This window comes from Methylosinus sporium (assembly GCF_003113265.1).
Classification (GTDB): domain Bacteria; phylum Pseudomonadota; class Alphaproteobacteria; order Rhizobiales; family Beijerinckiaceae; genus Methylosinus; species Methylosinus sporium.
Map to the genome: position 1 here is coordinate 1 of NZ_PUIV01000029.1, position 46499 is coordinate 46499.

Here is a 46499-nt window from a genome sequence, read left to right on the forward strand (position 1 = left end):
GGGCGGGGCCGCGGGATGGGACGGCGCCCTGGCGGCAGAGGGCGCGGATGGCGAAACAGAGGGCCGCTGCGCGGCGGATGGCGCGACCGCTGGCGCGGGAGGGCGCTCTGCGGAAGGACGCGGCGTCGGGACGACGGCCGGCATGGGCGCCGCATGAGGCGGCGGAGCTCGCCGGATCGGCGCGGCCTGCTGCGGCGCATGGATGATCGCCGGCGCGCGCGGCTCTTGTGGGGGCGCCGCCCGCATTTGCGGATGCGCCATCGGCGGGACGCCGGCTCCCGGATAGGGGGCGGGCTGCGGCGCCGGGCGCGGTTCGGGCGGCGGCGTGGCGGGAGAATGCTGGATCGGCGCGGGATGGAACGGCGCCGCCGGCGGAGCCGTGGGGGCAGGCCGGGCTGCCGGCGGCCGAGGCGGCTGCTGCGGCGAGCGCTTCTCGTGAGCAGGATCGAAGCCTTGCGGCGCGGCCTGCGCGAGCACGAGGCCTTGCGCCGCCGCGGCCGGCGCGACGCCGGCCTGCGGGCCGAGCGCCAATGATGGCGTCATCAGCCCCGCGAGCAGCAAATTTTTTCGTTTCGACATTCGGTTCTCCAAGATTCGCCATTCTCCACGATTTGCCGTGCGCCACGATCGTCGTTCTCGACGAGTCGGGCGTCCGTCGTCGCAATCCCCGCGCTATGGTTGTGGCGCGGGCGCAGGGCGAAATTTTTTCTTTTTTGTGGCTGCGGCGAAGCGCGGGGCGGAAAGCTCAGATCGCCTCGCGCGCATCGTCCGATGGGCGGCGTGCGTCTTCGATCGCCTGGAGGATCGCCGCCGACAGTGCGTCGAATTCGACGGGCTTGGTCAGCAGGAAATCGACTCCGGCCCCGCGCGCGGCGCGCTCGTCCTCCTCGAGCGCGCTGGCGGTGAGCGCGACGATCGGGCGTCGCCGCGCGCCCATGCGCGCCTCCTCCGCCCGAATCAGGCGCGTCGCCTCGAGGCCGTCGAGCTCGGGCATGAACACATCCATCAAAATGACGTCGAAAGGCCGGATGCGTCCGCCGATCGCCGATCGCGCCAGCTCGACGGCGCGGGCGCCGTCTTCCGCGCGCGTGACCAGCGCGCCGAGCTTCTCGAGATGGCGGCAGACGATCAGCGCATTGACGTCATTGTCCTCGGCGACGAGCACCCGGCGTCCCGAGAGCGTCGGCGCCGGCGCGACGAAATCCGCGTCGTTGCGGGTCGGCGGCGGCGCTGTGGACAGGCGCTCGACGAGCGAGGCCGCGCGCACCGGCTTCACCAGCCATCCGTCGAAATGGCGCAGCGCCGCCTCGCCGAAGGCGCGCCGCTCCATGGGCGAGAACATCAGGAAGACGCGGCCGGCGCCGGCGCGTCGCGCCTCGTCGGCGAGACGTTCGGTCGCCGCCTCGCCGAAGGCGCAATCGACGACGACCGTGTCGAAGCGGCCATCCGGCTCCTCGCCGAGGCGGCGCGCGGCTCGCGTCTCGTCGTCCGCGATCTCGGCCTGCGCGCCGGCGCCGCGCAACATCTCGGCCATGAAGGGCCCTTCGAAAATCGTCGGCGAGACGATCAATGCGCGCGCTCCGGCGAGCGGCCGCTTGCGCTCGCGCGCGCGGTCGTCGAAGAGCGCGTGCGGGCCGCGCGGCAAAGTGAAGGCGAAGACGGCGCCGCGGCCCGAACTCTCTTCTATCTCCAGTCGGCCGCCCATCAGCGCGGCGAGATGGCGCGAAATGGCGAGGCCGAGGCCGGTGCCGCCGTGCCGGCGCGTCGAGGAGCCGTCGCCCTGCTCGAACTCCTCGAAAATAATGTCGCGCGCCGCCGGCGCGACCCCGGGGCCGGTGTCGGCGACGCGAAACACGAGCGCGCCCTCGGCGTCGCGCTCGACACGCAGGCCGACGCCGCCGCTCGCGGTGAAATTGACGGCGTTGCCGGCGAGATTGACCAGCACCTGGCGCACGCGCGCGGCGTCGCCGGCGACCGTCTCCGGCGCGTCCGGCGCGATATAGCTCGCGATTTCGAGATGCTTGGCCTGGGCGCGCGGCGCCAGCAGCTCGACGACGCCCTCGACCAGCGGCGCGAGCGCGAAAGGCTCGACCTCGAGCTCGATCTTGCCGGCCTCGATCTTGGAGAAGTCGAGAATGTCGTCGATGAGCTGAGCGAGCGAGCGTCCGGAGGCGGCGATCGCCTCCACATAGCTCGCCTGCTCAGCGTCGAGCCGCGTCGCCGCCAGCAATTGCGCGAGGCCGAGCACGCCATTGAGCGGCGTGCGGATTTCATGGCTCACCGTGGCGAGGAAGCGCGATTTGGCCTGGCTCGCGGCTTCGGCGCGGTCGCGCGCGGCGGCGGCGGCGCGCAGCTCCCAGATTTCGTCGCGCAATCCCTCGAGCTCGGTCTCCACCGCTCGGCGCCGGCGCGTTCGGCGCGCGCGAGAGAGCCACAGCCAGCCGGCCGCGGCGAACGCCGCGAGAGAAGCGAGCGCGATGAGAACGCAAGAGGGAACAGCAGGCATTCGGGTGGTCCAGAACCTTTTCGATCGACCTCGTTGTTTCACGACAATCGAGAGAAAGTATGAATTGGCGGGGGAAGCGCGAGCCGAACCTCGGCGCTTCGCTAATGAAGGCTTGCGCAGGCTCTCGAAAAAGCCGGACTTTTTCCGGCTCAGGCGGCGGCCCGTGCGCGGGCGGAGCCGCCGCGATAGGCGAGCGCTTCGGCGAGATGGCGGCGCGTCACGGCCTCGGAGCCGTCGAGATCGGCGATGGTGCGGGCGAGCTTCAGCGCGCGATGAAAGCCGCGCGCCGAGAGCGCCAGACGTTCGGCCGCATCGCGGATCAGCGCCGTCCCAGAGGCGTCGAGCGCCGCGATTTTCTCGATCGCGCTCGCCGGAGCGCTGGCGTTGGTGGCGTCGCCCGGAAGGCCGAGCTTCTCGTAACGTCGTCGCTGGCGGTCGCGCGCGGCGGCGACGCGGGCCGCGACTTCGGCCGAGCCCTCGGCCGGAGGCGGCAGCACGAGATCGGCCGCCGAGACGGCCGGAACCTCGATCCGAAGATCGAAACGGTCGATCAGCGGGCCCGAGAGCCGCGCCTGATATTGCGCGACGCAGCGCTCATTGGGCTGGCGGCGGCAGGCGAAGCCGGGGTCGAGCGCATGGCCGCAGCGGCACGGATTCATCGCCGCGACGAGTTGGAAACGGGCCGGATAGACGGCGCGGTGATTGGCCCGCGAGACGAGGATTTCGCCGGTCTCCAGCGGCTGCCGCAGGCTGTCGAGCGCCTGCGCCTGAAACTCCGGCAATTCGTCGAGGAACAGAACGCCATTATGGGCGAGCGATATCTCGCCCGGCCGCGCATGGGAGCCGCCGCCGGCGAGCGCCGCCATGGAGGCCGAATGATGCGGCGCGCGAAACGGCCGCCGATCGGTCAGCTCGCCGCCGGCGATCTCGCCGGCGACGGAATGGATCATCGAGACTTCCAGCAGCTCCCGCGGCGACAGCGGCGGCAATATGGACGGAAGCCGCGCCGCCAGCATGGATTTGCCGGCGCCGGGCGGGCCGTTCATCAGCAGATTGTGGCCGCCGGCCGCCGCGATTTCCAGCGCCCGCTTGGCGCTCTCCTGGCCCTTGATGTCGGCGAAGTCCGGCAGGCCCGCCGCAATGGCGCGCACCGCCGGCGCGGGCCGGGAGAGAACCTGCGTTCCTTTCAGATGATTGACGAGCTGGATCAGCGACCGCGGCGCGATCACCTCCATTTCGCTGGACGCCCAGGCGGCCTCCGGCCCGCATTGGCGCGGGCAGATGAGCCCTTGGCCGCGCATATTGGCGGCGACCGCGGCGGGCAGAACGCCGGCGACCGGCGCGATGGCGCCGTCGAGTCCCAATTCCCCGAGCACGGTGAATCCGTCCAGCGCGTCCGATGGAATGGCGCCGATCGCCGCCATCACGCCGAGCGCGATCGGCAGATCGTAATGGCTGCCTTCCTTGGGCATGTCCGCCGGTGCGAGATTGACGGTGATGCGCTTGGCCGGCAGCGCGAGGCCGGAGGCGACGAGCGCCGCCCGCACCCGCTCCCGCGATTCGGCGACGGCCTTGTCGGCGAGGCCGACGAGCGTGAACACCACATTGCCGCTGGCGATCTGCACTTGAACGTCGACCGGCTTGGCTTCGATCCCTTCGAAGGCGACCGTCGAGACCCTGACCACCATGGCGACAGCTCCGAACCCGTTTTCCAATCGCTCAGACGCAAGCCGCGCCATAGTAGATGCGCCGCGCCGCCTCGGCAAGAACAATATGAGAACAAAATTTTGCCGCGCTTCGGCAACGGCCCGCTAACCGGCGAGAGCTAGTCTCGCCGGCCGGACGAGCAGGATGGGTTTTTTGAGGATTTGAGAAACGACGCCATCGTGCGGCCGCGCTCGCGTGACCTAAAGAGCGCGAATTTCCCTGAACGCGGGTAGGCGAAATGGCTCGGAAAAAACGAAAGACGTCGGTCTTTGGCGTTGCGGCTGTCGTGGCCTGCGCCTCGGTTTTGGGCTTCGCGCCGGGCTTCGGCGCGGCGAGCGCGCGAGCGGCCGAATGCGGGCGCAATGGCGAGGGGTTCGAGGCCTGGCTCGGCGGTTTCGAGCGAGAGGCCGCGGCGGCGGGAATTTCAAAGCCGACGATCGATGCGGCGCTCGGCGACGTCTTCTATGATCGCTCGGTGATCTCGCACGACCGCGGGCAGAAGGTGTTTCGCCAGACTTTTGAGCAATTTTCGGCGCGCATGGCCAATTCGTTTCGCGTCCGCAAGGGGCGCTCGCTGCTGCAGAAACATGCGGCGCTGTTCAAGCGCATCGAGCAGAAATATGGCGTGCCGGGGCCGGTTCTCGTCGCCATATGGGGGCTGGAGACGGATTTCGGCGCTTATCTCGGCGATTTCGCGACGATTCGGGCGCTGGCGACGCTCGCCTATGATTGCCGGCGTTCGGAAAAATTCCGCGGCGAATTGCTCGACGCTCTGCGCATCGTCCAGCGCGGCGATCTCGATCCCGCGCAAATGCGCGGCGCCTGGGCCGGCGAAATCGGCCAGACGCAGTTCATGCCCTCGTCCTATTTGAAATTCGCCGTCGATTTCGACGGCGACGGCAAGCGCGATCTCGTTCACAACACGGCGGATGTGCTCGCCTCCACCGCCAATTTCCTGCAGGGCTCCGGCTGGAAGCCGGGCGCCGGCTGGAACGAGGGCGAGCCCAATTTCCCCGCGCTGCTCGAATGGAACAAGGCGAAGGTCTATTCCAAGACCATCGCGCTGCTCGCCGAGAAGATCGGAGGCGCCGGCGACTGAGCGGCCTTCGCCGCTCGGCGGATTATTCCGCCGGCTCGGCGTCCGCCGTCTTCAGCGGATGTATCGGCCGATGCCGCAGATAGACGAAGAACATGGCGACGACGCCTATGCCCATCAGCAGATAGAGGGGGAGCGTGCGCATGAAGCTCATTCCCACAGAGAAGGGAAAGCGCGACACCCATCGCTCGCCATGCTCGCCGGTCACGGTGACGATGCCGACGAAATAGCCCGCGTCGGGAAAATAGTGCTCGAAATTGATCGTGCCGGTCGGATAGAGGCGCGGACCGCGATAGGCGACAGTGACCGCTTCGATATCGGCATTCTCCTTCTCCTCGCCGCCGACGTCTTTGACGATTCGGATCTCCACCGCCATGTCGCGCAGCTCGTCCTGCTCGGCGTCGAGCGCGATGATGGTGTGGCCGGTCGCCGGAATATCCTCGCAGAACTCGTTTTTCGAGGCGTCGGGAAGATAGCCGGTGAAATTCATGATGTCGGGGCCGACGAACAGGCGGCATCGCCCTTCGGCGGAGCCGAGCCGGCCATGCGCCGAGGCGGGCGAAGCCGCGGCGAGCAGCGTCAGCAGCAGGACGACGAGAGCGGGCGGAGAGAAACGAGTCGCAGAGCGCAGAAACCCATCGATCGACCGCCAGAACGGGGCAAGACCGCTGTCGGGCATGATGATTCCCCCATGGAGCATTTTGTGCGCGCCTCGTTTCCCCGGACAGGCTCGCTTCGACGACGAAACGAGAGCCGGATCGCGAGACCCGGTCGCTCGCCGCCCGCGACAATGCGGCATGTTAGCGCATTCTCCGGGAGCGGCAAGAGCGCGAGCGGGCGGCGCGAGCGGCGAGTGGAGCGATCTGCGCTCTTCCCATCGCCCGCGATAGTTTTCGAACGCGGCGGGCGATCAATACTGCATGTTTTTCTTGAAGCTTGTTGGACGAGGCGCGGACTTCGCCGGATTTGCCGCGCGGACTCTTGTTTTTCCTCCGCTCGCACGCCATATTCGGCGGCGAGGACCGCGCCGATTGGCCGGATCGACTGGCCGCGCGGCCTTTTACGAGAGGATGCTATGTCCAATTTCGACCGCAACACGAGCTTCGGCTATCGGGGCGGCGTCTCCCGAGCCGGCACGGCCGAGATCGACCAGGGCCTGCGCGCCTATATGCTCGGCGTCTACAATTACATGGTCCTGGGTCTCGGCGTCACCGGCCTGGTGGCGCTCGGCACGCATATGCTCGCCGTCGCCAAGGAAGGCGGCCGGCAGATCGCGCTCACCCCCTTCGGCCAGATGCTCTACACGAGCCCGCTGAAATGGGCGGTGATGCTCGCGCCTTTGGCGTTCGTGTTCTTTCTCGGCTTTCGCGCCGACCGCGTCTCCGCTGCGACGGCTCGCAACCTGTTCCTCGCCTTCTCGGCGGTGATGGGCCTGTCGATGTCGTCGATCATGATCGTGTTCACCGGCGCGTCGATCGCCAAGGTGTTCTTCATCACTGCCGCGGCCTTCGGCGGTCTCAGCCTTTATGGCTACACCACGAAGCGCGATCTCTCGGCCTTCGGCTCCTTCCTGGTGATGGGCCTGATCGGCTTGGTGCTCGCGAGCCTCGTCAATCTGTTCTTCCAGAGCAGCGTGATGCAGTTCGCTCTGTCGATCCTGTCGGTGCTCATCTTCGCGGGCCTCACCGCCTGGGACACGCAGTCGATCAAAGACGGCTATTATCAGAGCGCCGGCTATGGTCACGAGGTGGTGGCGAAGCAGAGCATCTTCGGCGCGCTGTCGCTCTATCTCGACTTCATCAACATGTTCCAGTCGCTGCTCTACCTCTTCGGCGAGCGCAACGACTGATCGTGCGATGCGCGAGCGACAGAGAACGAGAAGGCCCCGCTCCGGCGGGGCCTTTTTTGCTTCGGCGAAAGTTCAATCGCGCACCAATTCGAGCTTTTTCTGCAGCACGGCGACGACGCGCGCGAGATCGTGGCCACGGCGCATCACCAGCCCGCCGGCGGCGACGACGCAGAAGGCGCCCTGGCGGCGGGCGAGTTCGGGGTTTTTCTCGATGCGGTAGAGCGGCGCCTCGCTGGCGCGGCGAAAGATCGAGAACACGGCCTTGCCGGGAGAAAAGTCGATCGCATAATCGCGCCATTCGCCGGCGGCGACCTTGGCGCCGTAGAGATCGAGCAAGAGCCGCAATTCGCGCCGGTCGAAGGACACGAGCGGAGCGCTTTTCTCGGGCGCGGCTTTCGGGCGATCCTTGTCGTTGGTCCCGCGGCCTGCCACGACGGCGAGCAGGCCGCGCCGCCTGCTGGGTTCGGTCGTCTCCGTCTCGCTCATGCCGCTGTCCCCATTTCTCGCGCATGATCGCGCGGCAAATGCGGGAGGGCAAGACAAAGATGACAATCCGGCGACGATCGGTCCTGCGCGCAAAAGACGAGATTTCACATTTTCGCCAATATCGAGCCCCTTGTCCGCCAAAGGAGGCGACCAATATCTAGCCTATTGCCTCGACAGGCTCGAGAAGTGGTTTTTCCGGATTTCGTCAGCCCCCCAGCCCCCCGGAAGGGCGCTTTTCGAGCAGCGTGAGTTCGTGGCGATGGACGGGCCGGCCGAGCACGCTCGGGCGGCCCGTCTTGTTTTGCGCGCGCGCCTTTCGTTCTCGCGCGCCGCTCATCGCGGCGAGCGATCTTGCAACTTCGCCGACGATCCCCGATATCAGCCGCGCGCTCCGCTCGAGGCGGCTCGGGCAGGGGCATTGCCGATCAATGACGATCTCTATATCCCGGCCAGCGCCCGCGCGCCGTCGGCCATGCTTCCATTTTGCGGGAAGCGGCGCGGGGCGAGGCCGACAGACAAGCGGAGACGACGCCCGTGAACGATCACGCCGAAACACATACGATCGACGCAGCCGAGCGCAGCGATTACGGCTTCCAGGCCGATGTCGCGCGGCTCCTGGAGCTGATGACTCATTCGGTCTATTCGGAGCGCGACATTTTCCTGCGCGAGCTCGTGTCCAATGCGGCGGATGCGATCGAGAAGCTGCGCTTCGAATCGGTGGCGAACGAAGCGCTGGCGGCGCAGGCCGGCGCGCCGCTCGTCACCATTGCGCTCGACAAGGAGGCCCGCACGCTGAGCGTCGCCGATAATGGCGTCGGCATGTCGCGCGAGGACCTCGTCGCCGCGCTCGGCACCATAGCGAGTTCCGGCACGCGCGCCTTTCTCGATGAGCTCGCGGCCAAGGGCGGCGATGAGCAGGGCGGCGAGAAGGGCGGAACTCTGATCGGACGTTTCGGCATCGGCTTTTATTCCGCCTTCATGGTCGCAGATCGCATCGAAGTGGCGACCCGCCGCGCCGGCTCTGCGGACGCATTTCTCTGGACGTCGGAAGGCAAGGGCTCGTTTCAGATCGCGCCGCTCGCCGTGGCGGACGCGCCCGCGGTCGGCACGAAGGTGACGCTGCATCTCAATGCGGAATCCGAGGAGTTCCTCGAGCCTTATCGCATCGAGCAGATCTTGCGCGAGCATTCGGGCGCAATAGCGATACCGATCGACCTCGTCGAGGAGAAGGGCAAGGAGCCGCGCCGCCTCACCGACGGCTCGGCGCTGTGGACGCGGCCGAAATCGGAGATCAGCGAACAAGACTATAAGGATTTCTATCAGCAGATTTCCGGCCAGTTCGATGAGCCGGCGCTCACCATTCATTGGCGCGCCGAGGGGCGCACCGAGTATACGGTGCTCGCCTTCGCGCCCGGCTCGCGGCCCTATGATCTCTTCGATCCGCAGCGCAAGAGCCGCTCCAAGCTCTATGTGCGCCGCGTGCTGATCTCGCGCGAGGCCGATCTTCTGCCGCCATGGCTGCGCTTCATGCGCATCGTCGTCGACAGCGCCGATCTGCCGCTCAACGTCTCGCGCGAGATGGTGCAGAACAATCCGATCATCGGCGCCATCCGCAAGGCGATCGGCACGCGCGTGCTCAAGGAGCTTTCCGATCTCGCCGCCAATGATTCGGAGAAGTTCGCCGCCCTGTGGAAGAATTTCGGAGCCGTCATCAAGGAGGGCCTGCACGAGGATCCCGTGCGCCGCGACGAGATTTTCGCCATTGCGCGATTTTCGACGGCGCAGCATCCGGACGGCGGGCGTAGCCTGACGGACTATGTCGAAAATCTGCGGCCCAATCAGACCGCGATCTATTACATCGCCGGCGACGACAAGAAGCGGCTCGCCGCCAGCCCGCAGCTAGAGGGCTATCGCGCCAAGGGCATAGACGTGCTGCTGCTCGACGATCCGGTCGATTCCTTCTGGGTGACGAGCGCCGTCGGCTATGACGGCAAGCCGTTCAAATCGGTGACGCAGGGCGCAGCCGACATCGACGCCGTGCCGACGCCGGAAGGCGCCGCCGACACGCCGCCGGCGGAAGCGAGCGCGGAGGTCGCGCTGCTCACTGCAATGTTGAAGGAGACGCTCGGCGGAGAGGTCGAGGATGTGCGCGTCTCGACGCGTCTTCGCGAGAGCCCCGCCTGTCTCATCGCCGCCGATCACGGCTTCGATCTCCAGCTCGCGCGCATGTTGCAGGAGAGCGGCAATAAGGGCGTCTTCGGCAAGCCCGTGCTGGAGATCAATCCGCGTCACGAGGCGGTGCTGGCGCTCGCGCAAAAGGCCAAGGCCGATCGCGCCGGCGCGGAAGACGGCTTCTGGCTGCTGTTCGACACCGCCCGCATCGCCGATGGCGAGGCGCCGCTCGATGCGGCTGCTTTCGCCAAGCGTGTCGCCGCTCTGCTCGCCAAAGCGTGACGCAGATCGCGGCTCTCGCGCTCGAGGACGCGACGCGCGCCGCGGCGCTCGACGCGGTCGCGGCCTTGCTCGCGCGCTGCGGCGTCGAGGATGCGCGCCGCGACGCGCGCGCGCTTTTGCTCGCCGCCGGCGGCTTCACCGCGGCGGAGCTGCTGCTCGATCCTGCGGCGAAGCTCGGCGCGGCGGCCTGCGCGCGGCTGCGCGATTATGCGCTGCGCCGCGCGGCGCGCGAGCCGGTGTCGCGCATTCTCGGCGCGCGCGGCTTCTGGACGCAGGATCTCCTCGTCGCGCCGCGCGTGCTCGATCCGCGCCCCGATACGGAAACGCTGATCGAGCTTTCGCTCGAGCTCATGGGAGAGCGGCGGCGCGAGCCTTTGCGCATTCTCGATCTCGGCGTCGGGTCGGGCGCCATTCTCTGCGCTCTGCTCGCCGAGCTCCCCGATGCGCGCGGGATCGGCGTCGATCTTTCCGCCGCTGCCTGCGCCGCCGCCGCGGTCAATCTGTCGCGCTGCGGCTTCGCGCGGCGCGCTTCGATTCTGCGCGGACGTTGGGCGGATGCGCTCGCGGCGCGTTTCGATCTCATCGTCTCCAATCCGCCCTATATCGCCAGCGGCGAACTGGACGGGCTCGAGCCGGAGGTGCGTCTTCACGATCCGCGCCTCGCGCTCGACGGCGGCGCGGATGGATTGAACTGCTATCGCGAGATCGCCGAGCAATTGCCGCGTCTGCTCGCGCCATCGGGCGCCGCTGTGCTCGAGGCGGGCGACGGCCAGGCGCGTAGCCTCGTCGCGCTCTTGGCCGAGAAAGGCCTCGCTCCGGCCGGAATTCGCAAGGACGCCGGCGGACGCGAGCGCGCCGTCGCCGCGCGGCGCCGAGACTGACGCGCGCTCTGGTCGTGACATATTGGCTACACCTCCTATTTATATGAGCGACGTAACAACCGCGCCCTTGGCGAGCCTGCCCGGGTAGACTATAGTCGCCTGCGAAAACACGCTGATCGTCGTGAGCGACGCCGAGCGCGGATGTAGGGGGATACGGCCGGTCCCCGAATTTTTGCCGATGGCGCGCATCCCGCGCCGCATGGGCCGGCGTCCGGCGCCGCCGTTCGAACCCGAAAAGACGTTGCATGGTCGGGCTCGTCCCGCAAGATGCGAGCAATCGACGGGTGAGCGTGAGCGGCAGTTTCGGCCACAGGTCTCGGTTCGACCGACGGCGATTCGTTCGGCTATGGTTCGGCCGACGATGATGGCGTGAGGCGAAGCGCAGGCAGCGCTCGCGTCGAGTCGACGACTTCGAGCCTGTCTTGCTACGGGCCGAGACGAGCAGCCGAGCGCGCTCTCGTTCGGCGAAGCTTTCGAGCGTTGGCGGCGCTCGAGCGAAATTATGAATTCGGCGCGGTTCGTCCATAGGACGCGGCGCCGTGCGTACGATCCATGCCGGGATCGTGCAAGCGACAGAACGGACAAACGCCGCTCGAAACCGAGCGGATCGGCTCCGTTGGATCGGGCTTTGCGACGATGGCCGCGCCCGGCTTCCGCCTCTGACGCAGTTTCGAGCGTTTGTCTCTTTCGGCGCGTTCGGCCGAAGCACGACACGCCGAGCCGGCAAAGCGTAAGACCTTCTCTGGGGATATTCGATGAGACCAGGACAGAATAAACGCATCCGCGGCCGCAATGGCGGCCGAAAAGGACCCAATCCCCTCACACGCTCCTACGAATCGAACGGTCCCGACGTAAAGATTCGCGGCACCGCTCAGCATGTCGCCGAAAAATATCTTCAGCTCGCCCGAGACGCGCAATCTTCCGGCGACACGATCATGGCCGAGAGCCTGCTTCAGCACGCCGAGCACTATTTCCGTCTGATCGCGGCCGCTCAGGCCGCGCAGCAGCAGGCGCAGGGCGGCTATGGCGGTCGTCCTTATGAGGCCGCCGATTCCGATGTCGACGATGATGACGATTTCAGCGGCGTCTCGGACCGTTTCGCTCCGCTCTCCGAGCGCCTGCCGCAGACAGCCGGCTATCAGCCGCCGCAGCAGCAGCCCTATGCGGCCGCGCCCTATGCGCAGCCGACGCCGCAGCCGCAATTCGCGCCGCAGCCGCAGCCGCAGCCTTTCGAGGAACGCCCGATCGGCGATCGTCCGGTCAATGAGCAGCCGCGCTATGAGCGTCAGCCGCGTCAGGATCGTGGCGGGATGGATCGCGGGGATCGTGGGGGCTTCCGCGATCGCCGCGAGCGCGACCGCAATGTCGGCGAGCAGAACGCCGAGAGCGGCGGCGAGCGGCCGCATCGGCAGAATTTCGATCGCAATCGCGAGCGTCGCTTCCCGCCGCGCGCGCAACCGGCCGCGCAGGACGAGGCGCCGGCCGCGGCGCTGCCGTCCTTCATCACCGCCGCGCCGATTCGCACGGCCGGCGCTGATGAGAGCGAGGCCTTCGCGCGCACCGAGCGCGCTGCGGTCCGCGAGCATGAAGAAGCCGCCGCGGGCTTTCATCTGAACCAGCGCCGTCGCCGTCGCACGCGTCCGCCGGGCGATGAGGCCAATGGCGATGTCGCTTCCGGCGACGAGCAGCCGCGCACGGGCGAGCTGCCGCTCGCCGATTGATCGAAACGTTGCGGCGCGCCCGTCAGAGCGCCGCGCGTCTTTGCCCGCGCAGCGCCCGCTGGGCGAGAATCTTGTCGATCCGGCGGCCGTCCTTGTCGAGAACTTCGAAGCGCCATCCATGCGCGTCGAAGCTCTCGCCGATCTCCGGCAGATGGCCGGCGTGCGCCAGAACGAAGCCGGCGGCCGTCTGATAGCTCCGGTCCTCGGACGCGGGCATTGCGAGCAGCTCCAGCATTTCGTCGGCGGGCATAGCGCCGGAAATGAGCCATGAGCCGTCGTCGCGCTGCACGGCATGAGGTTCGGGCGGGCCTTCCGCCGTCCCGAATCCGCCGGCTATCGCCTCGAGAATGTCGGCGTCGGTCACGATCCCCTGGAAGTGGCCATATTCGTCGAAGACCAGCGCGACATGGACGGAGGCGCGCTTGATCATCTCGACCACGTCCAGCGCATCGGCGGAGGCCGGGACGATCGGCGCCTGGCGCACGAATTCGCTCGGCTGCGGGCTCTCGCCGCGCAGATATGAGTCGAGCAGGTCCTTCGCCTGCAGCACGCCGAGCATGTTCTCGGTCTTGCCGCGATAGGCGGGCAGCCGCGAATGGACGCTGGCGATGATCGCCGCACGGATCGTCTCCGGCGAATTGTCGAGATCGATCATGTCGACCTCGCCGCGCGGCGTCATCACGCCGCGAACCGGCCGATCGCCGAGACGCATGACGCCGGCGATCATCGCGCGCTCGCCCGGCTCCAGAACGCCGGCCGTCTCGGCCTCGGCCACGAGCGCTCTGATCTCCTCGTCCGAAACCAGATGCGCGCCGGCCGCGCCATGGCCGAGCGCGCGCAGAAGCGCGCGTCCGGAGAGGTCGAGAAGGAAGACGAGCGGCGCGGCGATCCGAGCCAGCACGCTCATGACCGGAGCGACGGCGGCGGCGATCCGTTCTGGATCGCGCAGGGCGATCTGCTTGGGCACGAGCTCCCCGACGATCAGCGACACATAGGTGATCGCCGCGACGACGACACCGACGCCGAGCGTCTCCGACAGAGCGGGCGACAGGCCTCGAGACGCGATCCATTCGGAGAGCCGCGCGCCGAGAGTCGCGCCGGAGAAGGCGCCGGACAGCACGCCGATCAGCGTGATGCCGATTTGAACGGCGGAGAGAAATTTTCCAGGATCGGAAGCGAGGACAAGGGCGGCGCGCGCGCCGGGAACCCCGCGCTCCGCCGAGGCTCTGAGGCGCGCAGGGCGCGCCGATACGACGGCGAGCTCCGCCATCGCGAGCGCGCCATTGACCATGGTCAAGGCGATGACGACGGCAATTTCCAAGTAAGGCATAAATGCGAGCATAGCCGCGCCGTCGCCGTCCCGCGAGTCCCCCTTTCGGGTCGGCAACGATCGCGTGAGCGCAAAAACGCCGCTTCGCCCTCGCTGTTCGAGCGGGAATCCTCGCGCTCCAGTCGTCGCACCCTCTTTTCGAGCGCGAGGGTCTTTCCCATATCGGCCGTGAAGGTCGCCGCAAGGGGCCGTTTTCACGCCATATAGGGACGAGGCGCGCCGCTTTGCGTGGCGTCTCGAGACCGGAGGGTTTCCATGAATTTCGACAAATACACGACGCGCGCGCAGGGCTTCGTGCAGGCCGCGCTGTCGCTCGCCACGCGTGAGGGCAATCCGCAGCTCACGCCCGAGCATGTTTTGAAAGTGCTGCTCGACGATGAGCAGGGCCTGTCCGCCGGACTCATCGATCGCGCCGGCGGCCGCTCGCGAGAGGCGCTCGCCAAGACGGAAGCCGCGCTCGCCAAGCTGCCGAAAGTCTCCGGCGGCGGCGCCGGACAGCCCTCGCTCAATCAGGCCACCGCGCGGCTCTTCGACAATGCCGAGAAGCTCGCGCAAAAGGCCAGCGATTCCTACGTCACCGTCGAGCGATTGCTGCTCGCCATCGCCCTCGAGAAGGGAACCGACGCGGCGCGCATTTTGAGCGAGGCGGGCGTCACGCCGCAGACGCTCAACTCCGCCATAGAGGATTTGCGCAAGGGCCGCACCGCCGATTCCTCCTCGGCCGAGAGCGCCTATGATTCGCTGAAGAAATATGCGCGCGATCTCACCGAGGCCGCGCGGGAAGGCAAGCTCGACCCCGTCATTGGCCGCGACGAGGAAATTCGCCGCACCATTCAGGTGTTGTCGCGCCGCACCAAGAATAATCCCGTGCTGATCGGCGAACCCGGCGTCGGCAAGACGGCGATCATCGAGGGCCTGGCGCTGCGCATCGTCAATGGCGACGTGCCGGAGTCGCTCGTCGACAAGAAGCTGCTCGCGCTCGACATGGGCTCGCTGATCGCCGGCGCGAAATATCGCGGCGAGTTCGAGGAGCGGTTGAAAGCCGTGCTGAACGAGATCACCGCCGCCCAGGGCGGGATCATATTGTTCATCGACGAGATGCATACGCTGGTCGGCGCCGGCAAGGCGGATGGCGCGATGGACGCCTCCAATCTGCTGAAGCCCGCATTGGCGCGCGGCGAATTGCATTGCGTCGGCGCGACCACGCTCGACGAATATCGCAAGCATGTGGAGAAGGACGCGGCGCTGGCGCGGCGCTTCCAGCCGGTGTTCGTGGACGAGCCGACGGTGGAGGACACCATCTCCATTCTGCGCGGGCTGAAAGAAAAATACGAGATGCACCATGGCGTGCGCGTCACCGACGCCGCGATCGTGGCGGCGGCGACGCTCTCCAATCGTTACATCTCGGACCGTTTTCTGCCTGACAAGGCGATCGATCTCGTCGATGAGGCGGGCTCGCGGCTGCGCATGCAGATCGACTCCAAGCCCGAGGAATTGGACGAGCTCGATCGGCGCATCATTCAGCTGCGCATAGAGCAGGAGGCGCTGCGCAAGGAGACCGATCCGGCCTCGAAAGATCGTCTCGCCAAATTGGAGACCGAGCTCGCCGAGCTGACCGAGAAATCATCGGCGCTCACTCAGCGCTGGAAGTCCGAGAAGGACAAGCTCGGCGTCGCCCAGAAATTGAAAGAGCAGCTCGAGAACGCCCGCAACGAGCTGGCGCAGGCGCAGCGCCGCGGCGAGTTTCAGCGCGCCGGCGAACTCGCCTATGGTCTGATCCCCGATCTCGAGCGCAAGCTCGCGGCGAGCGAGAAGGAAGGCGCGCAGAAAATGCTCGAGGAGGAGGTCACGCCCGAGCATGTGGCGCAGGTCGTCTCGCGCTGGACCGGCATTCCCGTCGATAAGATGCTCGAAGGCGAGCGCGAGAAGCTGCTTCATATGGAAGACGAGCTGGCGCGCCGCGTCGTCGGGCAAAAGGAGGCGGTCGCCGCCGTCTCCACGGCGGTGCGCCGCGCCCGCGCCGGTCTGCAGGACCCCAATCGCCCGATCGGCTCCTTCATCTTCCTGGGGCCGACCGGCGTCGGCAAGACGGAGTTGACCAAGGCGCTCGCCAATTTCCTCTTCGACGACGAGACCGCTTTGGTGCGGCTCGACATGTCGGAATATATGGAGAAGCACTCGGTCGCGCGTCTGATCGGCGCGCCTCCCGGCTATGTCGGCTATGAGGAGGGCGGCGCGCTCACCGAGGCCGTGCGGCGCCGGCCCTATCAGGTCGTGCTGTTCGACGAGATCGAGAAGGCGCATCCCGATGTGTTCAATGTCCTCTTGCAGGTGCTCGACGATGGTCGCCTGACCGACGGCCAGGGCCGCACGGTGGATTTCAAGAACACGCTCATCATCATGACGTCCAATCTCGGCTCCGAATTCCTGGTGATGCAGCAGGAGGGCGAGGATTCCTCCGCCGTGCACGACGAGGTGATGCAGGTGGTGCGGTCGCACTTCAGGCCGGAGTTCCTGAACCGAGTCGACGAGATCATCCTGTTCCACCGCCTGCGGCGCGAGGATATGGGCGCGATCGTCGATATTCAGATCCTGCGGCTGCAAAAGCTGCTGGACGATCGCAAGATCACGCTGAAGCTCGACGAGAAGGCGCGCGCTCTGCTCGCCGCCAAGGGCTACGACCCCGCCTATGGCGCGCGGCCGCTGAAGCGCGTGATCCAGAAAGAGCTGCAGGACCCGCTCGCCGAGGCGCTGCTCGGCGGCGACATAGTGGACGGCTCGACGGTGTGGGTCTCCACCGACAGTCAAGGGCTGACGCTGGACGGGCGGCCGATCGGACGGCGGAGCTTCGGGGCTGAAAAGGCGGCGTGAGCAATGAGATGAGATGGGGGCGCCGAGCGCGCCCTCATCCGACCTCGCCATTAGCCCGGCGCTTGCGACGGGCGTCCTCTCGGACGCCCTATGGCGAGGCCACCTTCTCCCACGAGTGGGAGAAGGAAAGGATGCGGCTTCATTTTTCCGCGAGAGTTTCCAGAGCGGAGCCGGTCATGCGGCAGATTTTCCATTCATGCATGAGCTTTGCGCCCTGCGCCTCATAGAAGGCGATGGAGGGCGCGTTCCAATCCAGCACTGACCATTCGAAACGGCCGAGTCCCTCGGCGACGCAACGGCGCGCGAGATGGGCCAGCAGCGCCTTGCCTATGCCGGCGCCGCGAAATTGCGGGCGCACGAAAATATCCTCGAGCCAGATTCCGTGCCGGCCACGAAAGGAGGAAAACGTATAGAACCACAGCGCGAATCCCGCCGGCGCGCCGTCCCATTCCGCGATGTCGGAGAAGACGCGCGGATTGTCCCCGAACAGCGCTTCGGCGAGCATTTCCTCCGACGCTTCGACCTCATGCGAGAGCTTCTCATAATCCGCGAGCTCGCGCACGAAAGCGACGACCAGCGCGCTATCCGCGCGCGCGGCGGGGCGGATGCGGATCACGCCTCCTCGTCCTCAGTGGTCTCGTCCTCGATGATCTTGTCCTCGACGATCAACGCCGCGCGAACGAGCCCGCGCACGGAATTGCCGAAATAGAACTCCGCATCGCCGGCAAAATCCTCGAGCCGCAGCACGGCCTCGCGCGCCTGGCCGCTGGCGAGAAGATGCGCGCGCAACGTCCCCGGCAACAGCCCGCTGGCGAGCGGCGGCGTCAGCAGCACGCCATCGCGTGCGAGAAAGACATTGGTGCGCGCGCCCTCGCAGACTTCGTCGCGCTCATTGCGAAACAGCACTTCGTCGGCGCGGCAGCGCATCGCCGCTTCGGCCAGCTCGCGCTCATAGAGCTCGCGCCGAGTCGTCTTGTGACGCAGCATCGGATCATCGGATTCGAATCGCGCCTCGGCGATGGCGACGCGCCAGATCGTGTCCGGCTCGATCGCGTCGATCGGCAGGGAGCTCGCTTCGTATCGCCCGTCGCGGCCGAGCGCATAGCGCACGCGCAGACGGTCATCGAGCGGATCGGCGACCTCCTCGTTCAGCGCCGCGAGAAAGGCCTCGTCGCTATGGAGAAAGCCGAGCGCGCGCGCCGAGGCGGAAAGCCGCGCGACATGCTCGCCCAGATAGAGAAAACCGCCGTCCTGCGTCCACAGCAGCGTTTCGATCAGGCCGAAGTCTTCGCTCCGGTCAGGAATTTCGCCTTGATCAGACATTCCTCATATTCCTCGCGCGCCCGCGAATCGGCGACGACCGCAGAGCCGACGTTGCAGACGAGCTCCCCATCGGGGAAAAGTGTGAGCGTGCGGATCGCCACATTGAAACGGATCGCCCCATCGGGCGCGATGAGGCCGAGCGAGCCGCAATAGACGCCGCGGGGCGCGCATTCGAGATCGCGAATGATTTCCATTGCGCGGATTTTCGGGGCGCCGGTCACGGAGCCGCAGGGAAAGAGCCCGGCAAAGAGATCGGCGAGCGTCACGCCGTCGCGCAGCTTCGCCTCTATGCCCGAGGTCATCTGATGCAGCGTCGGATAGGTCTCGACGGTGAAGAGATCGGTCACGCGCACCGAGCCGACCTCCGAGAGGCGCGAGAGATCATTGCGCAGAAGATCGACGATCATCAGATTTTCGGCGCGCGATTTCTCGTCCTGCGTCAGCAGCGCGGCGCGCGCCATATCCTCGGTCGGAAGAAAGCCGCGCCGTGCGGTTCCCTTCATCGGCCGGGCGCGGATCACGCCTTCGCAGGCGTCGAAAAAAACCTCCGGCGAGAGCGAGACGATTTTCTCCTCGCCGAGCGCGACCACGCCGCCATAGGCGACCGGCTGGCGCTTGCGCAGCGCGCGATAGAGCGCCGTCGCCTCGCCCTCGTAGCGGCCATGCATGGGGAAGGTCAGATTGATCTGATAGACGTCGCCCGCATAGATGAACTCGCGGCAGGCGTCGAAGCGCTCGGTATATTCGGCGAGGCTCCAGGCCGGGGTCAGCGCGATCTCGACCGGCGCGGTCTCGGTCGCCAGCGAGGCGGCGTTGCGCCACTCATATTGGCGCGGGGCGCGAAAGGCGCCGAAGAGCAGCAGCGGCGTGCGCGCCTGTGGCACGGGGCCGCCCGCGAATTTGGCCTCCAGCGCATAGCCCAGCTCATAGCCGGCGTAGCCCGCGAGAAAGAGCCCGCGCCGCGTCGCCGCCTCCATGCGCGCGAAAGCCTGCGGGACCTCCGCCGCCGTATCGGCGCGGATGATCTTCTCCGGCTCGTCGAAGAGCAGGGCGGCGCCGTTTCGTCCGTCCTCGAAGACGACGAATGGGCCATCGGGCGCCTTATTGGGGTCAAAAGGCTCGCGCCCGCGAAGCTCGGCGATATGGAACATGAGGGACGCGGCGCTCCGGTTCGGAAAGCGCATCTTATATCAGCCGGGCCTGCGGATGAAGCCGCGAGTTGGAGCTTCATGGCGAAGCGCCCGAGCCTCTCGACGGCGCGATTTTGTCGAGCAGGCGGATCAACTGCTCGATCTCGGCCGCGCTCAGCTCGGAAAAGGCGCTCTGCAAGGCTTCTGCAAGCAGAGGCGCCGCGCGTTCGAGCAGCTCTCTTCCCGAATCTGTCAGATGATGGCGGATCGCGCGGCCGGGACCGCTCACCCGCTCGACGAGGCCGCGTTTCGCTAATTTGCTCACCAGCTCGCCGACGGATTGATCGGTCATCAGGCTCGCCTCGGCGAGCGCATGGGTGGATAGGGCCGGATTGGCGCGAATTCGTTCGAGGACGACCCAGAGCGCCATCGTCAGGCCGATGCTCGCGAGACGTCGGTCGAGAAGCGCGCTCTTTGCGGTTTGCGCGCGCTTCAGCCCGAGCGCCGCCGCCCTCAATCGGTCATCGACCATATAAGGCTCCTTGTATAATGACATCGATCGCTATATAAGGGTCATTGTATAAGGGACCTTTAATTTCGGGAGAGCGCTCATGTCCATCGTCGAGTCCGCCGATTCCACGGGCGATACCGCCCGCGTCGCTCTTATAACCGGAGCCACTGCCGGCATGGGGCTCGAATTGGCTCGTCAACTGGCGGCGAAAGGGTTGAAGGTCGTCATCGGCGCGCGCGACGTCGAGCGCGGCGACTCGATCGCGACGGAACTCCGCGCGGGGGGAGGGGATGTCGTCGCGCTCGCGCTGGACGTCACCGACTCCGCCGGCGTCTCGCAGGCCGCGATCCGGCTCGCCGGCGAGATCGGCCGGCTCGACGTGTTGATCAACAATGCGGGGATCGCCCGGGACCAGCACAAGCGCCCGACGGAAACGACATTGCAGGATTTTCGCGAGACCTATGAGACGAATGTCTTCGGCGTGGCCACGGTGACGAACGCGTTTCTGCCGTTGCTCATGAAGTCGGATGACGGCCGCATCATAAATCAATCGGCCGCGCTCGGCTCGCACAGCATGACGGCGCGCATGGAGCCGCCGCTGGTGAAGCTCAATTGGCTCGCCTACAACAGCTCGAAAGCGGCGCTGAATTCGATCACTTTGGAATATGCCAAGCATTTGAGAGAGACCTCGGTCAAAGTCTATGCGACCTCGCCGGGGCAGGTCGCGACCGCACTCAATGGTTATCGCGCGGGCGGGGTGACGCCGGCGGAGGGCGCCGAAGTCGCCGTGCGTCTCGCGACGCTGGACCCGCCGCCGCCGAGCGGCGGCTTTTGGGGGCCCGCCGGGCGACTGGACTGGTAGCGTCGACCCCCTGCGGAAAATTGCTCCCCGCCCCATTGCGCTATATGGAACATCGGAGCTTTCCCTCCGGTCCCGCGAGCGTCTCATGCCCCATTCCTCCGATCATTCGCCGAGCGAGCGCGGAATGCGTCTGCTCTTCATCGGCGATGTGGTGGGGCGGGCCGGGCGTAAAGCGATACAGGAGCGGCTGCCGGAGCTGCGCCGTCGCTGGGCGCTCGATTTCATCGTCGTCAATGGCGAGAACGCCGCCGGCGGCTTCGGCATAACCGAGGCCATTTGCGACGAGATCCTCGCCGCCGGCGCCGATTGTGTGACCACCGGCAATCACGTGTTCGATCAGCGCGAGGCGCTGGTCTTCATCGAGCGCCAGCCGCGGCTGCTGCGCCCGGTGAATTATCCGCCCGGCACGCCCGGCCGCGGCGCCAATCTCTACACGGCGGAGAACGGCCGCCAGGTGCTCGTGGTGAACGTCCAGGGCCGCGTCTTCATGGATGCGCTGGACGATCCTTTCGCCGCCATAGAGCGGGAAGTGGGCGCCTGTCCGCTGGGCATGGCTTGCGACGCGCTCATCGTCGACATACATGCCGAAACGTCCAGCGAGAAAATGGCCATGGGCCATTTCGTCGATGGACGCGCCTCTCTGGTTGTGGGCACGCACACCCATGTGCCGACGGCGGACGGGCAGATTTTGCCGCATGGCACGGCCTATATGACCGACGCCGGCATGACCGGAGACTATGATTCGGTCATCGGCATGGAGAAGGAGGAGCCGCTGCGCCGCTTCACGCGCAAAACGCCGGGCGCTCGCTTCGAGCCCGCCCAGGGCGAGGCGACGCTCTGCGGGGTCGCGGTGGAGCTTTCGGCCGACGGCCTCGCGCGGCGCATCGCCCCGGTGCGGATCGGCGGCCGGCTGGCGCAAGCCGAGCCGGACTTCTGGCAGGAGGAGGACGAGGCCCGGGCAGGGCGGCTCGTCGAAGCGATCGGAGCGCCAAGGCGATGAGATGGGATCAGCTCGGCCAGTCCGAAAACATTGAGGATCGTCGCAGCCAGGATTACGCCGACGCCGGCGCGGGGCCGAGTTTCGGCGGCGGCGGCGGGCTCGGGCTGGGCACGATCGTCATTCTCGGCGTTCTCGCTTATGCGTTCGGCATAAATCCGGCGTTGCTCATCGGCGGCGCGGAAGTGCTCAGCAATATGCGCGGCGGCGGACAGGTGGCGCAGCAACGGCTGGACCGGCCGACGCGTCAGGCGCCGACCGGCGCGCCGGCGGATCGCCAGGGGCAGTTCATCTCCGCCGTGCTCGCCGGCAATGAGCGCGTGTGGTCGCAGATTTTGCCGGAGCAGAAGGGCATTCGCTTCACTCCGGCGCGGCTCGTGCTGTTCAACGGCGTCACCGGCTCGGCCTGCGGCCGCGCGCAATCGGCCATGGGGCCGTTCTATTGCCCGGTCGATCAGAAAATCTATCTCGACACTTCGTTTTTCCGCGACATGGATCGGCGCTTCGGCGGCGGCGGCGACTTCGCCTACGCCTATGTGATCTCCCATGAGATGGGCCATCACATCGAGAATCTGCTCGGAATTCTGCCAAAGGTGCAGCGCGCGCAGCAAATGGCGTCGAGCCGCTCCGAATCCAACAATCTCTCTGTGCGCGTCGAACTGATGGCCGATTGCCTCTCCGGCGTCTGGGCGGCGCACGCCGATCAGAATTGGAAGATTCTCGAAAAGGGCGACATAGAAAAAGCCATCAACACCGCGCAGGCGATCGGCGACGATCGTCTCCAGCGTTCGGCGCAGGGCTACGCCGTGCCGGACAGCTTCACGCATGGCTCCTCGGCGCAGCGCGTCGAATGGTTCCAGCGCGGTCTGCAGACCGGCAAGATAGACGCCTGCAACACATTCACGGCGCAGCGTTGAGAGTTTGGATTCTCGATGCGCCGCAGGGGCGCGTTCTGACATCGATCGAATGAACGCCGTCATTGCGTGCGGCGCCGGAAAGCATCATTTCGAATTGCGGAGTTTTCCTATGCTCGACCAGCTCATTCCCAGAGCGCATTTGTTCGGCAATCCGACCAAGGCGAGCGCGCGGCTCAGTCCAGACGGACGGAGGCTCGCCTGGCTGCAGCCCGACGCGGGCGTGCTCAATATTTTCGTCGCGCCGCTCGATCGCCTCGAGGACGCGCGCGTCGTCACCAATGATCGCAAGCGTGGCGTGAGATTCTTCCTCTGGGCCTATGACAGTCGCAGCCTGCTCTATATGCAGGACGAGGGCGGCGATGAGAATTTCCACGTCTATGTCGTCGACTGCGAGGGCGGCGCGGCGCGCGATCTCACGCCCTTCGAGGGCGTCGCTGCGCATATCCACAGAACCAGTCGCAAGCTTCGCGACCGTGTCCTTCTCTCCATCAACCGCCGCGACAAGCGCTTTCATGATCTCCATTCGGCGGACATCGCGACCGGCGAGCTGACGCTCGTCCAGGAAAATCCGGGCTTCGCAGGCTTCATCCCCGACGATCACTTCATTCCGCGTCTCGCCATTCGCAACAACAAGGACGGGAGCAGAGAGATTTTGCGCCCGGACGCGGGCCGTAGCGCTTGGACGCCGTGGATTCGCTTCTCCGCGGAAGATTCGGGAACCTCATCGGCGCTCCATCTCGACGTCGCGGCAAAGACCTTGTTTCTGCGCGACAGCCGCGGGCGCGACAAAGCCGCGCTGGCTCGCGTCGATCTTTCGTCGGGTGAGACGAAGCTCATAGCGGAAAGCGACAAGGCCGACATCGGCCATGTCATCACCGACCGCGACACTTATGATCCGGTCGCCTATAGCGTCGAGCGCGAACGCCTCGAGCATGTCGCGCTCGACGACCGCGTGAAGGCCGATATAGATTTCTTGAATGGTCGCGACATAGGCGATTGGGGAATCGCCAGCCGAGCCGAGGATGATTCGCTCTGGATCGTCTCGGCGCAGTCCGACACGCGCCCGCATGTCGATTATCTCTACGAACGGCGCGCGAAGACCTTACGCATCCTGCACCAGGCGCGGCCGCAGCTCGTCGGCGCGCCGCTGCGTCCGATGCGGCCGGTGACGATCAAATCGCGCGACGGGCTCGATCTCGTCTGCTATCTCACCTCGCCTCAGGCGGCGGAGGCGAAGGCGCCGCAGCCCATGGCGCTCATCGTGCACGGCGGGCCATGGGGGCGCGATTCCTTCGGTTACAATGCGACGCATCAATGGCTCGCCAATCGCGGCTATGTCGCGCTCAGCGTGAATTTCCGCGCTTCGACCGGATTCGGCAAGGCGTTCGTCAACGCCGGCGATCACGAATGGGGCCGGCGCATGGACGATGATCTCAACGACGCCGTCGATTGGGCGATCCGCCAGGGGATCGCCGATATGAGCCGCATCGCCATAATGGGCGTCAGCTATGGCGGCTACGCCGCGCTCGTCGGCCTCACGCGCAATCCGCAACGGTACGCCTGCGGCGTCGCCGTCGTCGGCCCGTCCAATCTCGAGACGCTGCTCGCGACGATCCCGCCCTATTGGGAATCCTCGCGTGCGCAACTGACGAAGGCGCTCGGCGATCCGGCGACGGAGGAGGGACGCGCGCTGCTGCGCGAGCGCTCGCCGCTCCATGCCGCCGATCGTCTCGCCAAGCCGCTGCTGATCGCGCAGGGCGCCAATGATCCGCGCGTGAAAAAGGCCGAGGCCGAGCAGATGGTCGCGGCCCTGGAGGCCAAGAAGATTCCCGTCGCCTATCTGCTCTATCCCGATGAGGGACATGGCTTCGCGCGGCCGGAGAATGCGCTCTCCTATCACGCCGTCGCGGAGAATTTCCTCGCCCGCCATCTCGGCGGCCGCGCCGAGCCGGTGCGGGCCGAGGAGCTTTCCGCGAGCAGCCTGAAGATCGAGAAGGGCGCGTCGGAGCTGGCGCTGCCGTAGGCTCGCGAGCGTTATCTGCGCAAGCTCGCCGAGCGAACCGTCGCTGGCCTGATGATGCACGCCCTCGAAGCCTGCTCGCACATCTTCCCCCTATGGAATGCGCAAACTATTTCAGGGCCTGCAGCTATGATACAAATCGAAGTCGGAAACGGCTCCAGACCCGCGTGGGCAGTCGCTCGCTAGGCGGGCGCGCAACTCCATGGATCGCGAACCTGCGGCGGCTGCCGCGTCACTGCGCAATGCTACAATAGGAGTCGCCTGTGATTGGGTTCACCGAACGCAAGTTTTGTCCGACCTGCGGCGCTGGCGTCGCCCGCAGCAATGAACTCACATGCATCGCCATCACCAGCGGCGAATTGGCAAGGCATACCCGAGAATTCTACGGCGGCCGTATGAACGTCGACGAACTGGGTATCGATCAGCTCGTTGTCGTGGAATGCCAAGAGTGCTCCTTAATATATTGTCGATTCCATCTTGATAGTTCCGGCATGAAATATCTCTACGACGAAGTAATCAGCAGCGAATCGGATTACGATCAGGAAACGTTGCGCGCCCGCCCGCTGGTCAGACGTTCTGTTGGTATCATGAACGCGATCGTCGGCGGCCCTAACTCCGCACAGACGAGGGTTCTGGATTTCGGAGCCGGTCGAGGTATCTGGGCGAGAGAGGCGATCGCTCGAGGCTATCACGTGACGGCCATCGAGCTATCCTCGACACGCATCGACGAGATGAGGAACAATGGTATCCTGGCAAAGCCAGATTTTACCGCCGACGACAAGGATTTCGGTTTCGTTTATATGAGTCAAGTATTGGAACACCTTCCAGAGCCGCTCGGGGTCTTGAAGGACATTGGCGCACGATGTCGGAAGGACGCCGTCGCGTTGGTCGGTGTCCCTAATGGTGGCGGGATGGGGATGAAATTACGCGCCGAAACACGTCCGCATATTAGATTAGACCCATATCTAGATCCGTTTGAGCACATAAATTGCTTCTCGGCAAAGTCGATGTCGGAATTGATGCGCCATGCAGGTTTTCGAAGCGCCCGCCCAACGGACGCGCGAACTCTTTTGGGAGCGATCGTGATCGCTAGCGTCGCAACGCTTTCAAAACTCACAAATGCGCCGGGACGGTTTTTTGTGAAGACATGATTGAGCTTGATCTAGCGCGCTTTTCGCTCGAACGGAATGCGCTCTAGAAGCGACCTGAGCTAGGGAATTGGTGGCCCAGCGAAGGGCTAGACCAATCGACGTCTCTACGGGTTTTGTTGCGCTACGCTCGGAAATGCGGATGCGCGATCAGATGGCGCGTCGCGCCTTCGTCGTCAGTTCGGTCGCGCGCAGCTTTTTGGCGAGCGTGGCCAGATCGCCGGCGGCGCCGAAATCCTCGCGCCGCGCGACGAGACCGACCGGCTCGGCGAGCCGCGGCGCGAGCCGCGTGAGCAATGAATTCGGGGCGGCGCGCAGCACCATGGCGCGGCCCTGCTCGCCATAGGCGAGAGCGTCGCGCAATTCGTCGACGAAGCCGCGCTCGGGGGAATGGCCGGCGCGCAGAACCAGCACGTCGGAATAGCGCATCGCCGGCAGCGCGCGGGAGAGGCCGGAGCGCGCATCGACAGCCTCCACCAGACCGCAGCCGGCCTCCTCGGCGATGAGCCCGAAGCCGGAGTCGGGTGGACCGACCAGAACCGCATCGGCAACGAGGCCGGCGACGCAAGCGTCCACGAGCGAGGCCAATGTGCGCACGATCGCCTCGCGCTCGGCCGATTCCCGGCCGCGTCCGGGCGTCGCCTGGGGCGTGTCGAATGCGAGGATGACGGCCGAGAGCATGAGCGTCGCCAATAAGTGGGTGCGCCTATCGTAAGACGCCCATATCCCACATTTTCGCCCCGCACGCCAAATGCCGGCCGCTCACGCCCGCAAGGCGTCGAATGTCGCGCCGATTTCGGCGGCGTCGAAATCCGCTATGGCGGCTGGAAGAAGCGGGTCGTCGCCGTCGATCCAGCGCCGCTCGGCCTCGGCGTCGCCGAGCGCCAGCGCCACCGCGCCATTGATCTCATAGAGGCGCCAGGCGAGGCCGGCCGAGCGCAGCGACGACATCATCGCATTCTGCACCAGGCTGCGGACCATGAGATGCGGCGTCGAAACGGCGGTGTCGGCGTCCTGGCCGTTGGTCGCGGCGAGGCAGGCGTTTTTGTCATAGGAGGCGTGGCCGCGGCAGGCGAGCGGCCGCAGCCGATAGAGCAGGCAGAGGCCGGCCTCTATATAGGGGCAGGGCTGGCGCAAGGACATTCGCGCGCTCTCCGAGCAGCCATTGGCGAAGGCGTTGATCGCCGCTATGCGTCCGGGCAGATCGACGCCGCGCTGCGCCAGCGCGCGCTGATTGGCGTTGACGAAACGCGCGATGAGAAACACTTCCGGCGCTGTGGCGACGACACGCAGCACGCAGCAGGCGGGACAATCGCCGGCGCAGGCGATGGCCGGCGCGCCCTCGGTCTGAATGGCGAGATTGCCCTCGAAACTGTCGAAGGCCTGGAGACAGAGCGCGCCGACGAACTCCGGCCGGGCGCGGCGCTCGCTGATCGTCGCGTCGAAAGCCTGCGCCATAGCGTTGAAGAAAGAGGAGGGGCCGTCGGATTTTGGGTCGGTCATGGGCGCGCTCGGGTCTCGGCTCTCGTTGGTATTATGTAACCATGATATATAACGATGAGCAAGCCGTCGAACTCCCCCGAAGCCGGCGGCCGGAGCGCCGGACGCTCGCGACGCCCGGAACTCGCATCCTGCTCGCGCGTTTTCTACCCCTTTGGGGCCGGGCGCGCAAAGGGAGGCCGTGATGGGACGAAACGCATCGAAGCTGGCCGCGGCCGCCGCCTTGGCCTTCGGCTTCGCCGGCGCCGCGCGGGCGCATAATGATTTCACCGATCGCGCGGAATATTACGCCGCCACGCCGCAGGCTCCGGCCTATTACGAGCCGCAGTATTACTATTATTATCCGAGCTATGTGGAGCCGTATTATTCAGGACGGTCGATCTATGTCGCGCCCCGACGCAGGTGGCGCGACAGGCGATGATCGAAAATTTGAAGAGCGCGAGGCGCGAGTTTCAAAACTCGACCTCGAGCTCCTCGATCTCCTCCTTCTCGAGGAGCGCGGCGGCGAGCCATTCCTGCATCGCCGGCCATTCGTAGATGCGATCGCAATAGGCTTTGGAGACATCGTCGAGCGGAACGTCATAGGTGCGGAAGCGCGTCGCCACCGGCGCATACATGGCGTCGGCCATGGAGAGCGGACCGAAGAGATAGGGGCCGCCATAAGTCTCGAGGCATTCACGCCAGATTTGCGTGACGCGCGTGATGTCGCCCTGCGCCTTCGACCACACTTTGAACTTGGGAAAACGCCCTTTGAGATTCATCGGCAGCGCCGAGCGTAGCGACGTGAAGCCGGAGTGAATCTCGCCGCAGATGGAGCGGCAATGCGCGCGGCGCATTCGGTCGGCGGGCAACAGGCCCGCGGCCGGCGCGATCTCGTTCAGGAACTCTCCGATCGCCAGAGTGTCCCAAATCTTCGCGCCGTCATGCGTGAGGCAGGGCACGAGGATCGACGGCGACAGCAGGAGAATCTCCGCGCGCGCCGCGACATCGTCGGGGCTGACCACGATCTCCTCGAATTCGACGCCGGAAAGCTTGGCCATCAGCCAGCCCCGCAAGGACCAGGACGAATAGTTCTTGCTGCTGATCGTGAGCGTCGTCGCCGCCATCTGAGCCGACATGAGTAACGATTCCTCCTTTTCTTATAGTGGACTACGGAGCAAGCGCTGTGCCATGCTAGAGCCCGTCCATGGCACGGGGCTTGCTCGACCAGCCCCATCGGTAACGGAAGGTTTCGCTCGGCCGCATGATGTATGACGCATATCAGAGCTACGCCGACGTGAGCAATCGACTTCGTCTGGCGGCGGCGAGCGGCGAGCGACTGGCTCGCTTGTGGAAATCCACGCCCTATGCGTCGCCTTTGCGGTGCTTCGAGGCTTATTGCGAGCTGGTCTCGCTGGCCGGCTTCACCCATGCGCGCCCCGACTATGGGATCACGCAGCTCTCGACCCATAATGGCGCTGTCGTCGATGTGCTCGAGGAGCCGGTTTATTCGACGCCCTTTTGCCAATTGCTGCGTTTTACGCGCAAGGATGCGGAGAATTTGCCGCGCGTGCTGCTGGTCGCACCCATGTCCGGGCATTTCGCGACCTTGCTGCGCGGCACCATCCGCACTTTGATCCAGGATCACGACGTCTATGTCACCGATTGGATCAATACGCGGGACATAGCGCTTTCGCAGGGCGTCTTCGGCATGGACGAGTTCGCCCAGCACCTCATCGATTTTCTGCGCTTTCTCGGGCCGCCCGCGCATGTCGTCGCCGTGTGCCAGCCGACTGTGGCCGCGCTCGCCGCCGTCTCCATCATGGCCGAGGACAATGATCCCGCCCAGCCGGCGAGCCTCACGCTGATGGCCGGTCCGCTCGACGTCAGCGTCTCGCCCACCAAGGTCAATGAATTCGCCGTCTCCAAGCCGATCGACTGGTTCCGCAACAATGTCATCGGCACGGTGCCGCGCATGTTGCCGGGGGCGGGGCGGCGGGTCTATCCCGGCTTTCTGCAAATCTCCGGCTTCATGAGCATGAACGCCGAGCGTCACGCCAACGCTTTTATCGATCTCTTCCGCCACAGGGTCGAGGGCGAGCACGAGAAGGCGGACCGCATCCGCACCTTCTATGAGGAATATTTCGCCATAATGGACCTCGATGCGGATTTCTATCTGCAGACCATCGAGACCGTCTTCCACCAGAATGCCCTTTCTACAGGCAGACTGCTCTTCAAAGGGCGCAAGGTGACGCCGCGCGCGATCAAGAAGACCTTTCTGCTCACAGTGGAGGGCGAGAAGGACGATATTTGCGCCGTGGGCCAGACGCTCGCCGCTCAGGATATGTGCGGCGGCCTGCGCCCCTATATGAAGTCGCACCATTTGCAGGCTGGCGTCGGCCATTATGGCGTCTTCAACGGCAAGCGCTGGGACAATCAGATCTACCCCGTCCTGCGCGACCATATCCAAAACAGCTTGTGACCTTGCGCCGCACGACCGGGACTGTGACATTTTGTTGCAGGGCGTCATGGCGGCGCCGCAGGAGCGGCGGTCGGTGACGAAAACTTTCATAGTATATTGATTTTCATACAGTAATATTGCGTTCAGCATTTGTGGAGCCGACCCTTTCATCAGCGTCCTCTATCGACCTACGGGAATTTTTCCTTGAAACTTTTGTGCGGCGCAATATTCTCCATTCATCGGATTTTGGCGCCGCGTCATCGCGCATCATTCGCGAGCCGCGCCGACGAGATCGACAAAAGAAAGCCTTCCGACCCGTTTCTCGTGGCTGCGAAGGTGAGACGAGGTCATTATGGAATCGATCAAGATTTGGTTTCAGGACTGGTCCGACGCCTGCGAATTCGCCAAGGAATGCGCGCCCGACTTGTCGTTCCTCCCCGGCGAGCCTTTCACCGCTCTGTTCGCGGTCGCTGTGAGCTGCTTCCTCGTCTGGTGGTGGAACGAGCGTTCCCTGCGCGCCAAAATGGCGATCGTCGCCAGCGCTTGGGCCGCGCCGCAGCCGGCCGAGGCCCCCGCGAGCCCCGTCGCCGCTCCTGACCGCGCATGGGCTCTCATCCCGGCCGCTCTGAAGCGCGCCGCTTGATCTCACTCAGCGGGCGGCGGCGCGAAAGCGCGGGCCGCCCGATCGCTTTCGGGCGAAAGGTCGACAGGGCGACGGCCATAGGCTAGGCGTGGAGCAGAACTCCGCCGGACCACCGCCGCGATGCGCATCGACTCACGCCACTACCGCACCATCTGGGAAAACGCCGACGGCAGCGTCGAGGCGATCGACCAGACCAGCCTCCCTCACAGATTCGAGACGAAAAGGCTCGCCTCGCTCGACGACGCCGTCGCCGCGATCGCGACAATGGTCGTGCGCGGCGCGCCGCTGATCGGCGTCACCGGCGCCTATGGGCTGGCGCTCGCCGCCGCAGCCGATCCCGGCGACGAGGCGATCGAGGAGGCTCATTCGCGGCTCGCCGCGGCGCGGCCCACAGCCGTCAATCTGCGCTGGGCGCTGGATCGGATGCGCAGGCTGCTGCTTTCGGCGGCGCCCTCGGACCGCCGCGCGCTCGCCTTCGCCGAGGCCGCCGCCATTGCGGATGACGACGCGCTCTGCTGCGAATCGATCGGCGATCATGGCGCGGCGCTGATCTGCGCCGCCGCCGCCGAGCATCCGGGCCGGCCAGTCAATATTCTCACCCATTGCAACGCCGGCTGGCTCGCCGCCGTCGATTGGGGCACGGCGCTCGCGCCCATCTACAAGGCGGCGCGCGACGGAATCGATCTCCATGTATGGGTCGACGAGACGCGGCCGCGCAATCAAGGCGCGAGCCTCACCGCCTTCGAGCTTTCGGGCGAAGGGATTCCCCACACCGTCATTGCCGACAACACGGGCGGCCATTTGATGCAGCACGGGCTCGTCGATCTCTGCATCGTCGGCAGCGACCGCACGACGCGAATCGGCGATGTCTGCAACAAGATCGGCACCTATCTGAAGGCGCTCGCCGCCCATGACAATGGCGTGCCCTTCTATGTCGCTCTGCCGAGCTCGACGATCGATTGGGCGATGCGCGACGGCGTCGCCGAAATTCCGATCGAGCAGCGCGATGCGAGCGAGGTCACACATATCTCCGGCCTCGCCGACAATGGCGCGGTGACGCGCGTGCGAGTGACGCCGAAAGGCTCGCCCGCCGCCAATTACGCTTTCGACGTGACGCCTGCGCGTCTCGTCGGCGCGCTGATATCCGAGCGCGGAGTGTGCGCCGCGAGCGAGGCGGGCTTGCGCGGACTCTTTCCCGATCTAGCCTAATCGACGTGCGCGATTCCTTCTCCCGTTTGCGGGAGAGGTGGCCCGGCCATAGAGTGTGAGGACGCCCGTCGTAAACGACGGGCTTTGGCCGGGTCGGATGAGGGCGCATGAAGCTGCCGTGTGTATCCGAATTGCGCGAACATGAATTTACGGCAGAACGCCGAGAGCCCTCATCCGACCTCGCTTCGCGAGGCCACCTTCTCCCACGAGTGGGAGAAGGATGCGCAGCGGAGAGATTTCACTTCACCGATTTCAATCCGTAATTCTCGAAGCGCGTGATCTCATTCTCTATCTCTTCCTCGGAGATAAGCACCGGCTCGCCGGCTATGCGCGCGAGATAATAGAGCTGCGCCAGCGCTTCCAATTCCACGGCGCGCCACATTGCGCGGTCCAATCCTTCGCCGAGCGCGATCATGCCGTGGTTGCCGAGCAGCACGCCATGCGCGCGGCCCAATCCCTCCACCGCGAGATCGGAGAGCGCCTGCGTGCCGAAAGGCGCGTAATCCGTGCAGCGAATGCGCGACGTGCGGAAAATCCCGATCATATAATGCACGGGTGGAATCTCGCGCCGCAATGCGGCGAGCGTCGTCGCATAAATCGAATGCGTATGCACGACCGCCTGCACATCCGCGCGCGCGCGCAAAATGTCGCGATGCATCCGCCATTCGCTGGACGGCGCGAGCGGCCCTTCCGATTCGCCGTCGCCGGCGAGCGGCATTCGCGCGATCATGGCGGGAGTCATTGTGGCGTAGGGCATTCCGCTCGGCGTGATCAGCATGGCGTCGCCGTCGCGCGCCGAAATATTGCCGGCCGTGCCTCGATTGAGGCCGAGCGCATTCATGCTCCGCGCCGCTTCGACGATCGCCTCGCGCTTGGTCGCATCCGTCATTCCGCTCCTCCGCCTGCGGATGCGCGCCTCTTGCCGAGGCGCGCTCCAGTCCCTACATCATCGAGACTCTTTTTCCAGCCGAGGCTCGGATGACACAAGAACAAAATACGAAACCGGCGAGCTGGCACGCGACGACCATCGTTCTGGTGAAAAAGAACGGCAAGACCGTCATCGCGGGCGACGGACAGGTGAGCCTCGGCCAGACCATCGTCAAGGCGAACGCCAAAAAGGTGCGGCGTCTCGGCAAGGGCGATGTGATCGCGGGTTTCGCCGGCGCAACGGCCGACGCCTTCACTCTGTTCGAGCGGCTCGAGGGCAAGCTCGAACAATATCCGGGGCAGCTGACGCGCGCCTGCGTGGAGCTCGCCAAGGACTGGCGCATGGATCGCTATCTGCGTCGGCTCGAGGCGATGATGCTGGTCGCCGATCGCGAGGTGGGGCTGACGCTGACCGGCGCCGGCGACGTGCTGGAGCCGGAGGCCTTCGAGCATGGCTCGGTGGCGGCGATCGGCTCCGGCGGCAATTATGCGCTGGCGGCGGCGCGCGCGCTGCTCGATCAGCCGATCGAGGCGGATGTGATCGCCAAGCGCGCGATGGAGATCGCCGCCGACATCTGCGTCTACACCAATCGCAACATCGTGCTCGAATCGATCTGAGCTTTCCGAGGAACTGATATGGCCGATTTTTCCCCGCGCGAGATCGTCTCGGAGCTCGACCGATTCATTGTCGGACAGAAGGACGCCAAGCGCGCCGTCGCCATCGCGCTGCGCAATCGCTGGCGCAGGCTGCGCCTCGAAGGCTCTATGCGCGAAGAGGTGCTGCCGAAGAACATATTGATGATCGGCCCCACCGGCTGCGGTAAGACCGAGATCGCGCGGCGTCTCGCCAAGCTCGCCAATGCGCCCTTCCTCAAGATCGAGGCGACGAAATTCACCGAGGTCGGCTATGTCGGCCGCGATGTCGAGCAGATCGTCCGCGATCTCGTCGAGGTGGCGATCCTGCTGGTGAAGGAGCGTCGGCGCAAGGATGTCGAGGCCAAGGCCCAGCTGGCGGCGGAGGAGCGTGTGCTCGATGCGCTGGTCGGCCCGGCGGCCTCGCCGGCGACGCGCGATTCCTTTCGCAAGAAGCTGCGCGCCGGCGAGCTGGACGATAAGGAGATAGAGGTCGAGCTGGCGCAATCGGGGCCGCAGGTCCCCATGTTCGAGCTGCCGAACATGCCCGGCGCCAGCGTCTCCGCCTTCTCGATCGGCGATATTTTCGGCAAGGCGTTTCAGGGCCGGCCGAAGCGCCGAAAAATGCTGGTCAAGGAGGCCCATGGCCCGCTGCTCGCCGAGGAGAGCGACAAACTCATCGATCAGGAGGAGAGCGTTCGCGAGGCGATTTCCGAGGTCGAGAATAATGGCATCGTTTTCCTCGACGAGATGGACAAGATTTGCGCCCGCGAGGGCAGGGGCGGGGCCGATGTCTCGCGCGAGGGCGTGCAGCGCGACCTGCTGCCGCTCATAGAGGGCACCACGGTCGCGACCAAGCATGGGCCGGTGAAGACAGACTATGTGCTGTTCATCGCCTCCGGCGCCTTTCATGTCGCCAAGCCCTCCGATCTGCTGCCGGAGCTGCAGGGCCGCCTGCCGATCAGAGTGGAGCTCGCCTCGCTGGACGAGGAGGATTTCCGCCGCATCCTCACCGAGACCGAGGCCTGCCTCGCCAAGCAATATGTGGCGCTCATGGCCACGGAAGGCGTCGCGCTGGAGATCGCGCCGTCGGCGGTGGACGCCATCGCCCGCGTCGCCGTTCAGGTGAATTCTACGGTCGAGAACATAGGTGCGCGCCGCCTGCAGACGGTGATGGAGCGCGTGCTGGACGAGGTGAGCTTTTCCGCCTCCGACCGCGCCGGCGAGACGGTGACGATCGACGGCGATTATGTGGAAAAGCACATAGGCGACCTCGCCAAGAACCGGGATTTGAGCCGTTTCATTCTCTGACACAGAAACGTCGAAACCGGGCTTGCGGCGCGCGCCCTGCTGAACTATACAGCCCTCGCGCTGCGGCGGTGACGCCGCTTCGCCCCGCCCTCACCCCAGAGAGGGCGGCGACAAAAGTGGGGCCATAGCTCAGTTGGGAGAGCGCTTCAATGGCATTGAAGAGGTCGTCGGTTCGATTCCGTCTGGCTCCACCAAAGATCTCCCCCCTGACATAGGCTGACGCTTCCGCTCTGCGCCGTCCGGGCGGCGCTCGGAGCCCTAATGCGGGCGTAATTCTCTGGTCTCGAAGACGCGCGAATCGCGCACCCCTCGGCGGATCAGAATGGACCTCTCCCGAAAACCTCGTCTCCAGCATCTCGACATGCTGCGCGGCCTCTGCGCGCTCGGCGTGGTGATCAGCCATTTGCGGGCGCTGCTCGTCGTCCCCTATGCCGAGGCGGCGCGGCATGGGCTCTTCGACAAATTGCTGTTCGCGCTCGGCGGCCTCGGCCATGAATGCGTCATCGCCTTTTTCGCGCTCAGCGGCTTTCTCGTCGGCGGCTCGACTTTGGCGGCGATGCGGGCGGGGCGTTTTTCCTTGGCCGATTATGGCGTCGCGCGACTCTCACGCCTGTGGACCGTGCTGGTTCCGGCGCTGGCGCTGACGGCGCTTTGGGACGCGTTGGGCGCCCTGCTGGGGCCGGCCGGCGCTTATCAGGGCGCTTTGGCGGCGATCCTCGAGAGCGGCCCCACGGCGCGCGAGCCGGCCACCCATTCGCTGGTGACGCTCCTCGGCAATCTGTTGTTCTTGCAGACGATCGAGACGCCGGTCTTCGGCTCCAACCGGCCTTTGTGGAGCCTCGCCAACGAGGCCTGGTACTATCTCGTCTTTCCGCTGCTGGCCTTCACTTTTTTCCATCGCGCGCCGATCATGCGCGCGCTCTGCGCGGCGGCGGGCGCGCTGGCGCTGGCTCTGCTGCCGGGCGAATTGGCTCTGCTCGGGCTTCCCTGGCTCGCCGGGGCGCTCGCCGCGGATAATCCGGCGCGTCCCTCGCTCGCGCGTGCGCTCGCCGGCGCTCTGGCGACGCTCGCGGCGCTCGGCGTCTCGCATATGTCGCGCACTGTTCTCGGCGATATAGCGCTCGGCTGCGCCATCGCTTTCTGGCTGCGCGATCTCGCCGCCTTTCCGTCCATCGGCGGTCTCTATGCCGCCGCGGCGCATGGCGTCTCGGAAATCTCATACACGCTCTACGCCGTGCATTTTCCGCTGCTGCTGATGCTGTGGTTCTGGCTGCTCGCGCCGGCGCGGAGCCAGCCCGGCCTCGCCGTCCTCGGGCAGATGGCCATTCTCATGGCGGTCGCGCTGATCTATGCGGCCGCCGTCTGGTTCCTGTTCGAGCGGCGCACCGATGTCGTGCGCGGCTGGCTGCTGCGGCGGCTGCGAGCCCCTCGCGGCGCGCCGGTCGTGAGCCGATGCGCCGGAGTTGAGACAAACCCAGGGGATCGTCAGTCGCGCGCAGAACGGAACGCCGCTTTCTGACGCCAGGCGGCTCTGATCTGATCCTTCACCGCATGGGGCAGCGGAACATATTGCAGGGCTTTGGCCGCCTTGTCGCCATGAGCGAAAGCCCAATCGAAGAATTTCAGCAGCGCGGCCGTCCGCTCCGCCTTGGCCGGCGCTTTGGGCGCCAGCACGAAGGTCGCCGTCACCAGCGGCCAGCTTTTCTCGCCCGGCATATTGGTGAGATCGACGGCGAAATTATCAGCGGCCGCCCAATCCGCATTGGCCGCCGCGGCGGCGAAGCTCTCTTCACTGGGCGCGACATATTTGCCGGCGCGATTGAGCAGCTTCGCCGGCGCGAGATGATTGGTCGTCACATAGGAATTCTCGGCATAGCCGATCGAGCCCAGTGTGCGCGGAACCTCGCCCGCCGTCCCGGCGCTGCCATGCACGCCGACGCCGCTGGGCCATTCCAGAGTCAGCGCGACGCCCATGCGCGTCTTCCACGCCTCGCTCACCTTGGAGAGATAGCGCGACAGCGCGAAGGTCGTTCCAGAAGCGTTGGAATGATGGATCGGAATGATCAGCAGATCGGGAAGCGCGAGGCCATGATTGAGCGCGACGATGCGCGGATCGTTCCAGCGCGTGATGGCGCCGAGATAGATATCGGCGATGACCGGTCCGTCGAGCTTCAGCGCATTGGGGCCGACGCCGGGAATGTTGACGATGACGTCGAGGCCGCCGACGACGGTCGGAAATTGCAGAAGATCGGCTTCCTCTATGCGCTTTGCTTCCATGGCGACATCAGAGGCGCCGAAATCGACGGTTCCCGCGGCGGCCTGCTTTTGGCCGACGCCGGAGCCGGTCGCCTGATAATTCACTTGCACGCCGAGGCTCGGCTTCGCCTCCTGCGCCCAGCGCGTGTAGATGGCCGCCGCGAAGGCGGAGCCCGTTCCAGAGAGCGACGTCTCGGCGCGCGCGGCGTCGAGACAGGAGATGGCGGCGATTGAGATGATGAAAATGCTGCAGGCGTTACGCATGGTCGTTCGTCCTGTGGCGAGAGAAAGGATCATGAATGCCGCGCGTGTCAGATCACGCGATTGAGCGCGAGCGCGAAGACGTCGAAATTCCGCAGGCGCGCATTGCTCTCGCGTCTGACGGGACGATTGAGGAGCAGCGGAACCTGCTGCTCCGAGAGGCCGCCATGCGAGCGCAGCGGCGCAGTCAATCCGGAAAGATCATGGCTCTTTTCGGACGTTCCGAGAGTGAAGAGGCGTTTCGCCAGCACGACGAGATCGCCGACGCGATCATTGGGCAATTCGAAACGCGCGCAGGCGGTTCGATTGTCGAGCACATGATCGACGCCTTCGAACGCGGCGACGCATTGCGTCACTTCCGCGAGCAAGGACGCGGGCGACGAGACGGTCGCATAGGAGCCGAGCGCGCCGTGATGCACGACATAAGGATCGGTGATCGGCAGGATCACGCGGCATGTTCCGGCGCCGAAACGCGCGTCCAATATGTCTTGCAGGAAGAGAATATTGGGGCGCCCGATCGAATCCGTCTTGGCGTTCATGCCGTGATCGGCGGTGATTCCGATGACGGCGCCCATCGCGTCGAGCTGCGCGAGATATTTGTCGAGCATCGCATAGAAGGTGTTGGCGAGGGGCGTGCCGGGCGCATGCTTGTGCTGCACATAATCCGTCGTCGAGAGATACATGATGTCCGGCCGCATCGTCTTCATCAGCCAGACGCCGGCGGCGAGAACGAATTCCGACAATTCCGCGCTATAGACGGCGGGAAGCGGCAGGCCGACCTCGGCGAGAAGATCGTCGACGCCGTTTTGCGCGAGCGTCGCCTCATTGGCTTTTTCGGCGGAGAAGCGCACGCCCTCGAGGCCGCAGCCGAGCAGAGCGCTGAGCTTGTCCTTCGCCGTCACTGCGGCGACCTTGCGTCCGGCCTTGGAGAATTCCGCGAGGATCGTCGGCGCGCGCAGATATTTCGCGTCGTTCATCAGCACTTCGACGCCTTGCTCGGGATCGAAGAAATAATTGCCGCATATGCCGTGAACGCTCGGCGGCGCGCCGGTCACGATGGAGAGATTATTGGGATTGGTGAAGGAGGGCATCACGCAATCGCCGGTCAGCACGGCGCCGCGCTCGCCGAGACTGGCGAAGAAAGGCGCGACGCCGGCGCGGATCGCCTGATTGATATATTCCTGCTCGCATCCGTCGATGCAGACGACGACGGTCGGCTCGGAGGGCGCGGCGTAGCGCCTTCCGTTGACGATGATTTCGGATGTCATTTTCGCGCCCCGCATTCTCTCGTCGCATCATTGGCGACTTCGCTTCGGCGCTGGTTCATCTATCAGGCGGGGAAGTCATCTCGAAACGAATAAATCTCACAGCCCCTGTGAGCGGAGCCGATATGCTTCACAAAAGCGTCGCATCCGCAGGATGTTCATCACATGATACGGTCTATGAGAGAGTGAGTGACACGAGATGGCGCGCAAGCCGCTACCGCTGAAAATGCTGCAGACGCTCGAGGCCGTGGTGCGGCTCGACGGCGTCTCCAACGCCGCCAAGGAGCTCGGCGTCACTCATGGCGCGGTGAGCCGGCAGATCGCCGCGCTGGAGGATTGGCTCGGGCGCGCATTGTTCGAGCGTGATCGCGGACGTCTGCGGCCGCTCGACGAAACGCGCGAATTCGTCGCCATCATTACCGATAGTTTCGAGCGTATGGATGCGGCCATGGGACGCGTCGCGACGGCGCGCCGGCGTCTCAAAGTTTTCGCCCATGCGACTTTCGCGATGCATTGGCTGGTGCCGCGGCTCGAGCAATTCTATGCGCTGCATCCCGATGTGGATGTGCATGTGCAGACGCGTCAGACCGGAGAAGATCCCGCTCTCGCCTTTTTCGATGTCGCGATCATGCGCGGCTCCGAGCAGATCGGCAATTGGGAGTCCTCTTCCGTGCTGCAAGAGTCGCTCACGCTGCTGACGACCCGTCGCCGAGCGGAGACGCTCGCCGCGCGCGGCGTCGCTGCTCTCCTCGGCGAGACATTCGCCGTCAGCGACACGCGGCCGGGCGAGACCGAGCGATGGCTCGAGGTCGCGCGCCTGCCGCCCTTGCAAAAATGGCGCGTGCGTCGTTTCGGCCATTTCCACACGGCGCTGATGGCGGTTCTCAACGGGCAGGGCGTCGCTGTCGGGCCGATCGAGCTGACAATGGGAAAAATCGCGGAAGGATCGCTCGCCGCGCCTTTCCCGCAGATCGTCGCGCCCGGTCCGCGCCATGTCGCCTTCATCGATCCGCATTCGGAGAGCTATCCGATGGCGAAGCGTTTCGTGCTGTGGCTCGCCGAAGCCGCGAACGCCGCGGAACGAGGGGTTTAATACACGAATTTCGAGGTCCCGCCGCGGCCGCGCGGGGCGGGACCGCTCTGCGCGCCCGGCTTGCCTTCGACGCCCGGCGCGCCGGCGGCGAGGGCGCTCGCGTCCAGGGCGAACCCCTCGTTCTCATCGATGAAGCTGGAGCGTCCCTCGACGGATTTCTGCGTCACCGTGCTCGGCGTCACATTCTGTCCGGTGGCGGGGCCGGAGGTGCGGCCGCGCTGCGTCATCTGCTGCTCGGCGATGGCCGCGCCGCCGAGGAGCAGAACGAGGCTCGTCGAAAAGAGCGCGAGCTTGCGCATGGTGTCTCCTCCTTCGCGAATTCGATCCGGCCCTTACATCGAACCGCCCCGCCGCGGGGCAAGCGGAGGCGTTTTCGGTCAGCCGAGGCGAAGGCGCAGCGCCATCAGAGCGGCGGCGCAGGCGTTGGAGACATTGAGGCTCTTGATCGGCCCTGGCATGTCGAGCCGCGCGAGAATATCGCAGCGCTCGCGCGTCAGACGGCGCAGGCCCTTGCCTTCGGCGCCCAGCACCAGCGCCAGCGGCTTGCGCAAAGGGCTCGCCTCCAGCGGCTGCGGACCCTCCGAATCGAGGCCGACGATCAGAAAATCGCGCTCCGCCAATTGCTCGAGCGCGCGGGCGAGATTGACGACGGAGACGATCGTCACATGCTCGAGCGCGCCCGAGGCGGCCTTGGCGAGCACTCCGGTGAAATCCGGGCTGTGCCGCTCGGTCACGATCAGCGCATCGACGGCGAAGGCCGCCGCCGTGCGCAGGATCGCGCCGACATTATGCGGATCGGTCACTTGATCGAGGACCAGGACGAGTCCGCTCTTTGGCTCTATGTCGGCGATATCCGCCTCCGGCAGCGGGCACGCCTCCAGCATCAGCCCTTGATGGACGCTCTCCTCGCCGAGCCGCTGCGACAGCGCGCGCGCCTCGACGATTTTCGGCGTCAGGCCGGCGGCGGCGGCGAGCGGGGCGATGCGCTCGGCGGCGTTTTCCGTCGCATAGAGCGCCAGCAATTTGCGCCGTCCGGCGATCAGCGCCTCGCGCACCGCATGGGCGCCATAGAGCACGACGACATCCGCCGCGGGTCGGCGGAAGGGCGTCTCCTCCTTGGGCGGATGACGCGGCGGCGGCGGGCGGCGGCCGCGATCCTTGCCGGCGGGCGGGCGGCTCATCGCAGCGCCGCGGTCTTGACCCACCAGCCGCTGTGCTGGCGGCGGATCACCGCCGCGGCGCGGGCGGCCGCGTGGCGGGTCGAGAACAGGGCGAAGCAGGTCGCGCCGGAGCCGGACATTCGCGCCAGCCGGCAGCCCTTGGCGGCCGAGAGAACGGCGAGCGCGTCGACGATGACCGGCGCCTCGACGCAGGCGGCGTCTTCCATATCGTTGCGGCCGCGGCGCAGCGCCGCCGCTATCCCCTCGGCGCCGAGCGCCGCCGTGATATCGGGATGCGGAGCTGCGCCGGTCCGCTCGCCCGGGGAGAGGCCGAGGCGGGCGAAGACGCCGCGCGTCTCGACCGGCGCGCCGGGATTGATCAGCACGGCCGGCAGCGGCGGCAGGCCGAGGGGCTCGCCGATCGTCTCGCCCCGGCCGAGCATGAAGCGCGCGCGCGGAGAAAGGCAGACCGGCACGTCGGAGCCGGTGGCGCGGGCCGCCTCCAGCAGGCGCGGATCGTCGAGAGAAAGATCATTGGCGCGGGCGAGCAGGCGAAGCGCCGCGGCGGCGTCCGAGGAGCCGCCGCCTATGCCGGCCGCGACCGGCAGATATTTGGTGAGATGAAAGGCGCCGAGACGCAGGCCGGGGACGCGCTCGGCGAGGCGCTGGGCGGCGCGCAGCACGAGATTATCGCCCATTGGGCCGGCCGCGGCGGCGGTGGGGCCGTCGACGGCGAGGGAGAGGTCGTCGCCCGGCTCCAGCCGCAGAATGTCGCCGGCGCCGGAAAAAGCGACGAGGCTCTCGAGCTCGTGATAGCCGTCGGCGCGCCGGCCGAGAATATGCAGCGTCAGATTGATCTTGGCGGGGGCGCGCGTCGCGAGCATGAATTCCAATGTCTCGGGCTGGAACGATCCGGGCGCGCCGGAAGCGGGCGACAGATGCGCCGGCCGCGCCCGCCCTGTCAAGAACCGCGCCTTTGGGCCCGTCGGGAGGCGGAGCGCCATCCTCATTTGCGGATTCGCGCGGCCTCGGCGTCGCTGACGACGATCGGCGCCGCGCATCATATCGAGGCGCGAGCGGAACTCTCGAGCGCGCATCGAGCGGATCGCGAATGATGCGCGGCGCGCCTATCGTAGCCGGCGGCCGCATCGCCCGCTTCGTTCGTCGCGGCCGAAGTCGCTGGGGAGTTTCCCGGCGCCTTGCACCGGGAATAGAGAGCCCGTAACAATCCCGCAAATCGAACGTATAGGGATTTGCAGGCCGGCATTCGGCGCCTTTGAGGAGCAAATAAGATGGACCGTCGTTCTTTCAATCTCGCTTTGGTCGGATCGCTCACGACTGCGCTCACTCTTTTGTCTTCCGCCGCTCCCGCTGAGGAAGACGGCAAGGAAAAGTGCTACGGAGTCGCCCTCAAGGGCCAGAACGACTGCGCCGCCGGCCCCGGGACGACCTGCGCGGGATCGTCCAAGATCGACTATCAAGGCAACGCCTGGAAATATGTTCCGCGTGGAACTTGCGCATCGATAAAGACGCCGTTCGGCAATGGCTCGCTGGAAGCGCTCAAGCGGCGGACCTGATTTTTTTGACGGACGTTTACGATCGAGCGGCGAGATGGCGCGGAGAGGAGCATGGACGAAATCGCCTCGACTTTTTCGTCGCTTCTCCCCGCCCGCGCGGGCGTCGGCTTCAAGCCGGCGCATTTCGACGCGATACTCGCAGATCCGTCCTCTATCGGCTTCTTCGAGATTCACGCCGAAAACTATATGGGCGCGGGCGGGCCGCCGCATCGCTCGCTCGGTCGTCTTCGGCAGGATCATCCGTTGTCGATCCATGGCGTCGGCCTGTCGATCGGCTCGAGCGAGCCGATCGACAAGCGGCAATTGGAACGGCTGCGGGGGCTTTGTGACCGCTATGAGCCAGCGAGCGTTTCTGAACATCTGGCCTGGTCGACGTATGGCGGCGTCTATTTCAACGACCTTCTGCCTTTGCCTTATGATCGCGACACGCTGAAGCGGGTGATCGAGAAAGTCGACGCGGTTCAGAGCTTCCTCGGGCGGCAGATTCTGCTGGAAAATCCTGCGACCTATTTGTCCTTCGCGCAGTCGGAGATTTCCGAGCCGGAGTTTCTCGACGAAATTGCGGTCCGCAGCGGCTGCGGATTGCTTCTCGACGTCGAGAACATCTATGTGACGGCGACGAACAAGGGCTTCGACGCTGCGGAGCAGCTGTCGCGTTTCGCTTTCGCTCATGTGCGCGAAATCCATCTCGCCGGCCATTTCGAGACGCGCGACGCGGCTGGAGAGCGCTTTCTGCTCGACGCCCATTGCGCTCCTGTCGTCGAGGCCGTATGGGCGCTGTACGAGCAGACGCTCTCGCGGACGGGGCCCGTCGCGACGCTGATCGAATGGGACAATGAAACGCCCGAATGGGCCGCGCTCTCTCATGAGGCGCAACGAGCGCAATCCGCGCTCGACGGCGTCTCGCGGCGGGCGGCGTGACAGAGGCCGGCGGCATGTGGGACAGCGCGCAGGCGCAATTCGCCGCCGCGCTGCTCGACACGAGCCTCGCTGCGCCCTCGTCCCTCATTTGCGAGAAGGGCGCAATCGGCGATCGCTTCGACGTTTATCGCAACAGCGTGATCGGCGGACTCGTTCGCGCTCTGGCGACGCGCTTTCCCGCCGTCGAACGTCTCGTGGGAGAGGCGTTTTTTGCGGCGATGGCGCGCGAGTTCGTCTTGCGGCGTCCGCCGACGTCTGCGGCGCTGCTCGAATATGGCGAAGACTTCCCGGATTTCGTCGCGAGCTTTCCGCCGGCGAAGGAGCTGCCCTATCTCTCCGATGTGGCGCGCCTCGAGGATGCGCGCGTGCGCGCCTATCACGCGGCCGATGTCGAGCCGCTGTCGCCGCAATCGCTGGCTCTGGTGTCTCCCGATCGTCTGGCGGAGCTCACTTTCGACATTCACCCATCCGCCTTTGTGCTGCGGTCCGATCACCCGATGGTGACGATATGGTCGATGAACGCCGGCGAAGCGGAGGCCGGGACGCTCGATCATTGGGCGGCCGAAGACGCTCTCGTGACGCGTCCGCGCCTGCGCGTCGAGACTCGCCGTCTCGCGCCGGGCGGAGCGATTTTTCTCCGGCGCCTCGCGGCGGGCGCCGAATTCGGCGAAGCGGTGAGCGCGGCGACTGCCGAGCAGCCGGCATTCGATCTCGCGGCGGCGCTCGTCGAAGCGCTCGCATCAGGATTTTTCACGGCATTCAGAGGTGACACATGAATGATTCCGCCAATGCGCCGACGGGATTCTCGCTCTGCGTCCTCACGCAACGCGTGATCGGCGAGCTCGAACGAATTCCCTATTCCGTGATCGCGCTCGGCGCGCGCATTTTCCCGGCGGCGGTCTTCTGGCAATCGGGACAGACGAAGGTCGAGGGGTGGCGCGTCTCGGAAAACGCCATTTATCTCTTCAAGGAAGATTACAAGCTGCCGCTGCTCGATCCCACAGTCGCGGCGCATCTCGCTGCGGTCGCGGAGCATGTCTTTCCGGCTCTGCTCATTCTCGGCCTCGCGAGCCGGCTCTCGGCCGCGGCGCTTCTCGCCATGACGCTGGTGATCGAAATCTTCGTCTACCCGGACGCCTGGCCGACGCATGGCGTTTGGGCGACGTGCTTGCTGCTCATTGTCGCGCGTGGACCCGGCGTCCTATCGCTCGATCATCTCCTGCCGCGGCGATGCGCGCGCGCGTAATCGGCGCGCGGGCGCGTCATGTGGACAGCGAAATTTTCGTCACTATGCCGTCCGCGAACCATTGCGCGAGAAAGCCGGCGGCGCGCTGCAGCAGCGTCTCGTCATTGTTCTGAAATTCGAGAAGCGTGCAAATATCGCCGAAGCTCTTTGCGGCTCTCGCCTCTATGAGCGCGAGACGCTCGTCCGCGGCGATTTCACGATAGACGGGCTCGTCGTCTCTGCGCCAGAGAAGAATGGTCTCATCGTCATCGGGATCGGCGCGCTCGGCCTCGCCGCCGTCGGAAAGAGCGCTGTAGAGGCGGGCGACGCCTTTCGCGAGGTCCAGAACCGCGACGCTCGGATGAAACTCGAAGACCAGTCTCGGCCAGTCGTCCGGCTCGGCGGCGGCGAGCGCGTCGATGGCGAGCGCAGGAGCGTCGACCGAGTCGAACGCATCCGCGAGACCTTTTTCGAACAGAGCGAGATCGCAGGCCGCCCTGTCGCTGCGCCATTGCGCGCTCTCGCGCATGAATTCGGGCAGACGCGACGCATACCAGCGCGCATTGCGATGATGCGACGGCCCTGTAGCGATATATTGCTCGACCAGCGAGCCGAAGGCCTCGTCTCCCATATAGTCGCGCAGCACGGCGAAATCGGTCGAGACGAATTCGGCGAGGCGGAGGCGATAGGCGTCCACATAGACGGCGAACAAGGTCGCGCGATCCGTGCGCGGAGAATCTCGCAGCGAGTCGAGAATAGCGGCCTGTCCAGATGCGAGCCCCGCGAGCACGCTCGTCTGAAATCGCTCCTGGATCTCACGCAAGGTCATGTCGCGCTCCGCGAGCGGACATCGTCGGCCGTCCGCGCGATTTCGCGCATATGCTCCAATTCTGCGAGCAGCTCGTCGAAAGGCGGATAATTGTCGTCGCGCTCGATCATGGCCGAGATGTCGCCGAAGCGCAGGCGTGCCCGCTCATAGAGCCGCCACACCTCTTCGCAGACGGGCTGATCATGCGTATCGATCTTATGCGTTTCATAGCTGCCATGGCCGGCCAGATGCAATTGCGCCACGCGCGCGATGGGGATCGATTCGATGAAGCTCTCTGCGTCGAATCCATGATTGAAGCCGGACACGAATATATTGTTCACATCGAGCAGGAGCAGGCAGTCGGCGCGTTCCGCCATTTCCGTCACGAACTCCCATTCCTCCATTTCGGAATCCTGGAAGGTCGCATAGGTCGACGCATTTTCGACGAGGAGCCGACGACCGAGAAAATCCTGCACGCGTCGGATGCGATCGACGACATGGTCCAAGGCCTCTCGCGTATAGGGAATGGGCAAGAGGTCGTGCAGATTGGCCCCGTGAACCACGGTCCAGGCGAGATGATCGGATATCCATGCGGGCTCGATGCGCTCGGCGAGCGATTTCAGCTCTCTGAGATAGGCGTAATCGAGCGGATCGCTCGAAGCGAGCGACATGGAGACGCCATGCATGACGATCGGGTAGTCGGCGCGAATGCACTCGAGAATAGCGAGCGGCCGTCCGCCCGGAATCATATAGTTCTCAGAAATGATCTCGAACCAATCGACGTTGGGCTCGTGCTCCAGAATGTCGGGATAATAGATCGATCGAAGCCCGAGTCCGAAACCGAGCGACGACGGAATGCTCATGTCGATCCCCCTGGCCGCGAGCGTCATTCATGAAATGATCGAAAGTGGCGCGGGCGCGCGCTCGATGGCCGCCCGCGCCGAAGCGATCACATTTCGGCGACCGTGCCGCCCTTGGCTTTGCAGGCCTTGGCGGATTTCGCCGGCAGCCAGCCCTGGCCCTTGCAGCTGTTCTGACCCTTGCAGGCGCTGCTCGCGGTCTTGCAGGCGCTCTCGCCCTTGCAGGAATTGATGCCCGCGCAATGAACGGGAGCCTTTTTGGCGAGCGCCGGAGCGACGGCGGCGCCGCTCACCGCGAGGGCGACCGCCGCGGCGGCAATCGAGACGCCTGAAACGATATTGGTTTTCATTCTGGTCTCCTTGGACATTCGATCGCTCGAAAAAGCGATTCTGCGAGCTCGGAAGTCCGAGCTCGCCCGCAATTTATACGTCCATCGGAGATCGAAGTTACACCGTCGGCGCCGATCGACGGAAAACTTTTTCACGGGAGCGCCCGTACGCGCGGGTGCCGTCGCGGGATTGGTTGGAATTGGGTTGGCGTAGTCTCCGGGGTGCTGAACCCGGCTGATTCCAGCGTTGGAGCGCTGGAAGGAGACCACGC

Annotated in this window: 44 protein-coding genes, 1 tRNA gene and 1 pseudogene; 24 read left to right on the forward strand and 22 right to left on the reverse strand. The window is 65.5% G+C overall.

Annotated features, from left to right (window positions below):
* From C5689_RS14845 to C5689_RS14855, 3 genes and pseudogenes are all read right to left on the reverse strand, one after another.
* Positions 1-579 (reverse strand): annotated as a pseudogene (locus C5689_RS14845) (OmpA family protein); the annotation flags it as partial.
* A gap of 166 nt (positions 580-745) precedes the next feature.
* Positions 746-2506 (reverse strand): ATP-binding protein, encoded by a 1761-nt coding sequence (locus C5689_RS14850; RefSeq protein ID WP_108918041.1) that lies wholly within the window; start codon positions 2504-2506, stop codon positions 746-748.
* A gap of 149 nt (positions 2507-2655) precedes the next feature.
* A complete protein-coding gene (locus C5689_RS14855) occupies positions 2656-4194 on the reverse strand; it encodes a YifB family Mg chelatase-like AAA ATPase (RefSeq protein ID WP_108918042.1) in 1539 nt (512 codons plus the stop codon).
* Between the two features lie 257 nt (positions 4195-4451).
* Here C5689_RS14855 and C5689_RS14860 point away from each other — a divergent pair, with 257 nt between their 5' ends.
* The gene (locus C5689_RS14860; RefSeq protein ID WP_244620581.1) at positions 4452-5312 is read left to right on the forward strand and encodes a lytic murein transglycosylase; all 861 of its coding nucleotides are present in this window, start codon (positions 4452-4454) and stop codon (positions 5310-5312) included.
* A gap of 22 nt (positions 5313-5334) precedes the next feature.
* Here the strand turns inward: C5689_RS14860 and C5689_RS14865 are convergent, their stop codons facing one another.
* Positions 5335-6009 carry a hypothetical protein gene (locus C5689_RS14865; protein WP_244594727.1) on the reverse strand — a complete coding sequence of 225 codons (675 nt, stop codon included), beginning with the start codon at positions 6007-6009 and terminating at the stop codon, positions 5335-5337.
* 375 nt (positions 6010-6384) lie between these two features.
* On the opposite strand from C5689_RS14865, the gene C5689_RS14870 reads away from it, so the two are divergent.
* Positions 6385-7158, forward strand: coding sequence for a Bax inhibitor-1/YccA family protein (locus C5689_RS14870; RefSeq protein ID WP_108918043.1), 774 nt, complete (start codon positions 6385-6387; stop codon positions 7156-7158).
* A 72-nt stretch (positions 7159-7230) separates the two neighbouring features.
* Here the strand turns inward: C5689_RS14870 and C5689_RS14875 are convergent, their stop codons facing one another.
* Positions 7231-7644 (reverse strand): DUF2794 domain-containing protein, encoded by a 414-nt coding sequence (locus tag C5689_RS14875; RefSeq protein WP_108918044.1) that lies wholly within the window; start codon positions 7642-7644, stop codon positions 7231-7233.
* A gap of 534 nt (positions 7645-8178) precedes the next feature.
* Here C5689_RS14875 and htpG point away from each other — a divergent pair.
* From htpG to C5689_RS14895, 3 genes are all read left to right on the forward strand, one after another.
* Positions 8179-10098 (forward strand): molecular chaperone HtpG, encoded by a 1920-nt coding sequence (gene htpG / locus C5689_RS14885; protein WP_108918076.1) that lies wholly within the window; start codon positions 8179-8181, stop codon positions 10096-10098.
* Positions 10095-10979 (forward strand): peptide chain release factor N(5)-glutamine methyltransferase, encoded by an 885-nt coding sequence (gene prmC / locus C5689_RS14890; RefSeq protein WP_306432188.1) that lies wholly within the window; start codon positions 10095-10097, stop codon positions 10977-10979. The genes htpG and prmC overlap by 4 nt, the downstream gene beginning before the upstream one ends.
* A 755-nt stretch (positions 10980-11734) precedes the next feature.
* Positions 11735-12700 (forward strand): DUF4167 domain-containing protein, encoded by a 966-nt coding sequence (locus C5689_RS14895; protein WP_108918046.1) that lies wholly within the window; start codon positions 11735-11737, stop codon positions 12698-12700.
* 22 nt (positions 12701-12722) lie between these two features.
* Here C5689_RS14895 and C5689_RS18265 read toward each other — a convergent pair whose 3' ends face one another.
* The gene (locus C5689_RS18265; RefSeq protein ID WP_158271817.1) at positions 12723-14030 is read right to left on the reverse strand and encodes a hemolysin family protein; all 1308 of its coding nucleotides are present in this window, start codon (positions 14028-14030) and stop codon (positions 12723-12725) included.
* 255 nt (positions 14031-14285) lie between these two features.
* Here C5689_RS18265 and clpB point away from each other — a divergent pair, with 255 nt between their 5' ends.
* Positions 14286-16901 (forward strand): ATP-dependent chaperone ClpB, encoded by a 2616-nt coding sequence (gene clpB, locus C5689_RS14915; protein ID WP_108918048.1) that lies wholly within the window; start codon positions 14286-14288, stop codon positions 16899-16901.
* Between the two features lie 139 nt (positions 16902-17040).
* Here clpB and C5689_RS14920 read toward each other — a convergent pair whose 3' ends face one another.
* From C5689_RS14920 to C5689_RS14935, 4 genes are all read right to left on the reverse strand, one after another.
* Positions 17041-17517, reverse strand: coding sequence for a GNAT family N-acetyltransferase (locus C5689_RS14920; protein ID WP_108918049.1), 477 nt, complete (start codon positions 17515-17517; stop codon positions 17041-17043).
* Positions 17514-18224 carry an aminotransferase class IV family protein gene (locus C5689_RS14925; RefSeq protein ID WP_108918050.1) on the reverse strand — a complete coding sequence of 237 codons (711 nt, stop codon included), beginning with the start codon at positions 18222-18224 and terminating at the stop codon, positions 17514-17516. The genes C5689_RS14920 and C5689_RS14925 overlap by 4 nt, the downstream gene beginning before the upstream one ends.
* The gene (locus C5689_RS14930; protein WP_108918077.1) at positions 18176-19375 is read right to left on the reverse strand and encodes an aminodeoxychorismate synthase component I; all 1200 of its coding nucleotides are present in this window, start codon (positions 19373-19375) and stop codon (positions 18176-18178) included. Before C5689_RS14930 ends, C5689_RS14925 begins: the two co-directional genes overlap by 49 nt.
* A 76-nt stretch (positions 19376-19451) precedes the next feature.
* A complete protein-coding gene (locus C5689_RS14935) occupies positions 19452-19886 on the reverse strand; it encodes a MarR family winged helix-turn-helix transcriptional regulator (protein ID WP_158271818.1) in 435 nt (144 codons plus the stop codon).
* Between the two features lie 79 nt (positions 19887-19965).
* Between C5689_RS14935 and C5689_RS14940 the strand changes: the two genes are divergently transcribed.
* The 5 genes from C5689_RS14940 to C5689_RS14960 all read left to right on the forward strand — a co-directional run bounded on the left by C5689_RS14940 (position 19966) and on the right by C5689_RS14960 (position 25812).
* A complete protein-coding gene (locus tag C5689_RS14940; RefSeq protein ID WP_108918052.1) occupies positions 19966-20727 on the forward strand; it encodes an SDR family NAD(P)-dependent oxidoreductase in 762 nt (253 codons plus the stop codon).
* A gap of 124 nt (positions 20728-20851) precedes the next feature.
* Positions 20852-21727 (forward strand): TIGR00282 family metallophosphoesterase, encoded by an 876-nt coding sequence (locus C5689_RS14945; protein WP_108918078.1) that lies wholly within the window; start codon positions 20852-20854, stop codon positions 21725-21727.
* A complete protein-coding gene (ypfJ, locus tag C5689_RS14950) occupies positions 21724-22641 on the forward strand; it encodes a KPN_02809 family neutral zinc metallopeptidase (protein WP_108918053.1) in 918 nt (305 codons plus the stop codon). Before C5689_RS14945 ends, ypfJ begins: the two co-directional genes overlap by 4 nt.
* 109 nt (positions 22642-22750) lie before the next feature.
* Complete coding sequence (locus C5689_RS14955; RefSeq protein ID WP_108918079.1) at positions 22751-24664, forward strand: S9 family peptidase; 1914 nt, start codon at positions 22751-22753, stop codon at positions 24662-24664.
* A gap of 260 nt (positions 24665-24924) precedes the next feature.
* Positions 24925-25812 (forward strand): class I SAM-dependent methyltransferase, encoded by an 888-nt coding sequence (locus C5689_RS14960; protein WP_146188396.1) that lies wholly within the window; start codon positions 24925-24927, stop codon positions 25810-25812.
* Positions 25813-25959: 147 nt separating this feature from the next.
* Here the strand turns inward: C5689_RS14960 and C5689_RS14965 are convergent, their stop codons facing one another.
* On the reverse strand, positions 25960-26490 hold the full coding sequence (locus tag C5689_RS14965) for a transposase (protein WP_108918080.1): 531 nt from the start codon (positions 26488-26490) through the stop codon (positions 25960-25962).
* An 81-nt stretch (positions 26491-26571) separates the two neighbouring features.
* A complete protein-coding gene (locus C5689_RS14970) occupies positions 26572-27312 on the reverse strand; it encodes a hypothetical protein (RefSeq protein WP_108918055.1) in 741 nt (246 codons plus the stop codon).
* 181 nt (positions 27313-27493) lie between these two features.
* On the opposite strand from C5689_RS14970, the gene C5689_RS14975 reads away from it, so the two are divergent.
* The gene (locus tag C5689_RS14975; RefSeq protein WP_146188397.1) at positions 27494-27730 is read left to right on the forward strand and encodes a hypothetical protein; all 237 of its coding nucleotides are present in this window, start codon (positions 27494-27496) and stop codon (positions 27728-27730) included.
* Between the two features lie 31 nt (positions 27731-27761).
* Here the strand turns inward: C5689_RS14975 and C5689_RS14980 are convergent, their stop codons facing one another.
* A complete protein-coding gene (locus tag C5689_RS14980; RefSeq protein ID WP_108918057.1) occupies positions 27762-28415 on the reverse strand; it encodes a glutathione S-transferase family protein in 654 nt (217 codons plus the stop codon).
* Between the two features lie 137 nt (positions 28416-28552).
* Between C5689_RS14980 and C5689_RS14985 the strand changes: the two genes are divergently transcribed.
* The 3 genes from C5689_RS14985 (at position 28553) to mtnA (ending at position 31601) form a co-directional block, all read left to right on the forward strand.
* Complete coding sequence (locus C5689_RS14985; RefSeq protein ID WP_306432189.1) at positions 28553-29770, forward strand: polyhydroxyalkanoate depolymerase; 1218 nt, start codon at positions 28553-28555, stop codon at positions 29768-29770.
* Positions 29771-30101: 331 nt separating this feature from the next.
* The gene (locus C5689_RS14990; protein ID WP_108918059.1) at positions 30102-30392 is read left to right on the forward strand and encodes a hypothetical protein; all 291 of its coding nucleotides are present in this window, start codon (positions 30102-30104) and stop codon (positions 30390-30392) included.
* Positions 30393-30512: 120 nt separating this feature from the next.
* Complete coding sequence (gene mtnA, locus C5689_RS14995; RefSeq protein ID WP_108918060.1) at positions 30513-31601, forward strand: S-methyl-5-thioribose-1-phosphate isomerase; 1089 nt, start codon at positions 30513-30515, stop codon at positions 31599-31601.
* Between the two features lie 238 nt (positions 31602-31839).
* Here the strand turns inward: mtnA and C5689_RS15000 are convergent, their stop codons facing one another.
* Entirely contained in the window at positions 31840-32490 is a 651-nt protein-coding gene (locus tag C5689_RS15000) for a class II aldolase/adducin family protein (RefSeq protein ID WP_108918061.1), read from the reverse strand.
* 89 nt (positions 32491-32579) lie between these two features.
* Here C5689_RS15000 and hslV point away from each other — a divergent pair, with 89 nt between their 5' ends.
* The 4 genes from hslV (at position 32580) to C5689_RS15020 (ending at position 35991) form a co-directional block, all read left to right on the forward strand.
* The gene (hslV, locus tag C5689_RS15005; protein ID WP_018265038.1) at positions 32580-33146 is read left to right on the forward strand and encodes an ATP-dependent protease subunit HslV; all 567 of its coding nucleotides are present in this window, start codon (positions 32580-32582) and stop codon (positions 33144-33146) included.
* A gap of 18 nt (positions 33147-33164) precedes the next feature.
* Positions 33165-34472 carry an ATP-dependent protease ATPase subunit HslU gene (gene hslU / locus C5689_RS15010; RefSeq protein ID WP_108918062.1) on the forward strand — a complete coding sequence of 436 codons (1308 nt, stop codon included), beginning with the start codon at positions 33165-33167 and terminating at the stop codon, positions 34470-34472.
* Between the two features lie 118 nt (positions 34473-34590).
* Positions 34591-34666, forward strand: a tRNA-Ala gene (locus C5689_RS15015).
* A 128-nt stretch (positions 34667-34794) separates the two neighbouring features.
* The gene (locus C5689_RS15020; RefSeq protein WP_108918063.1) at positions 34795-35991 is read left to right on the forward strand and encodes an acyltransferase family protein; all 1197 of its coding nucleotides are present in this window, start codon (positions 34795-34797) and stop codon (positions 35989-35991) included.
* On the opposite strand, the gene pstS is transcribed toward C5689_RS15020, so the two are convergent.
* Both pstS and phnA read right to left on the reverse strand, forming a co-directional pair.
* Entirely contained in the window at positions 35958-37025 is a 1068-nt protein-coding gene (gene pstS / locus C5689_RS15025; RefSeq protein ID WP_244594728.1) for a phosphate ABC transporter substrate-binding protein PstS, read from the reverse strand. The genes C5689_RS15020 and pstS overlap by 34 nt on opposite strands.
* A 14-nt stretch (positions 37026-37039) precedes the next feature.
* On the reverse strand, positions 37040-38257 hold the full coding sequence (gene phnA / locus C5689_RS15030) for a phosphonoacetate hydrolase (protein WP_108918081.1): 1218 nt from the start codon (positions 38255-38257) through the stop codon (positions 37040-37042).
* Between the two features lie 196 nt (positions 38258-38453).
* Between phnA and C5689_RS15035 the strand changes: the two genes are divergently transcribed.
* A complete protein-coding gene (locus C5689_RS15035) occupies positions 38454-39347 on the forward strand; it encodes a LysR substrate-binding domain-containing protein (RefSeq protein WP_108918065.1) in 894 nt (297 codons plus the stop codon).
* On the opposite strand, the gene C5689_RS15040 is transcribed toward C5689_RS15035, so the two are convergent.
* The 3 genes from C5689_RS15040 to C5689_RS15050 all read right to left on the reverse strand — a co-directional run bounded on the left by C5689_RS15040 (position 39344) and on the right by C5689_RS15050 (position 41391).
* Positions 39344-39646, reverse strand: coding sequence for a hypothetical protein (locus tag C5689_RS15040; protein ID WP_108918066.1), 303 nt, complete (start codon positions 39644-39646; stop codon positions 39344-39346). The genes C5689_RS15035 and C5689_RS15040 overlap by 4 nt on opposite strands.
* Before the next feature lie 78 nt (positions 39647-39724).
* The gene (rlmB, locus tag C5689_RS15045; RefSeq protein ID WP_108918067.1) at positions 39725-40528 is read right to left on the reverse strand and encodes a 23S rRNA (guanosine(2251)-2'-O)-methyltransferase RlmB; all 804 of its coding nucleotides are present in this window, start codon (positions 40526-40528) and stop codon (positions 39725-39727) included.
* Positions 40525-41391: a 4-(cytidine 5'-diphospho)-2-C-methyl-D-erythritol kinase gene (locus C5689_RS15050; protein ID WP_108918082.1), complete on the reverse strand. Its 867-nt coding sequence runs from the start codon at positions 41389-41391 to the stop codon at positions 40525-40527. The genes rlmB and C5689_RS15050 overlap by 4 nt, the downstream gene beginning before the upstream one ends.
* Before the next feature lie 408 nt (positions 41392-41799).
* On the opposite strand from C5689_RS15050, the gene C5689_RS15055 reads away from it, so the two are divergent.
* The 4 genes from C5689_RS15055 to C5689_RS15070 are packed head-to-tail and all read left to right on the forward strand — an operon-like array spanning position 41800 to position 44251.
* Positions 41800-42084: a BufA1 family periplasmic bufferin-type metallophore gene (locus C5689_RS15055; protein WP_108918068.1), complete on the forward strand. Its 285-nt coding sequence runs from the start codon at positions 41800-41802 to the stop codon at positions 42082-42084.
* A 51-nt stretch (positions 42085-42135) separates the two neighbouring features.
* Positions 42136-43005, forward strand: coding sequence for an MNIO family bufferin maturase (bufB, locus tag C5689_RS15060; RefSeq protein ID WP_108918069.1), 870 nt, complete (start codon positions 42136-42138; stop codon positions 43003-43005).
* A complete protein-coding gene (locus tag C5689_RS15065) occupies positions 43002-43781 on the forward strand; it encodes an HvfC/BufC N-terminal domain-containing protein (protein ID WP_244594729.1) in 780 nt (259 codons plus the stop codon). Before bufB (C5689_RS15060) ends, C5689_RS15065 begins: the two co-directional genes overlap by 4 nt.
* Positions 43778-44251 carry a DoxX family protein gene (locus C5689_RS15070; RefSeq protein ID WP_108918071.1) on the forward strand — a complete coding sequence of 158 codons (474 nt, stop codon included), beginning with the start codon at positions 43778-43780 and terminating at the stop codon, positions 44249-44251. The genes C5689_RS15065 and C5689_RS15070 overlap by 4 nt, the downstream gene beginning before the upstream one ends.
* A 16-nt stretch (positions 44252-44267) precedes the next feature.
* Here C5689_RS15070 and C5689_RS15075 read toward each other — a convergent pair whose 3' ends face one another.
* From C5689_RS15075 to bufA2, 3 genes are all read right to left on the reverse strand, one after another.
* Positions 44268-45059, reverse strand: coding sequence for an HvfC/BufC family peptide modification chaperone (locus C5689_RS15075; RefSeq protein ID WP_108918072.1), 792 nt, complete (start codon positions 45057-45059; stop codon positions 44268-44270).
* Positions 45056-45901: an MNIO family bufferin maturase gene (gene bufB / locus C5689_RS15080; RefSeq protein WP_108918083.1), complete on the reverse strand. Its 846-nt coding sequence runs from the start codon at positions 45899-45901 to the stop codon at positions 45056-45058. The genes C5689_RS15075 and bufB (C5689_RS15080) overlap by 4 nt, the downstream gene beginning before the upstream one ends.
* Positions 45902-45987: 86 nt before the next feature.
* Positions 45988-46248, reverse strand: coding sequence for a BufA2 family periplasmic bufferin-type metallophore (gene bufA2 / locus C5689_RS15085; RefSeq protein ID WP_108918084.1), 261 nt, complete (start codon positions 46246-46248; stop codon positions 45988-45990).
* Positions 46249-46499 lie beyond the last annotated feature (251 nt).

Bases quoted from the DNA above. Each gene is read 5' to 3' on its own strand.
- C5689_RS14980 (WP_108918057.1), bottom strand. From the start codon at position 28,415: ATGGCGGCGACGACGCTCACGATCAGCAGCAAGAACTATTCGTCCTGG.
- C5689_RS18265 (WP_158271817.1), bottom strand. From the start codon at position 14,030: ATGCCTTACTTGGAAATTGCCGTCGTCATCGCCTTGACCATGGTCAAT.
- C5689_RS14990 (WP_108918059.1), top strand. From the start codon at position 30,102: ATGGAATCGATCAAGATTTGGTTTCAGGACTGGTCCGACGCCTGCGAA.
- C5689_RS14935 (WP_158271818.1), bottom strand. From the start codon at position 19,886: ATGGTCGATGACCGATTGAGGGCGGCGGCGCTCGGGCTGAAGCGCGCG.
- C5689_RS14985 (WP_306432189.1), top strand. From the start codon at position 28,553: ATGATGTATGACGCATATCAGAGCTACGCCGACGTGAGCAATCGACTT.
- C5689_RS14975 (WP_146188397.1), top strand. From the start codon at position 27,494: ATGGGACGAAACGCATCGAAGCTGGCCGCGGCCGCCGCCTTGGCCTTC.
- ypfJ (WP_108918053.1), top strand. From the start codon at position 21,724: ATGAGATGGGATCAGCTCGGCCAGTCCGAAAACATTGAGGATCGTCGC.
- C5689_RS14925 (WP_108918050.1), bottom strand. From the start codon at position 18,224: ATGTCTGATCAAGGCGAAATTCCTGACCGGAGCGAAGACTTCGGCCTG.
- C5689_RS14865 (WP_244594727.1), bottom strand. From the start codon at position 6,009: ATGCTCCATGGGGGAATCATCATGCCCGACAGCGGTCTTGCCCCGTTC.
- C5689_RS14875 (WP_108918044.1), bottom strand. From the start codon at position 7,644: ATGAGCGAGACGGAGACGACCGAACCCAGCAGGCGGCGCGGCCTGCTC.
- C5689_RS15020 (WP_108918063.1), top strand. From the start codon at position 34,795: ATGGACCTCTCCCGAAAACCTCGTCTCCAGCATCTCGACATGCTGCGC.
- C5689_RS14895 (WP_108918046.1), top strand. From the start codon at position 11,735: ATGAGACCAGGACAGAATAAACGCATCCGCGGCCGCAATGGCGGCCGA.
- C5689_RS14945 (WP_108918078.1), top strand. From the start codon at position 20,852: ATGCGTCTGCTCTTCATCGGCGATGTGGTGGGGCGGGCCGGGCGTAAA.
- mtnA (WP_108918060.1), top strand. From the start codon at position 30,513: ATGCGCATCGACTCACGCCACTACCGCACCATCTGGGAAAACGCCGAC.
- C5689_RS15070 (WP_108918071.1), top strand. From the start codon at position 43,778: ATGAATGATTCCGCCAATGCGCCGACGGGATTCTCGCTCTGCGTCCTC.
- C5689_RS15040 (WP_108918066.1), bottom strand. From the start codon at position 39,646: ATGCGCAAGCTCGCGCTCTTTTCGACGAGCCTCGTTCTGCTCCTCGGC.
- C5689_RS15050 (WP_108918082.1), bottom strand. From the start codon at position 41,391: ATGCTCGCGACGCGCGCCCCCGCCAAGATCAATCTGACGCTGCATATT.
- bufB (WP_108918069.1), top strand. From the start codon at position 42,136: ATGGACGAAATCGCCTCGACTTTTTCGTCGCTTCTCCCCGCCCGCGCG.
- hslU (WP_108918062.1), top strand. From the start codon at position 33,165: ATGGCCGATTTTTCCCCGCGCGAGATCGTCTCGGAGCTCGACCGATTC.
- rlmB (WP_108918067.1), bottom strand. From the start codon at position 40,528: ATGAGCCGCCCGCCCGCCGGCAAGGATCGCGGCCGCCGCCCGCCGCCG.
- C5689_RS14970 (WP_108918055.1), bottom strand. From the start codon at position 27,312: ATGACCGACCCAAAATCCGACGGCCCCTCCTCTTTCTTCAACGCTATG.
- C5689_RS14850 (WP_108918041.1), bottom strand. From the start codon at position 2,506: ATGCCTGCTGTTCCCTCTTGCGTTCTCATCGCGCTCGCTTCTCTCGCG.
- C5689_RS14930 (WP_108918077.1), bottom strand. From the start codon at position 19,375: ATGTTCCATATCGCCGAGCTTCGCGGGCGCGAGCCTTTTGACCCCAAT.
- C5689_RS14870 (WP_108918043.1), top strand. From the start codon at position 6,385: ATGTCCAATTTCGACCGCAACACGAGCTTCGGCTATCGGGGCGGCGTC.
- C5689_RS14965 (WP_108918080.1), bottom strand. From the start codon at position 26,490: ATGCTCTCGGCCGTCATCCTCGCATTCGACACGCCCCAGGCGACGCCC.
- C5689_RS14855 (WP_108918042.1), bottom strand. From the start codon at position 4,194: ATGGTGGTCAGGGTCTCGACGGTCGCCTTCGAAGGGATCGAAGCCAAG.
- bufB (WP_108918083.1), bottom strand. From the start codon at position 45,901: ATGAGCATTCCGTCGTCGCTCGGTTTCGGACTCGGGCTTCGATCGATC.
- bufA2 (WP_108918084.1), bottom strand. From the start codon at position 46,248: ATGAAAACCAATATCGTTTCAGGCGTCTCGATTGCCGCCGCGGCGGTC.
- C5689_RS14860 (WP_244620581.1), top strand. From the start codon at position 4,452: ATGGCTCGGAAAAAACGAAAGACGTCGGTCTTTGGCGTTGCGGCTGTC.
- pstS (WP_244594728.1), bottom strand. From the start codon at position 37,025: ATGATCCTTTCTCTCGCCACAGGACGAACGACCATGCGTAACGCCTGC.
- clpB (WP_108918048.1), top strand. From the start codon at position 14,286: ATGAATTTCGACAAATACACGACGCGCGCGCAGGGCTTCGTGCAGGCC.
- C5689_RS15000 (WP_108918061.1), bottom strand. From the start codon at position 32,490: ATGACGGATGCGACCAAGCGCGAGGCGATCGTCGAAGCGGCGCGGAGC.
- C5689_RS15055 (WP_108918068.1), top strand. From the start codon at position 41,800: ATGGACCGTCGTTCTTTCAATCTCGCTTTGGTCGGATCGCTCACGACT.
- C5689_RS15075 (WP_108918072.1), bottom strand. From the start codon at position 45,059: ATGACCTTGCGTGAGATCCAGGAGCGATTTCAGACGAGCGTGCTCGCG.
- C5689_RS14940 (WP_108918052.1), top strand. From the start codon at position 19,966: ATGTCCATCGTCGAGTCCGCCGATTCCACGGGCGATACCGCCCGCGTC.
- hslV (WP_018265038.1), top strand. From the start codon at position 32,580: ATGACACAAGAACAAAATACGAAACCGGCGAGCTGGCACGCGACGACC.
- phnA (WP_108918081.1), bottom strand. From the start codon at position 38,257: ATGACATCCGAAATCATCGTCAACGGAAGGCGCTACGCCGCGCCCTCC.
- C5689_RS15035 (WP_108918065.1), top strand. From the start codon at position 38,454: ATGGCGCGCAAGCCGCTACCGCTGAAAATGCTGCAGACGCTCGAGGCC.
- C5689_RS14955 (WP_108918079.1), top strand. From the start codon at position 22,751: ATGCTCGACCAGCTCATTCCCAGAGCGCATTTGTTCGGCAATCCGACC.